The sequence below is a fragment of the Paraburkholderia ultramafica genome (genome assembly GCF_902859915.1).
Taxonomy (GTDB): Bacteria; Pseudomonadota; Gammaproteobacteria; order Burkholderiales; family Burkholderiaceae; genus Paraburkholderia; species Paraburkholderia ultramafica.
The window spans coordinates 1-55955 of the sequence record NZ_CADIKK010000037.1; the positions used below are offsets into that span (position 1 = coordinate 1).

Here is a 55955-nt window from a genome sequence, read left to right on the forward strand (position 1 = left end):
CATCGTGGGCCCGCAGCGATTGCTGCGAACTGAGCCCGGATACATGGCTGCAACCTCGACCCAGTGCCAGAGAACGCGGACTGCTTGACAACAGGGAGTCGTCCATACATGATGCAAATAGTGCAGGTATCAGTCTGCGTGATCTTGTCGAGATGATGGCTGAGCGCGGCCTGTCGCTGGCCCACACGACGATCCTGCGTTGGGTGAAGCGTTACACGCCGGAGTTCGTCAAACGCTGGAACCGTTTCGGCACGCCCACAGGACGGTCGTGGCGCGTCGACGAAACCTACCTGAAGATTCGAGGCAAGTGGGTCTATCTTTATCGGGCGGTCGATCGGGCCGGTCAAACGGTCGACTTCATGCTCAGGGCAAAGCGCGACGTGGCCGCTGCCAAAGCCTTTTTCAGCAAGGCCATCAAGCATCAAGGGCAGCCGCCGGAAACCATCACGCTCGACGGCTATGCCGCCTCACACCGTGCTGTGCGGGAAATGAAGGCCGACGGCCTGCTGCCGGACGACACAAAGCTCCGATCCTCAAAGTATCTCAATAACCTCGTCGAACAGGACCATCGCAACATCAAATCCCGCACGAAGGTCATGCTCGGCTTCAACGTAAAAAACGTGCTAAGTTCGAATTCGCTGAGTTCGCGCGGCACCTGCCGGATCCCGAGATAAGCCATTCGCCAGTGGTCCATCTCGTGTGCTCCAAGATCAACGATGAGAGCGAGTTAGCGTAGCGACGCAAAATCGGCCGCGCTACGATGTAAATCGGGATAGCTGTCTCGGGTACAACGACTAAGGAAAGTGCCGGAACGCTTACAACCGGCCGATCGGCTCAGGCTTGACATAAGTCGCCACTGAACTTAGCGACATCGGGCTTACCTTGCCGGGCATATTAAGCGTCTTGCGTGTGTCAAAGCCATTCTGAAATGTCCGCTTTCCAGCCAAGTTCAAATGTCCGGGTTTAAGGGGCCAGGATTTGTCTTTCATGGGTTGCCGATCACGCAGTGTCGAAGGATCCGTTGTGAATGGGCAGGGCGCTTACGCCTGTTCCACTGTCCCTGGCAGACCGCTGGCCTGGCTTACTGGATTGCGGTTGCGCCTGTCTTTGCTGGGCCAGATCCACAATCGCATGCTCGACGTCGGCCTGGGTGAATTCGCGTTGTTTCTTCTTGCCCGGCGGACTGCCTTGAACCTTTGTCGCAGCGCCCAGATGGGTTCGGGAAGGCGCCTTGCCAATCCGACGGTTATCGCGTTGAGCCTGAATTGCCTGCGAGACCTGAAGCACGTGGCCCAGCCGCTTGTGTTCAACGACGGCGCCCTGATCGATCTCGGCCAGCCGGTCGTACTGTCTGCACGGCAGCACGCGTCCGTCCGAGCGAAGTTCAATGCGCCCATCCGGGTATTCCCAGACCTCGATATACCGGTCGATCAGCTTGCGGTGCTCCGGCGTGTCGTCCAGCAGGTACATGACCCGGTCATACTGCACGGTCAGCGACTTCGTCACTTTGCGCGGCTCGCGCCACGTGAGCACCAGATCAAGGCTCTCGTCAGCCCGCAGCGGCCGGTGTGCATCGAATTCGCTCTTCGGCGGCTTCGCAAAGCGTGCGTTGTAGGTCGCCATGAAGGCGGGCGCATACGCATTGGCTTCAGCGACTGTACTGATACCGCGCAGCCGCAGCTCCTTCACGAGGCGATCCTGCAGCGTCAGGTGCGCACGCTCGACGCGTCCCTTGGCCGGGCTGCTGTTCGCACAGAACGTGTCGATGTTCAGTTCGTACATCGCGCGGCCGAAGTGCGTCACACGGTTATCCTTCTTGCCAGGGGTCGTCTTGCGAAACACGCTCGCCTTGTCGCTGTAGAACGCACCAGGCTTGCCGTGGCGCTCGATGTACGCGCGCGTCGCCTCGAAGTAGCTGAAGGTCGATTCGGTGGCCGTGAAAAGCACGTGCATCAGCCGGCTCGTCGCGTCGTCGACGTACACCAGCAACGTGCGTTGTGGCGCCCGGTCCTCGAACCACGCATGCTCGCTGCCGTCGATCTGGATCAGCTCGCCCAGACACGCTCGCCGGGCCCGCGGTTGATAAACCTTCGGTGGCCGCTGCCGACGCGGCACCCACAGGCCAGCGTCCGTCATGAGCCTGCGAACCGTTTCCTTGGCGAGCCGGATGCCGTGGCATTCCCAGAGCTTCTCGCAGGCCAGCGTCGGCCCGAAGTCGGCATAGCGATCGCGGATGATCGAGAGCACCCGGTCGGCCGTCACGGCGTCCAGCCGGTTGTTGCTGGGCTTCGCGCGCCGACGCGACACGAGACCTTGCGGTCCGTGTTCGCGCAGTCGGCCGACCAGACGACGAATCTGCCGGGTCGTCAACCCGAGTCGCTCTGCGGCACGCCACGGCTTCAGCTTGCCGTCGGCGACGTCCTGGATGACCTTCAATCTGTCCAGCTCTCGCATCGTCATTGTTATCCGTTCTGTTACAGCCATCGAAGTCTCCAGCCCCGGAATTCCGGCAACTGGTCAGCTTACGATCGCTCGAAATGCGGACATTTGAACTTGGTCAAAAGCGGACATTACAACTTAGCCACTACAGCGTGAAAAATTGATAATAAAGCTTATGTCAAATGCTTGGGATAACTAATTGATAAATGCTGGCTCCGGCGACGGTGTCCGGATTTTCTGGTCAACATCGTTCGCTCGTGGCTGAGCGTCGATCACCTCAGCCCGCAGCGCCCTTCCCAACGGCAACCGGCGCCTCATCAAACCGCTTTTGAACTTTTGAAGACGAATGCCCGCATAGTCCCACCCGCGCGTCTGCGCCCTTCGACCTTGCGCAGCATTCCAGGCACGATCGTCAAATTCCGACCCGGAGCTGCCGCTCAGTTCAATATAAATGCAGCGGCCGCTTTCAACTATGAAGCAGCCGTTAATCTTTGTCCGTTTGACGATTGTCTTCGAATATCAGGCGCGCTGAGACAGATGCGCATCAATCCCGGCTTCGACGCCTTGCCATCCACTCATCATCGCGCTGACCTCATCGTCAAGCCATTCACGAAACTCAGGATATTCCGGCCGAATCCGCGCGTTCTTGTGCGTGGCGAGATGATGATAACGTTCGCGGAACACGAGCGCTTCCTCCACAGGCCTGACCAGCAGCCCTCGCTCAACCTGTCGATGCACGAGATGATGCCATCCGAGCATCGTGCCTTCGCCTGCTTCCGCCTGCGCGATGAGCAGCCGATAGTCGTTGCTCTCCAGTTGCACGTTCTCGTGCACCCTGTCCGACCCGTCGCTTCGCTGAAACCAGTTTCGCCACACGCGCCAGTCAACATGCTCACAGATCTGCGCGCGCCCGATCAGCGAGAGATTCAGCGTGGGATGCGCCAGCAGGTCGAGCGGCTTCAACTGCCGGCCATGAAAGTGGCGTTCGTGGAATGATCTGCTGCACACCGGATACACGACATCGTGATAGAGCGGTTCAACGTCATACTCCGGGCCGCGTGGCGGGTTCTTGGCGATGACGAGGTCGGGCTCCATGAATTCTTCCAGCTCCATGAGGTGCTCTGTCACCAGCACCCGGAACCGGAGGTGGGGAAAGCGCTCACGCAACGCGGGCATTCTGAACGACAGCCACAGCGCGGAGAATGATGGTGTGACGCAGATCGTCAACGCGTGCGTGTCGGCGCGACGCACCGCTTGCACCGCTTCTGCGATGTTCATGATCGAAAGATACGATGCATTGTAGAGCACGCGTCCCGCGTCGGTCAGTGTGATGTGCCGGCCGTTGCGCTCGAAGAGCACGACATTGAGCGAATCCTCGAGCTCCTTGATCTGACGGCTGATGGCCGCCTGCGTCACGCACAGAACGTCGGCCGCGTGCGTGAAGCTTTCGTATCGCGCGGCCGTGACGAAGTATCGCAGTGCCCGCAGTGGCGGCATCTGGGCAAGAAATCGGTCGGCGAATAGCGGGTTCTTCTGCATGCTCGTTCCTCAGACACCTAGGTGAAGTCAGGCGGTGCGAAGCCGTGGTTCGAGCTTACACCCTGATCCCCCGCTACGCTTTACTGGGTCAGCCAAGCCTGGACCTTTTCCGGATGCCCATCGACGAACTTCTTCGCTGCTGCGGCATAGTCGTTCGAATTGTTGCCATCGAATTCCACCGCTTCGACATCGGCGAGCGTCAGCTTGAAGTGTTTGAAGAAGACGTCGGCACGCGGAAACCTGGTGGCGAACTGCCTGGATGCAAAGACATGGATCTGCTCTTCGCCACCCAGCGTTCCCTTCGGGTCCTTCAGGTAGCGCATCTGCCATTTCTGCCAGAACCAATGCGGGCTCCACACTGTCGCGACGACCCATTGCTTCGACTGGCAAGCGCGCGAGATGGAGGCCAGCATGCCCGCCTCGCTCGACGATTGCAGGTTGTAACCGTTCAGATCGTACGCCTTCACCGCTTTCTCGGACGCCTGCATGAGTCCGCTGCCGGGGCCGATGCCCTGAATCGTCCCATTCAGCTTGCTCCTGACCCCCGGCTTGTTTAGGTCCGCGATCGACGACAGCTCCGATTCGGGAATGTACGCGGGCACCGCCCAACCGTTCCTGCCTCCCGTATAGAGGACGCCGACGTCATCCATCTGGTCTTTGTACTTCGCGTAGTAGACCGCGTGCGTCACCGGCAGCCAGCCGCTCAGCAGGATATCGAGATCCCCGCGCGCCACGCCCTGATACTGCATGCCGATGTCGGCGTTCGTGAATTTCACCGGTTGGTTCAACTTCGTCTCCAGCACATACTTCGCGATGTTCACGGTAGCGAGCACATCGGCCCAGTCAGTCACCGCCATGTTCAGCGGTCCCACCGCATTCGCTGGCTTCGCCGCCGTACCCAGTACAAAGGCCGTAGCCATCGTGATCGTTGCCAGCAACGATCTGAAAGCGTTCTTCGTCATTTGCAATCCCTTTAGATGTCCGTGAGATGTTCGACATTCGAGATGATCGGTCGAAGCGCTTCGTGCCGCAGTGAACGATGCGACCTCCGGAGCGTCCTCTCTGATGCGTGTAATCAGCGTAGCGCGCCAAATCGGCCGGTTCCGCTACTTTTTTGTATGGGTGTTCCCATACTTCTGGTAATGAGTGCGCGTGGCCGGAATGATCAGACGTGGTGTGCGCCGCAGGAAGCACAAGGAATTGTCACGAACGTCTCTGGCTAACCGTTGCAAGCCGGGCACGTGTCCATTACCAAACGTGTGGGATAAGCCTCAGGATTTGTTTGCGAAGTCCTGGTTTTGCACCGGTACGCTGTGTCTCTGAGCATGGCGGTGTGGAACGCGAGGATCGCGTCGACTTCGGCGAACGGTGCCCGGCGCAGTGCTCATCATCGATAGAGAGGAGAATCGGCGATGACCTTCAAGAGAACGTTTCAGACAGTGGAGACGCACGCGGGCGAGCCTATGCGGGTGATCACGGGCGGCGTCCCTCATATTCCGGGCGATACCGTGTACGAGCAGATGAAGTGGCTCGAAAAAGAATGACGATCAGATCCGGATGTTGATGCTGCGGGAACCGCGCGGCTACCCGCCCGTGTGCTGCAATCTCGTTGTGCCCGCAAAGCACCCGGACGCGGCGGCGGGATACATCATCATGGAGCAGACCGAATATCCCATGATGAGCGGCGGCAATACGATCTCCGTTGCAACTGCGCTGCTGGAGACCGGAATGATCCCGATGCACGAACCAGTGTCAGAGTTCTTTCTGGAAGCGCCCGCGGGCCTGATCGGCATCAAGGCGGACTGCAAGGACGGCAAGGTTACTCAAGTCACCTTCAGGAACGTTCCGGCGTTCGCCGCCTATCTCGATACCGTGATCGACGTGCCGCATCTAGGCAAAGTGACCGTGGACGTGGGTTGGGGCGGCATGTTCTACGTCATCGCCGACGTGCGACAGTTCAAGCACCTGAAGCTGGCGCCCGAATATGGACGCGAGATCACCCGGGTGTCGGCGCTGATTTTGAAGGCGGCTCAGGATCAGCTTCCGGTTGAACATCCCGACTATCCAGGCATCGGGATCACGGTGTCCCAACTATCCGGTCCGACCGACAACCCACACGCGGACTGGCGCAATACGGTCACGGTTCAGAACGCACCGATCGACTTCGAGAACCCCGCCACGTGGACTGGCGCGCTCGACCGTTGCGCATGCGGCACCGGCACGTGCGCGAAGATGGCGACGTTGTATGCAAAGGGTAGATTGAAGCTCGACGACACTTTCCGTCACGAGGGCATGCTTGGAGTCGTCTACACGGGACATCTCGTCGAGGAGGTGCGGATCGGCAACCGCACGGGTGTGGTGCCGACAATTTCCGGTCGATCATGGATCTATGGCTTCAATACCTATGTACTCGATCCGTCCGATCCCTTTCCTAACGGCTTCACTGTCGGTGATATCTGGTGATGGATCCTGTAGCCAAGCAAAGATGGCCGCGTTCCGGCCTCGAGACGACCTTGATGGGCTTCGGTGCAGCCCCGCTCGGCAATTTCTTCAGCGCTATGAGCGATCGCGATGCCGCGACGCTGATCGAGACCGCATGGCAGGCAGGCATCCGCTATTTCGATACGGCGCCGAGTTACGGTCATGGCTTGAGCGAAGCGCGCTGCGGCCAGGGACTGCGCTGGTACCCACGCGATCAGTTCGTCCTTTCGACCAAAGTGGGGCGACTGCTGACACCGCGAAAGCGCGAGGAGATCGACTTCACGCCATGGGTCGACGGACTTCCCTTCGAATGGCACTTCGACTATAGCTATGACGGAACGATGCGTTCGATAGACGACAGCCTGCAGCGCATGGGTGTGGAGCATATTGACATCGCGCTGATTCATGAAGTCGACGCCTACACGCATGGCCCCCGTCAGCCCGAGATCTTCGAAGCGGCGATGTCGGGAGCGGCAAAAGCGCTGCTGCGCTTGCGCGACGAAGGCGTTGTCAAGGCGATCGGCGTGGGCGTAAATGAATGCGACGTGGCCCAGGAGGCGATCGAGCGCGTCGACTTCGACTGTTTGTTGCTGGCGGGCCGATACACGCTGCTTGAACAGGACGCGCTCGACACTTTCTTGCCGATGTGCGAACAGCGGGAGGTGTCTGTCATCGTGGGCGGCGGCTACAACAGCGGCATCCTCGCGACCGGTGCGGTGCCCGGCGCGAAATACAACTACGCGCCGGCGAGCGAAACGATTCTCGAACGCGTGCGCAGGATCGAACAGGTGTGTCGCGAATTCGACGTGCCGCTTAAGTCAGCGGCATTGCAATTCGTGGTGGCGCATCCGGCGATCCCAACGATAATTCCGGGTGTGCGGAGTATCGCACAGCTCGATGAGAATCTGCGGACCTTTGCGGCAGACATTCCGTCCGGGTTCTGGTCGGAACTTCGGCGCCTGGAACTCATCCGACCCGATGCACCAACGCCGTAAAAAGCTCGCGGCGCGAGGCCGGCAGATCAACAACGCCGCGGGAGGCACGATCACGCAGACTTTGTCGGCGGCCGGCGTCGAGTTAATTTGCTTACTACGGCCTACGGCCGAACCGCTGAAAGATGCGGCTCACAATCTGTTAGCAATCGCCATACTCAATTGAGCACCAAGGCATTGGTTGGGCTCCCGTCTGCCGGTCGAGGAAACAAAGGATGCGTCTTTGAACGTGTGTACCGGCAGGCAAGTTAGTGGGTAACGACGTGAAACGAGTGACCGTTTGCTGGCGCAGAGCCGACGGCGGAAGATCCGTTACGCGATTCGAGCGAATGACGCTTGTTGGCCGACCTCTGCCCGACGCCGGTCGGCCGGACCCGACCCACAAGCGACGCTCACCTTCCTCGAGAGCGGACACTCATGAGGTGCACTCACATTGCACCTCAGCCGGCAGTCGCATCCGCATTCGCCTGAAAAGGCGTGCGGCTGAAAACGCGTGCCGCCAGGGCAAGTTTCAGGATATAAATGCTCACGAGCGCTACGGTCAAACCACCGAATACATCTACAAGATAGTGTCCGCCTTGCGTTGGCGTCGAGATTACCATCGTCGCATTAAGCAAAACAGCAAAGGGAAATAGAAATTTAGTCCGGCGAAGTGAGTATGCGAAGAAGACGGCCAGTGCGGTATGAAATGAGGGAAACGATACGAGGCCTTGTATCCGGGGGAGGTCGAACTTAACAATCTTTCCGTTTCGAAGAAGATCGAAGTCGGACACCGTCGCCGACGTATTCGGATCGGTGATGTTGAAATGCAAAAAGGCGCTTGCAGCTGGAAAGGGCGTCGAGATAAGAAGGAGCGGCACGCTGGAAAGCATCAGAAGAAGCACGAAGCCCGATAATTCCTCACGGCGACCGAGTACGCCCAATACGACCGGGACTCCTATCAATTGCCATCTACCACTCTCGTAAGCGAATGCAAGAATCTGCTGAATGACGACATGCGAACGTACCCAATAGTAGACGCTTGGCCAATCAAAGCCGAGCACACGATCGAAGCGGACGAGGCTTTCGTCCACTAACGATGCGTTGACCGTTACGGACAGATAGGAGAGAACGCCTGCAACCGGTACGAAGCAAAGCAGCAGCGCCATCCAGGCGAGCGTGCGTGCAATCTCTTCATAACGGAGCCTTTTTGTGACCTGCCTATAGCGCGGAACCGCCGCGATGGCTACTAAACCGACCGCCAAACTCAACAAAAGCGAAAGAGTTTTAGCGATCAGCAGAATGCCATCCTCCTGCACCGAGCAACCACTCATATAAAGCCACGCAATGTCAATCATCGAGAAAAGTAGTACGACGGCTAATCCGAAAAGGTATTGCCTCCCGGGCACACAATAGGTTTGAGCTACCGCGCGGTTAATCATTTTTTTCTGTGACATCGACGCTGGCTTTATTTTCATTTCTCAACGGAGAGACCGATGGGAGAGTTCTCGTATAAAACGCGTGGGCGCGCATTAAGGATCGCAGTGGCTGTAATCCGGTGGAGTAGCATTTGGCCGCACATACGTCATAACGGCAACGCGTGGCCTAACTTGAGAGCAAACACATCGATCACCGGTTGTGCGGGTGCTTCCGCCGCCAAACTGTACGATATTTGGATGTCTCTTATTGGCTGGGTCCTGCCTGTCGGGGATCCGGGGGCACGACCCGTTCGAGTCGGTCCCGATTCGCAAAATCACACATCCGCTACGAGACACTCATCTCGGCGGAGTGGTAACCTCGTGTCGATAGAATCCTGCGCTTGTAAGGTCCCTGTGCAACACTTTGATGCCAACCTATCGTCGACGCGGGTAAATGCGATGGATCAGCCACGTACTGTCATGACCGCCCCCATTCTTTGCGCCGACTCGGCGGTGTGGTTTTCCGCCTATGGGTTCGGCTGGGGATACCGCGCCTTCGCGCTGCCATTTGAAGTCGTTTGCGAAGAGCTTGGCGCTGGCAATGAGACTGGACAGCAGGTGCGACTCGCGTTCGAGTTGAACAAACGCCGAATTCTAAGGACCGTGCAACAATATGCAGCAGCACCTGCAACTGGTGAGCGCATAACGCTCTCGGTTGCAGATCTTCAGCGCGTGACGCCCGAACTCGACTACTTCGGAGCATAAGTGCCAACGCACCACTCTTGGCCGACCTCCGCCTGACGGCGATCGGCCACACACGACCCTCAACGGACGGTGGAATGAGCGCCACGCAATCGGCAGCCTCCAAAGTACAGCGGTCATTCACGCCCACGAGTCGCTCGGGAAGTCATCGGCCACTTCGGTCAGTTGGCAAACCACCACCGCGCGGGAACTAATGCGTTCGCTTTTACGGAGCACGGACGCTTAGTCCGTATGTCGAGTGTTCGAGTCACTCACGCCGCGCCAAGCCACACAACGGTTTGCCGGTTTTCGCTGGCAAGCCTTTTTTCGTTAATGGCGTTCGTGTAACCGCTATGTAACCGGATTCACCCGGCGCAAATCCATCTGCATCCAGATGCTGAACTCGGCGCCCGTCCCAATCCCACCTTCCTGGCTGCGTTTATAGCAAACGCTGGCAATCCCGCTTTAGGTCCATCGAGCCGACCGCCCCAGCACCCGGGCTTTATTACGCAAATGATCCACAATCCGTTGATCTTCATGGATTTGCTTAAGATTTGAGCAAAAATTATTCATCTTTAAATCAATGTCTTATGGCTTTGCGCAACAAAGCCAGGACCGGCCACGTGAATTGAACCCACTTTAGGGCTCTTCTCATCGGATCGCACTGTTGCAGCCGGGAATAAGATGTCTTCCACAGACAACGACCAAATACCCCTAGGCCCTCGGGTGCCCGGCTCAAGTTTTCCGGCCATCTGCCGTTAGCCGATCTTGAGGAATAGTCCTCTTCGTAGCCAAACCACAAAGCGGCCATAACGGCCATTCTTCCAGGAGTTTTTCATGCTGCGTTTCATCCGATCCCTGTCGCGCGACGAGCGCGGCGTCAGTGCGCTGGAATATGCGGTTCTCGCCGGCATCGTCGTGGCCGCCTTGGTCGGGGTGGGGACTTATTTGGACACTGGCCTCGTAACCGTCTTTTCGACCATGCTCGGCAAGGTCACCACCGCAATGTGATTGATTAATTGCCCGCGGCCATCCGGCGCAAAACGCGTACGCCCGTGTCGGGCGGCCCTGCCTTTTAGGCGCATTCGGCGACAAGAGGGACCCACATGGACGTGATCAAGGCTGTCGCTTGCATGATTCTGGCGATGCTCGCCCTTCTTGATCTGCGCACGCGGCGTTTGCCGAATGCCGCCATCGCCGCCTTTGCCGCACTTTACTTCGTCGACGCGGCACTTACCAAAAGTACCCTTGCCTCGCTGGCAGTGCATGCGGTCGCGGGTGCTTTGTCGCTGGCGCTGGCTGGCTTGATTTTCCGTTTCGGCTGGCTCGGCGGCGGCGACGTCAAGCTTGCTGCCGCGGTCTTTCTTTGGGCCGGGCCTGAATACTGGACAGTCTTCGTCATTGTGTCCATTTGCGGATTGTTTGTGGCTCTTACGGTACTCATCGCGACCGCCATGATGCGCATCCGTGCGTTGGCAGCAGCGGCGAGGCGGCTCGACTGGATTGCGCTGTCGCGCGGCGTGCCGTATGGCGTCGCACTCGCCCTGGGGGGGATCATTGCGGTCCTACTGCAGCCGGCCGTCGGCAATCACACTACGCTAGGCCCGCTCAAGCCTACTGTTAGCCATCACGCTGAGTTCGCGCTTCCTGCTCCCGCGCGTCTAGCCTGAAGAAACCGCTGCTCCATGCAAAACATCATCAAGCTTGCCGCGCTTGTCGTCATCGCCACGATTGGCGCTTTCATCATCCGCGCGCTCTTCGTTGCCTCATCCGGCCCCAGGGCGGCGGCGCCACCGCCGATGGTGCGCGTGCGCGCCGCGGCCGACGACCTTCCGGACGGGCTTCTCTTGCGCGACTCGGATCTCATCTGGAAGACGATGCCGCGCGGCCAGGCTCCCGCAGGAGCGTTCCTCGAAGGCTCGGCAGAAGTCGGAGCCGACCAGGATCTGAAAGGCGATCTCCTGCGGCACGCCGTGCGCGCGGGCACGCCGCTCGGCCCGGTCGACGTGATTCTGCCGAGCGCACCCGGGTTTTTGGCTGCTGCGCTCAAACCCGGCATGCGTGCGATCTCGGTCGCCGTCGACGATGTGTCTGGCAACGCAGGACTGATCCAGCCGGGCGACTATGTCGACGTGCTGCTCACGCAGCAGATCCGCGCGGACGCCGGCGTCAACGTTGCTCCGGCGCGCGCTGTCGAGTCGGAGACGGTCGCCGAGCGTGTGCGCGTGCTCGCGGTTGGCTCGGCGTTCCGGCGTCCGAAGGAAGATGCCGCCGCGCCGAATATGAGCGTGCGCACCGTGACGTTCGAAGTCACACCGACGAGCGCCCAGGCCATCACGGTCGCCGCGCATCTCGGCACGCTGTCGCTCGCGCTGCGCAGTTTCGCAACGCGCGACCGGCACGCCTCAGATCTCGAAGACATGGCCCAAACACGGACACCACCGGTGTGGGCCGGCGACGTCTCGCGCGCGCTGCGCGCGGTGGCATCTGACGCACCGGGCAGAACGTCCGCGCCTGCTCCGCACGTGACCGTTTACCGCGGCTCGAGCGTCGAGCACGCAGGCGGCCAGCCGACGAGCGGAGCTTGGGCAGGTACGCAGGGCGTGCCGCCGCTGCCGTCCGGCACCCCGCCTGTAGCACCGACAGCCGCCGCCGAGGCACGCGGCACAACAGCCGCAGGATCATAGGACCACTCATGGCCAGCTTCACACGCGCGCCCTTCTTTTCACGCTGCGCCGGCCGCTTTGCGGGCAGCAGGATCGCCGTTTCCGCCTTTTTCGCCAGACTGCTTTGCACCGTCGTGCTTGCCGGCCCGGGTGCAGGCCTCGCGCGCGCGGCGCAGCCCGCTGACGTACTCTCTGTCCCTGCCGGCAGCGGCACGATGATCACGCTGCCTGCCCCAGCCGTCGCCGTCTTCGTCGCCGACCCGGACGTAGCCGACGTACAGGTGCCGTCGACGCGCTCCGTCTTCGTGCTAGGCAAGAAAGCTGGCACAACGACGCTTTTTGCGCTCGGCGCTAACAACAGGGAGATTCTGCGCAAAACGGTCAGCGTTTCGACCGATACCGCTTCGATTCAGCGCCTCATAGACAGCAGCTTCCCCCGGTTCGGCATCAGGGTGACGAGCGCGCCCGGGTCGTTGACGGCGAGCGGGGCGGTGCCGACCGCAGTCGATGCCGACGCCGTCGTGCAAGCGCTGCAGCCGTACCTGCACAGCAAGGAGCAGCTCGTCAACAGGCTTACGATCGCCCACCCGGTCCAGGTCCTGCTCCGCGTACGCATCACCGAGGTCGACCGTAACGTCACTCAACAGCTCGGCATCAACTGGGATGCGCTCGGCACGGTCGGCAACTTCGCGGGCGGGCTTGCCTACGGCACGACAGCGACGCCGACCGCGAGCGCCTTCTCGATCATCGGCAAGTTCGTCACAGGCGGGAGCTCGATCGAAGCCGTTCTCAACGCACTTGACCAGGAGGGACTGCTGACAATGCTAGCGGAACCGAACTTGACGGCGATGTCGGGGCAAACGGCCAGTTTCCTCGCCGGCGGCGAACTGCCGATCCCGGTGCCTCAGAGCGGCACGACGAGCACAATCACGATCGAATACAAGCCCTACGGCGTCTCGCTCAACTTCACCCCGACGGTGCTCGCCGACAATCGTATCAGCCTCAATGTGCGGCCTGAAGTGAGCCAGATCGACCCGAGCAATAGCATCACACTGAACTCGATCGTGGTTCCGGCATTGACGGTGCGCCGCATGCAAACCACCGTGGAACTGTCCAGCGGGCAAAGCTTCGCTATCGGCGGACTGCTGCAAAGCTCGACGAGCGACGTACTTTCCGCGCTTCCCGGGCTCGGCAGTCTACCGGTGCTCGGCAAGCTTTTTTCGTCAAAGAACTACCAGAACAAGAAAACCGAACTCGTTGCGATTGTCACGCCGTATATCGTCGCGCCCACTGGGCCCGGGCAACTGCGCGGCGCGCTCGACGAGGTCATGCGCCCAAGCAGCGATATCGAGTATGCCGTCCAGCATGCGCTCGGTGTCGACTCACTTTCCGGCAATTCGCCGCGCCTCGTCGGCGCAGCCGGCTTCGTCTATTGAATGCCGAAGGGGAACACCATGAACGCACGGTTCACCTCCACTGCAACAGCGCTCGCTTGCGCGGCAAGCGTCGGCCTTGCGTCGTGCATGTCGGCGCCTCCGCCGCTTGGCATGCCCGATCCGTCCATCATCAGCGTCGCGCCAGGCGAAAGCGGGCATGCGATCCCGCCCTCGTGCGAAGCGCTCAATCAGCGCTCCCAGATGATCGACGCCGGCATGGCTCGGCCCGGCGTCGCTTTCGGCTGCGCCACTTACTCGAATCTCGCGGCGATGGTCGCGCGGCCCGCCGATCTCACGGCACCGCTGCCGTACGCGGGCGCGGACGCGCCGCTCGCAGCCAGTGCGGTACGGCGTTACGACGAAGGACGCGCGACTCCGTTGAATTCGTGGTCTTCGTCGTCTTCCTCATCGTCGACGACCTCGACTGGATCCCAGTAACGGAGAGGGCACAAATGGGCGCTTTCGATTCGAACGTTCTCAAACGCGGCCGCCGCCCATCCGGCGCCGAGAAGCTCATTGCCGTGGTATCGGATGCGGCGAGTGAGGCGGTCGTCAACAGCTTTGTCGTCGACCAGGGGATCGCAACCTCGCATGTAGCGTGCGGTACCCTCGACGATGTGGTCGCGATCATGGCCGCGCTTAAGGAATCGCCGCGATACCTGATCGTCGATGTGTCGGGTTCGACCATGCCGATCTCCGACCTCCAGAGACTCTCGGCGGTGGTCGATCCTTCCGTTTCCGTCGTCGTCATCGGCGAGCGGAACGACGTCGGGCTCTTTCGCAGCCTGTTGCACCTCGGCGTGCAGGACTATCTCGTCAAGCCGCTGACCGTCGAGCTCTTGCGGCGCGCGATCGCCTCGACCGATCCCAGCGTCTCGGCGCGCATGGGCAAGGTGCTCAGCTTCGTGGGCGCGCGCGGCGGCGTTGGCGTCACGACGATTGCGACAGCACTCGCGCGCCACCTCGCCGACAAGACGCGGCGCCGCATCGCCTATGTGGACCTCGACCCGTACGGCGGCGCGGCTGCCGCGATGCTTGGCGTCCCGAGCAACAACGGACTGATGGAGCTGTTGCAAAACCCGCAGCGGCTCGATCAACAACTCCTCGATCAGGCCTTCGTCGCGCAGAGCGACCGTCTTTTCGTGCTCGCGCCCGAGTTCCCGTTCAACGATGACTTTGCTCTACGCACCGGCGCGCTGACGGAACTCGTCGCAATGCTGAAGCGCCATTACCACTACATCATGCTCGACCTGCCCGAGCGGGCAGGCGGGCTCGTCGACGAAGCGTTCAACGCGAGCGCAATGATCCATGTGGTGGCGGACCACTCGGTGCATTCGACGCGCGAAGCCGCGCGCTTGTGCCGGTTCGCGGAAGGTCGTGATACGGATCCCTCCGTCCTGGTGCTGCTCAACGAAGCGCGGCAGCCCGTAACGGGCCGCGTCAGCTCCGCTGATTTCGTCGCCGCGCTCGCACGTGGGTCGGTCCATCCGCTCCCCTATGAGCCTCAGATGCTCGCGCTCGCCGAGAACCTCGGAGAACCGCTCGCCGAAGCGCAACGCTCGCCGTTTGCAGCGGAGATCGTATCGCTTGCCAATGCGATCACTGGTGGCGAAGTGGCGGTGCCGGCGCGTCAACCATGGTACAGACGCCTGCTGCCGAACAGGGGGACGCGCTGATGTTTGGCCGTCGGAGCGCCCATGGGACCGATTCGTTCGCAGCCGCTTCGGACGAGCTGCAACCCTTGCAAACGGCAACCGGCTCCACAGCTGCCGGGGTGGGCACCGATCCGGGCGGCGTTGCGGAGACGACGCCGGCGAACTTGACCGTTGCGACGGCCCCATCCGCCGCAGACCGCCATGACACACCGATCCGCTCGGATACATTCAAGACGATTCGGTCCGCCGTCTTCTCGTCGATGAACATGTCGGCTGCGCTGATGATGTCACGCAGCGACGTGCGCGCGGGCATCGAGCAGATCGCGGCCGAAACGATCGTCCGCGACCGTCTGACGCTGACGCTTGCCGAGCAAACGTTCATCGTCGACGAGATCCTCAACGATATGTTCGGCATCGGCCCGATCGAGCCGCTGCTCGCCGACGAACGAGTCACCGACATTCTGGTGAACGGACCGGACCAGGTCTATGTCGAGCGCGGGGGACGCCTCGAGCTCACTGCGCTCAAGTTCCGAGACAACGCGCACGTCATCAACGTCGCACAGCGCATCGCAACGGCCGTTGGGCGGCGGGTCGATGAAAGTAGTCCGATGGTCGATGCGCGGCTTGCCGATGGCAGCCGTGTGAACGTCGTACTGCCGCCGATTGCCCTGCGCGGCGCCTCCATTTCGATTCGCAAGTTCTCCAAGCGCAACATCACGCTCGGACGCATGTCGCAGCAGGGCAACATCTCTGCCGCCATGGTCGACGTGCTGCGCATCGCTACCGCATGCCGACTCAACATCGTCATCTCGGGCGGCACGGGCTCCGGCAAGACGACGCTGCTCAACGCACTTTCGCGCTTCATTGACGAAGGCGAGCGCATCGTGACGATCGAGGACGCGGCCGAACTTCAGCTTCAGCAACCGCACGTCGTCAGCCTCGAGACGCGGCCCGAGAACGGCGAGGGGCTCGGTGGCGTCTCGCAGCGCGACCTCGTACGAAATGCGCTGCGGATGCGCCCTGACCGCATCATCCTCGGTGAAACGCGCGGCACAGAAGCCTTCGACGTCCTGCAGGCAATGAACACGGGGCATGACGGGTCAATGACGACGGTCCACGCAAATACCCCCCGCGATGCGATCACGCGGCTCGAAAGCATGGTGATGATGGCTAACGGCAATCTGCCGCTGATGTCGATCCGCCGGCAGATCACAAGTGCGGTTCACCTGATCCTGCAAATCGAGCGCATGCGCGATGGCGTGCGGCGTGTGACGCACGTGACCGAGATTGCGGGCATGGAAGGCGATGTCGTCATCACGCAGGATCTCTTTACATTCCGCTACAGCGCGAGCGCTTACGAAGCACAGGTTCGCGGGGTATTCGAAGGATCGTCGCTGCGGCCTGTCTTTGCGCAGCGTGCCGCCTACTATGGGCTCGAAGAGGCTCTCCTCAAAGCGATCCAATCATGAATGCCGCGAATGTCGTCGCCGTCGGTACTTTTTTCGCCATCGTCATCGCGGGCCTCATCGCGCGTGCGGTTCGAGAGGTCGCGAGACAGCGCCCGAACGCGCGGATCAGGACTCGCGTCGCCACGCTGCGCGATGAGCGTCAGCCGGTTAAGCCCGAGCACGACAACAAGGACCAGCACCAACTCTTACATCCGAAGCGGCGCGTAGGCGATCAGGCGGCCCTGCTGGCCATGTTCTCGGCCTGGCACGAGCGCGTACGCGCGGTGGGCGGTCCTGGCGGCATGCGCGCAATCTGCTTCGTCGCCGCGGCAGCGCTTGCAGCCTCACTCATCGGAACGTCGTTCGCTTCGATGGCTCCGCTCCTGCGATTGCTGACTTCCATCGGCATTGCGGGCATCGCCGGCCGCGCGGCCTACCGCTGGATGATCGCGCGCTTCCGGCAGCGCTTTCTCGCTGCCTTTCCAGATACGCTCGACCTCATCATTCGCGCCGTGCGGGCCGGTATCCCCGTCGTGCAGGCGATCAACACCGCGGGCGTCGAGAGCGAGGAACCCGTTCGGGCGACGTTTCGGACGATGGGCGACGCCTTGCTCGTCGGTGCCGAACTGAAGGACGTACTTCAACAGGCAGCAGCGCGTCTGCAGCTGTCTGATTTTTCGTTTTTCTCGGTCTGCCTGATCTTGCAGCGTGAAACAGGGGGCAATCTCGGCGACACACTCGAGAACCTCTCGGCAATCGTGCGCGCACGGCGCGACATTCGCGCAAAGAGCAAGGCGCTCACCGCTGAAGGCAGGCTCGCCAGCAAGATGATTGCCGCGGTCCCGTTCTCGATCATGGGCTTTCTTTATGTTGTAAACCGGCCATATCTGGACACCCTCACGCACACACACGCAGGGCACAAGATACTCACGCTCGCAGCCGTGCTGCTGACCATCGGGCTTTGGCTGATCAGTAAAATCTCGAACCTGGATACGTCGCGATGATGAATGCCGATCTTTTGCGCAATGCGGCTCTGCTCGTCCTGCTTGTCCTGGTCACGCTTTGGCTCGTCTTGCGCACCACGAGCAGGCGCGCGCGCATTGCCCAGCGCGCGCGGCAAAGCGTGGCGCGCGCGGCGGCCGAAAACACGCCGGCCGCCGTCGCCGCGAGAAGCATGCCGCAGCATCTCGCCAAACGCGTGGCCACGCTCGGTGAACGGATCCCCGTCGTACAGGCCGAAGAGCGCGTCAAGCTTGCTACCCGCCTCGCCAGCGCCGGCTTTCGCGACCGGCGCGCGGTTGCCGTCGTGTCGGGGTCCAAGATCGTCGTCGGTGCCTGTCTCGCGCTCGGCGCGATTGCGCTCGGCGGGCATCTGCCGGCGCTCGGCCAGCACTTTGCGTTTCGCGCCTTGCTGATGGCGGGCGCCTTCGTCATCGGCATGATGCTGCCCGAATATGCGCTCGGCTTCATGATCGGGCGACGCCGCAAGGCGATTGCAGTCGCGCTGCCCGATGCGCTCGATCTGCTCGTCATCTGCACGAATGCGGGCAACAGTCTCGTCGTTGCGCTCAAGCGCGTCTCGGCCGAGCTGCGGACGATTTCTCCTGCGCTCGCCGACGAGCTTGCCGTCGCGGCGGATGAGCTCAGCATCGGCGGCGACAGCGCGCGTGCGCTCCAGGCGTTGGCCGCCCGCGTCGGCTTGCCGTCGATGCGCGCGCTCGTGACCACGCTCGTCCAGTCCCAAAAGTACGGCACGCCGATCACTCAGTCGCTGCGCACGCTCTCGCGCACCGAGCGCACCATGCAGATGGTCACGCTCGAGGAAAAGGCCGCGAAGCTCGCACCGAAAATGACGATCCCGATGATGCTGTTCATCATGCCGACCGTCGGGCTCATCGCGGCGGGCCCTGCCGTGATTCGGCTCATGGTCCTGTTTCGTCATCACTAATGCCCCGGTCCTGGAGGTGGAATGACCACGCGCCGTCCCTTGTCACTGCATAGAGCGCTGCGATCGCTATGCGCGCCGGTTGCCATCGCAGCGCTTGCGACTGGCTGCGCAAACAATCATTATGTGACGTCGCAGCCCGTCGCGCCCACGCATGCACCCGATGGGCGGGCCGACCAGCATATCGCCGAGAGCGCGCTCGAGGCCGGCGACACGCAGCTCGCCGTGTCCCTCTTTGAACAGATGCTGAAGGCCGATCCGCACTCGATCACGGCCCAGCTCGGGCTTGGCGATGCGATGTATCAGATCGGCGATCTCGCGCGTGCCGGTGTCCTTTATGCTGGCGTCGTGGCCGTAGCGCCTGACGATCCGCGGGCTCATCTGGGGCTCGCACGGGTGGCAATGCGCGAGCGCCGGCTCGACGAGGCCGTGTCGCGTTACCGCGAGCTTGTCGCAGCTCACCCCGACAACCCGGTGGCCGCTGAAGGCCTCGGTGCCGCGCTCGATCTTCAGGGCAAGCATGCTGAGGCGCAGCAGGTCTATCAGACGGCCTTGCAACGCCATCCCGAAATAGCGGGACTGAAGGCTGATCTCGGCCTGTCGCTGATCCTGTCCGGCAACGCGCGCGCAGGCGCAAACGTGCTGCTCGATATTGCGAGTCTTCCCGATGCGCCACCGCAGGCTCGCGAGAACCTCGCCCTCGCCTACGGTCTGCTCGGCAATAGCACGGCAGCCAGGCGCATCCTGATCGCCGCCATGCCGAGCGACTCCGTGGAGGACAACCTGCGGTTCTACAGCAATCTGCGCGAGCGGTACATGGCGCAAGCGGGTGACGGCGCGGCGCAGGCGCGAGCCGTACCCGCTGCCGGCGTCACGTCGCGCGGAGCGCTGAAATGAGACACCGCCAGCGCCTCGCGGCCAACGAGCGTGGCATCGCCGCGCTCGAGTTCGTGCTGATGTTGCCGTTCATGCTGATGGTGATGTTTGGCATCATCGATGTCAGCCTGCTGCTTTGCGACAAGGCCGTCATCACGAATGCCGCGGGCGAAGCCGCGCGCCAGGGCGTCGTCCTGAGCGTGCCGCGCGCCAGTGTCGGCCAGATCCAGAGCGTTGCCCTTTCGTATATGCAAAATGGCCTGGTCACGGGCGGTACGGCAACGACGCCGACCGTTTCGGTTCCGTCTGGACAATGTCCACTGTCCGGCAGCAACAATCAGCTTCAGGTCAATATCACCTACACCTATCAGGGGCTCGTCCTCGGTTCGACACTCAGTGCGCTGACAGGGCCCGTCACGATTACAGCCGTTGCGGTGAAGTATTGTGAATAAAAATGCCAACCAGCACGGTGCACCCTTCGTCAGCGCTCGCGCGCATCTGATGACTCGTCGTCGGCGGCCACCGGGCCCCGTGCCTCACCAGCGCGGATCGATCACGCTGTGGTTTCTCTTAACGTTGACGTTTCTGCTGGCGTTCGGTGCTTTTGCAGTCGACGTGCCGCGCGTCATCACTGTCCGCAACGAATTACAGAACGCTGCGGATGCGGCGGCTATGGCCGGAGCCTCGGCGCTCTCGACAGGCACGAGCGGCCCGAACTGGTCGGCCGCCGCCGCCTCGGCGACCGCTGCCATTCCGCAAAATGCGTCGGACGGCAACAAGCTTAAGGGCGGCACGGTCACGACGGGGTACTGGGATCTCGCCGCATCGTCGCCCTCGTTGCTGGCGCCGGGCACGGTCACGCTGCCGGCCCCTGCCGGGCAGTTGCTGGAGCCCGCTGTGCAGGTCACGATCGCGCGCGATGCCAATGACAACGGCGGCCTCGTGGCGCTCCTGCTCGGCGCGCTGGTTGGAAGACCGAACACGGCGGAGAGCGCGACGGCTGTCGCAGTTATCTCGCCTCCTTCTTCCGTTCCGGCCGGCGGGCTCTTTCCCGTCGTCATGGATCAGTGCGTGTTCAACCAATACTGGAACTCGAATACCAACCAGCCACAGATCGACCCGTCCACGAACCAACCCTACGAATTCGAAATCGGAAATGGCCAGCTGTATGGCTCCTCTTGCGAGGCAGGCCAGTGGACATCATTTGCGACCACCTCGAACAACGTTCCCACCATTCGCAATCTGATTACGAACGGCAATCCGACGGCGCTGTCGATCGGCGACAACATCTACATCGAGCCCGGGGTGAAGACGACGATTTACAAGAGCATACCTACGGGCGTTACCGTCTTCATGCCAGTCGCCGCTCAGATCGCGAGCAAAAGCTACGTACCGATCGTCGCGTTCGCTGCCTTTCATATCGACGGATCGTATGGCGGCAGCAGCAAGTACATCCAGGGCCATTTCGTCAGCGGCTATACGATACCGGTGCAAGGATCGGGAGTCGGCACCGTCAGCTATGGTGCTTATGTCGCGCCGCGTCTCGCATTCTGAGCGAACGCCGAAGCAAACACGGGCGAGCGCCATGCCCGCCGGTGTTCTGAAACAGCGCGGCGGTGGCGCCGCCGTGCACGATATAGGCGCGATCAAGTAAGTACCGGGCTCCTCGAGAGGGGCGTCCACGTAAGCCACCTCCTTGTCAATGGCCACTACCGGCGCCGCCGCCTGAATCAGCGTCTCGCACTTCGCGCAGGGTATTTCACGGCGCACACCCAAAGCGGTCTTTTCGATTTCACCCAAGCGGGTCGTTCAAAGTGCCAGCCTCTCGCTACAAGTATCGATGAAATACGATGTGCTCAATACACGCCGCTACGATGCGACTAGTGGTCTGCTGGTTGCTATTCGCCACCGCAACCTTGCCGTCGTGCCGACGCTGCGGCAGTCGCAGAGACGCAACAAGAGCTTTAGTGAGCGCAAGACCGTGATAGCAAAGGGAAAACGTTTGCCACGGGGCTTCCGGCGTGCCCATGTCCCGCTTGTCTTTTTGGGAGGTCTTCTTCAATGACATGGTGTAACGATCCTGTCACAAGGACTCTTTAGCGTGCTGATTTCTCGTTCAACGGGTAGTCTTGAAATGCACCCCGCGCTTGCGCAGTTTCGTCGCCCCGGCGTACCCGGAAGCCCGCGTTGCGCCGGCGATTTGTATCAGGAAGTCCCTGCCATCGATGCGGCCAATTCGAACTCCCTGGCAATGGAGATTTTCTATTCGCGGCGCGACATGGTCAGTTTAGCCGTGCTGGAAGGCGACCGCCCCATCGGACTGATCAACCGCGATATTTTCCTGTCGCAAATGAGCAAACCATTTCACCGGGAGCTTTACGACAAGAAGAGCTGTATCGCGTTCATGGACAAGGAGCCACTCATTGTCGATGCAGACATGAGCATCGAAGCGCTTACGTTCAAGACGGTCGAAGTGGGTAAAAAGGCGCTGTCCGACGGATTTATCGTTACACGACAGGGCCGATTCGTCGGACTTGCCAGCGGCTTTCAGCTATTGGGCGCCGTGGCTGAAATGCAGGCGGAAAAGAACCGTCAAATCATGCAGAGCATTGAATATGCGAGCGTGATCCAGCAAGCCATGCTGCGCGCTTCGCGCGACGCGCTGTCGTCTATGTTGCCGGATGCCGGGTTGATATGGGAGCCACGTGATGTGGTGGGAGGCGACTTTTATCACTTCGCTTCGTTTCCCGATGGATGGTTTGGCGCTGTAGCCGACTGTACCGGACATGGAGTACCTGGCGCCTTCATGACGTTGCTTGCTTCGGCTTCACTCTCGCAGGCGCTTGAACGGATGGGGCCGCGCGACCCAGCCGCCCTTCTGGCAGCGGTCAACCGCAACGTCAAAGGGCTGCTGGGCCAAGTGCATGGCACAGGCGAGTCGCCGCAGTCGAATGACGGCCTCGACGCAGCTTTCTTCTGGTTCGACGCTGGACAGCAGCGACTGCATGTTTCCGGTGCACGGATCGCGCTGCACGTTCTGCGGCCGGATGCCGAACACTTTGAAAGCATTCCAGGCGAACGCATGGGCGTCGGGTACGTCGACAGTCTGGCGGACTATGCGTGGGCGCTGAACACCGTCGCGCTTCCGCAGGGTAGCCTTTTGTTCGTCTCGACAGACGGGCTTATCGATCAGATCGGCGGTCCGCGAAAAATTGCTTTTGGGAGGCGTCGGGCTCTCGAACTCATTATTGAGAACCGTGCGCAATCGCTATCCGCCATATGTGATGGTCTGCAGCGCGCGTTGGCCGACTGGCAGGGCGCACAAGCACGCCGCGATGACGTAACGCTATTTTTTGCACGCGCTTAGGGTAGTCCATGAACACGTTTGAACTCTTAGACCAGGATGCCGCGTTTTTCGAACTCGCTCAGAGGCGCAACCTGCTTTTTTATCACAAGGGCTACTTCTCCCATAGCATAGTCGCGGCGATGAGTGAGGTCGTGAAACTGCAACTGGAAGTTGCAGGGATTAGCGCACCAACCCGGCGCAAATTGTTTTCGTCTTTTATCGAACTCTCGCAGAATATCATCCACTATTCGTCCGACTCGCTCGTCGAGGGCGGCCTGACGGGTGGCGCCATACGTGAGGGCGCTGTGTGCATCACCACTGACGGCGAGCGTCACCTCATGTTATGCGTGAATCCCATCGCGACGACGGCGGTTAGCAATCTGCGCGAGAGGCTTGAGCCGTTGTGCAGCATGTCGCTTGAAGAAATCAAGCAGGCGTACAAGCTATCGCTGCGCTCCGATACGCCGGAGGAAAGTAAGGGCGCGGGGCTTGGGTTCTTGACGATGGCTCGCGATGCAAGCGCTCCGCTAGAGTTTGCCTTTTATCCGCGTGTCGATGCCCCGGAAACCACGCTGTTTTGCCTCAAGACCATCATCTGACCGAGGGACGAGTACGCGCCATGGATAATCTTTATATTGCGGCCACGACTACGTCGCCGGAAGTCGATTTTCAATTCGACCAGAACGTGCTGACGTTCAGGGGAGAGTCTTATCCCGAGAACGCGGCCGCGTTCTATGCCCCGGTAATCGAGCGGCTTCGCGCATACCTTGCAAGTTGCAACGATGCCGTTATGACGGTAGAGGTCAGCCTGACTTACTTCAACAGTTCGAGCACGAAGATGCTGTTCAGCGTGTTCGACGCGTTGGATCAGGCGGCGTCATCTGGAAATCGCGTGCTGGTGAGATGGTACCGCGACGCTGAGGATGAAACCATTCTCGAATTCGGCGAGGAATTGCAAGCCGATTTCACGGCGATCCAGTTCACCGATTGTCCGGTCGCGACATAAGGACGGCCACGATGGTTTCAACTTCCTCTTCGGACGCACCTTCGAATGACGCTCCGGACCTGTTCCAGAACGAGAGCGAGGCGCTGGAGAAGGCACGCGCGATTCATGCAAATGTCGACGCCGACGCACAGCAATGTCGCTTGGCGCTAGCTGAGCTCATCGGACATTTCGAACGCCTGATGCGCGAGACGCGCCGCCTGATTGGGCGCAGCGACCGCGCCGAGCGCGAGATGCATGCACTGACTCAACAGTTGCAATATCGTGCGACACACGATGCGTTGACCGATGTATTGAACCGCAGTGCGGTGATCGAGCGGACGAGCAAGGCGTTGCGCGTCGATCGAGCAGTGATGATCTTGCTCGACATCGATGAGTTCAAGAAAGTCAATGACGATTTCGGACATCCTGTTGGCGACGCGGTGATACTGGGCATCGTCGATTGCTTGCGACGCATTGTCGGCGAGCAGGACGTCATTGGTCGCGTCGGTGGCGAAGAGTTCACCGTGCTGTTGCCGGGGCATGACCTCGCCGACGCACTGCAGGTGGCGGAGAAAATGCGAGGGGCGATCGGTAGTCACGTTTTCCCTGCGCCTGTGAATCGTCGTATCACGGCCAGTTTTGGCGTTAGTGCCAACCCGGTTCGGACCGATTTCGATACTGCATACGGGTTAGCAGATTCAGCTTTGTATAAAGCAAAGCGAGGAGGGCGGAATCGCGTGGAGTTTGCGGATTCGCATTTGGCTCCGCCTGCGATGCCGACCGGGGATTGAACGGCGACTTGTCGCCGCAGGCACGTCCTGGCAGCTTCACGAGGTTCAGCGAGGCTACGTGCCAAAGTCTATACCAGGGCGAACGATTTCGAGCACACCCGTTAGTGGATCACGCAGTGAATGGCATCGAGCTGCACGCGGCCCAACTCGCTGGCCGGGGTCCGAACATCGTCACCGGCCCGATTGTCAACGATTCTCGTCGCGAAGTCGAACGTCTCTTCCTGGCCGAACTCTGCCTCATGCGATACGCACGTTACGCACGTGCAGCACGAGCCCGGTCGTCGGCACCACACGGCCCCAAAGCGGACAGGTTGCCGAGATCCGCTACAAAATCTCCCAGAAGATTGTCGATTTTCGATCATCAGCTTCGTCGTCAGTGTATCCGCACCCAAAGGATCTCCCATGAAATACCTCGGCTTGGCCTACTTCACCCCCGAGAAATTCGCCGCGATGGCGCCAGACGACGTCAAGGAATTCGGCGGTTGTCAACGTAGTTGTCGCGTCACTTCATGCGAACTGCTTTAGTTCTTCCGGCTGCATGCGCTCCGGATTGAGCCAGACTTCATCCTTCAATTCCCAATTGCGCGTTGATCGGGTCCAACGCTGCGGATTGCGTGCCCGGGCCTGCGCGTAAACCGCTTTGCGTTGTGTCAGTACCGCAGCGGCGACGCCGCTGTGGCGCTGTGCCGGCGTGACGAACTTCAACGCGCTATGCTTGTGCTCATGGTTGTACCAACGCACAAACCGCTGGGTCCAGCCACGCGCCTCATCAACACTCGCGAACGGCCTGCGTGGGTAGTCGGGCCGGTACTTGCAGGTGCGAAACAGCGACTCGGCGAAGGCGTTGTCATTACTCACCCGCGGCCGGCTGAACGAGGCCACCACCCCAAGGTTTTCCAGTGTGGCGAGCATCGTCGCGCCTTTCATCGGGCTGCCATTGTCCGAATGCAATACCAGCGGACGGCCTGCCAGGCCCTCTGCCAGACTGACGCGTCGCATCAGCAATGCGGCCAGTTCCGTCGATTCGGCTTCGTGCACTTCATGACCGACAATCTTGCGACTGAACACGTCCAGCATCATGTACCAGTAGTAATACCTTCCTTTGACCGCCGCGGGTACCCACGTGATGTCCCACGACCAGACCTGGTTCGGCGCCGTCGCACAATGACTGGTCACCACCCGGGTCGAGGGCTTGCGCGCACGCCCTCGGTGATGTTGCTGCGAAGCGCTGCGTAGTACGCGATAAAAGCTCGACTCCGATGCGAGGTACACGCCACGGTCGGCCAGACCCGGCACGATCTGGCTGGGCGGCAGGCTGGCAAACTCCTCACTATTGGCCACCTCGAGAATCTGTTGCCGTTCGGCTGCGCTCAGTTTGTTGCCTGGCTGCGGCCGCACGGTCGTCGTGCGGCGATCGGCCAGCACCACGTCGCCGGTACCCACCCAGCGCTGCAACGTGCGCAGGCTCACGCCCAGCTCGTCGCAAGCCTTCTCCAGCCGGCAGCCTGACTGCGCCGCCTCGCGAATCAACGATATGCACAACAGGCGATCCGGGACGCTGATCAGTCGTCCTCGTTGTTTCCCCAGATCGCCTGGACTTTTTTTCTCAGAATCAGCAGCGCAGCCGCTTCCGCCAGCGCTTTCTCCTTGCGCTGCAATTCCTTCTCGAGTTGCTGGATGCGCTTCTTGTCGTCTTTCGACTGATGCCGCTGCTCGCGCGCCTGCTCGGCAGCATTCGCGTTGGCTGCCTGACAGACCGCTCGCCACGCCGCGATCTGTTCGGGATAAAGACCTTTGCGGCGGCAGTACTCCGCCAGCTCCGCTGCGTTGAGCGGGGCGGTTTCCAGCACTACGGCAAACTTGTCTTCCGAAGACCATCCTCGGGATTCTTCCCATCGCCCGGCACAGCCAGTCCCTGTCCTTTCGCCTGTCGGCGCCACGTGTACAACGTCTGCTCGGTAATCCCCGTTTCTCGGGCCAGCGCTGAAACCAGCGCGTTTTCTGGCGCCATCATGCGGCGCACCAGCGCTTCTTTTCTTTCTGCTGAGTAGGCTTTCATTCACCCTGATTTTACCGCCCCCGGACCATGGCTAAGGGAATCAGATAACGCGACATCTATTCTGACGCCGGGGGAATTGGTGAGCCAATGCCCCGCATTGGACGAGCAGATGCGGGCTACCGGCAAGGTTCTGATTTCCGCGTCGCTTGGCGACCTTGACAACTGGAGGACGCTCCGCCCGCGCAGTGGCAAGACGCACGTCACCGATGGGCCCTACACCGAGTCGAAGGAAGTCGTGGGGGGCTGTTCGTCATCGAGGCGGACAGCCGTGACGAGGCGTTGCGCATCGCCTCCATGCACCCGGCGGCCACGCTGGGCGAAGAAGGCGGATGGGCCGTCGAGCTTATCCCCCTGGATTTCTATCTGGCCCGATGAGGGCTTGCACGCTGGTCTCAAGAATGCGTTGGCGATCCTTTTTCGACAACCACCTTCACGGCTTCGTGAGTCGTCGCGGCGATGTCTACTTCTGGGCCGAGCGGCGACCCTCGAGTACAGGAATGAGCGTGCCTGCAGCGAGCTGTTCTCCTGCGAGCCACGTTGGCAACTGAGCAACGCCCTGTCCAGCGACCGCAGCAGCCAGCATCGCTTCGCCGCCTTCTAGCTCGTGATACCCAGAAACGGGATGACGTTCAGTTGAGCCATCGCTTCGACGAAGTAGCCACGCGTGGCGGGTCGAGTGCTTGGCTGATGGCAAGACCGGGCCTGACTGCGCCGGTTGCAAGCGCAACCAGCATTACCCAACTCGACGGACTAGCCGCCGCTACTGAAATCAAGGCTTGATCGCGGTGCAGTGTACGAACTCGATGCAGCCTCCTCCGACGGTGGGAGCATCGAATGACCAATCTCTCGGCCACGTTCTCAATAGAGCAACTGGAAAGTCAGGAAGACACACTCGTGTTCCCTTCGTTCAAAGAGGACACTGCGCTTGAGCTCGGCGACGCGCTTGTTGCTGCCGCGAGGTCGAGGAGCGCGCCAGTTGTCATCGATATTCGCACAGCAGAGTTCAATGAAGCAGGTTCGTGTTGTGCAGAACCTCAGGACTCTCTTCGTAGCACCACGACAGCGACGTCCGGTGCGGTTTCGTAAATTGATCAGTGGTTGATATCGATAGCGCGTTTCCATCGTTGATACAGGTCTCTATTGCCCGGAGAATGGCGCTTCAGAACAGTCGCATTTGCGTCGTCGCTTCAGGTGGCCGTCGGAATGCGTCAAGATTAAGAGGGCGCCGAGTCGTGTTCAAGCCAAGGCGTCGACAAGCGATAGCAAATCTCTTCTGCAAAAGCTCCGCAAATATTCCCGTTCCGCGCATGCGAGTACCGAATGTAGACTGATAGAGTGTTCCGCCTCGCATCTGCTCGACGAGACTAAGCACGTGTCTTTGGCGGTCTGGATAGTGCGTAGTCAGACATTCAACAAAGATTTCGCGAACTTCAAGAGGCAACCGGAGCATCACATATCCGGCCGACTCGGCGCCGGCATCGGCGGCCTTCTCTAAGATGCGCTCCATGTCAGAATCGTTAAGGGCCGGGATAACTGGCGCAACCAGCACGCCCGTTGGTATCCCTTGGTCAGCCAGTTTTCGTATTGCTTCAAGCCTACGCACCGGTGTAGCTGCGCGGGGTTCTAGTTTACGAGCCAACTCGATTTCGAGAGTGGTCACCGACAGAAACACCCGTGCGAGCCCTTTGGCTGCCATCCGTTCCAGGATGTCTGCGTCTCGGACGACCAGGGCGGATTTGGTCGTTATTGCAACCGGGTGCCCATACTCCTCTAGGATCTGAAGGATTTCCCTCGTTATCTTGCGATCGCGCTCTATGGGCTGACGGATCCGTGTTCGTTCCCATGGCGATTACTGCGGGCTTGTACCCAGGCTTATTCAGTTCGCGCCGAAGCTGCACCCCAGCGTTTGTTTTTGCGACCAGCATCCTCTCGAAATCGAGGCCGGGCGATAAGCCAAGGTAGGCATGGGTGGGGCGAGCAAAGCAATACGAACAACCGTGTTCGCATCCTCGGTAAGGGTTGATGGATTGATCGAACGGCACATCAGGAGAGTCATTGCGAGCAATGATGGACCGTGCTTGCTCCTCAGTTGTTACAGTTTTCCATTCTGGCGCGCATTCTTGAATAAGATCGGTATCGTGCCTCTCTTCGTCATCTGACCTCGTCCACTCACTAAAACGACTGTTCGCGTTCGTCGAGGTGCCTCGGCCTTTGAATTGAAGGTGTTGGATTTTCACAACGCGCTCCCTGACTTGAATTACTGTATATATATACAGTAATCGGTCCTACCGCTCAACCGATCCTGCGCTTCCTCTATATATAGTGGTAGTGAACAAAGTCCTCGGCGTATAAGCCTGGGCTGCATCTATTGCTTTGCGCGGCCTACGCATAGCTATCTGGGACTGTCGCCGGGGCTCGACTTCGAAAGCCGGATCTACGCGAAAATCAATGCACCCGAGTTGCTCGAACGGGAACTATCGAAGAAATCCTATGTGCCTGAACCGATTGCGCTGGGCGTCAACACCGACGCGTGGCAGCCCGCCGAGCGCGACTTGCGCCTCACGCGCCGCGTGATCGAGGTGCTCAGCGAGCGCAACCAGCCGTTTGCGGCCATCACCAAATCGTCGCTGATCGAGCGCGATATCGATCTGCTCGCGCCAATGGCCGCGCGCGGGCAATTCATGGCGGCCATCACCATCACCACCCTCGACGCCGAGATTGCACGGACGCTCGAACCGCGCGCGGCCACGCCGTCGCGTCGGCTGCGCACCATCCGCACGTTGAGCGAGGCGGGCATTCCGGTCGGCGTCAGCATTGCGCCGGTGATCCCGTTCGTCACTGAGCCGGATATGGAGCGGGTGCTCGAGGCCTGTGCGCAAGCCGGTGCAAGCAATGCGAGCTATATCGTGCTGCGTCTGCCGTGGGAAGTTGCGCCGCTGTTCAAGGATTGGCTCGCTGCGCATTTCCCCGACCGCGCCGATCGGGTGATGAGTCGCGTGCGCGATATGCGCGGCGGCAAGGACTACGACTCGTCCTTCTCCACGCGAATGAAGGGGGAAGGCTTATGGGCGGATCTGCTCAAGCAGCGATTCCATAACGCCGTGCGCCGCTTGGGCTTGAACCGGCGCGACCGCGGCATTCTCGACATGTCGCACTTTCGCCGGATTGAGCTATCGCGTGCCGAAGAGCCGGCGCGCGACAATCCCCAACTGGATCTTTTTTAACGCGGCTCACGGCCGGTCATTGCGAGATCGCTTTGGCCGCCTCAACCTGGCTTTCGAAGTAAGTCTGGAACGAAAGGGCGAGGCCGGTCATCAGCAGGAACGCGCCGATCAGCAGCGAAAAGATCACGATGAAGATGACCGTCCAGCCGGAGCGGCTTTTGCGTTGCGTGTGCGTATTGAACTGCGCGTCCCATTTCTCATCGGGACGCAGCCCGTAGACGATCGCGGCGAGAAACGCGGAGAGCACCGAAACGGCGCCGAAAAATGCCAGCACCCAGCCGGGCATCGAAGACCGTTCGCTCGCGACCACCAGCATGACGCCCGGAATGCCGATCAGTGTGCCGAGCAGATGAGCCCAGCCATAAATGTCGCGTTTGCCGTACAGATAGAAGCGGTGGGCGCCGAGGCTGCCCAGGAAGAACGCCAACGCGGCGGTAATCGTCTTGGATCTGAAGTGCGGGGAAGTCGAAACAAGCGTGGACATGTAGTCGTGGGCAGAGTGACAGGCGGTCGAAAGGAGCGGCGCGCCATTGAGCGCGGCCCGACGCGCATTCTACGCCCGCCGCGTGCCGACGGTCACGGGATGGGTTAGACGGGCGGCTGGGAGCTGTTTCTGTGAATGGCGCGAGTTGCGCGAAGGCCGGAGGGGCTCCGGCAGCGCGGGTGATCTCTTGCCTGAAGGGGCGGCGAGGCGGCTCCTCCGGGCAAGAGCGCTCCGTGATGGAATCCGCCAGGACTACGGCGCTGAGTACGTCACCCGATAGATCGCGCCAGCGTAGTCGTCGCTGATCAGCAGCGAACCGTCGGGCAATGGCAAAACGTCGGCGGGACGGCCCCAGACGTTTTCACCGGGCTGCAGCCAGCCTTCGGCAAAGACTTCCTGGCGCGCGTTGCCGCCGTCCGGGCCGGCGATCACGCGCATGACCCGGTAGCCGATTTTTTTGCTGCGATTCCACGAACCGTGTTCGGCGATGAAGATATTGTTCCGGTATGCGGGTGGAAACATCGAGCCGTTATAAAAGCGCATGCCGAGCGCGGCGACGTGCGCACCGAGTTTGGCCACCGGCGGCGTGAATGCGCTGCACGGATGGTCCTTGCCGAATTCCGGGTCGGGCGTGTCACCGCCATGACAATAGGGAAAGCCGAAATCCATCCCGGCATGCGCCGCGCGGTTGAGCTTGTCGTCGGGCACGTCATCGCCCATCAGGTCGCGGCCGTTGTCGGTGAACCACAGTTCGTGCGTCACCGGATGCCACGCGAACCCTACTGAATTACGTATGCCGCGCGCGACGACTTCATAGTGACTGCCGTCCGGGTCCATGCGGCCGATCATCGCGAACCGGTCGCGGTCTTTCAGGCAGACGTTGCAGGGCGCGCCTTGTGGCACATACAGCTTGCCGTCCGGACCGAAGGCGATGAACTTCCAGCCGTGCTGCGTCTCCGTGGGCAGCGTGTCGATAACGACGGCAGGTTTGGGCGGATCGTTCAGGTGGGTGTCGATCGCATCGAAGCGTAAAATCTTCGACACCGCGGACACATACAGCGCACCGTCCCGCCATGCCACGCCCACTGGCGATTGCAGGCCCGATGCGAGCACATGGCGACCGGTCACACGGTCGTTTTGCAGTTCGAGCGCATAGACGGGCCCGTCGAAGCTGCCTATGTACAGAATGCCCTTCGGCGAAAGCGCCATGGCGCGCGCGCCAGGAACGGCGTCCGACAAAACCTCGATATGGAAACCCGGCGGCAATTTGATGCGTTCGAGAGGCAGCGCGGCAACCGCCGACACGGCCTGGCCGGCGAGCAACATGGCCGCCGCGGAGCGCAGAGCCCGACCTCGCAAGGTGCGTGAGAGACTGGCAAACCACCCGAGGACGAAAAAAAAAGCGGGCAAAAACGCAGTCGGCGGCAGGAGTTTCACGGGCTCTCCGTCAGGTAATTCGGGCGTTTGGGCGTGGTCCGGGCTCCCGACCGGATGGCCGGCGCAACCCCGCTGCTCGCTTTATCCCGGTAAGTGTTTGTTATGGCGTCGGTTTCCCGCTATAATCGCGTGTTTCAGTCGTTCCGAACCCCGGTTTTCAAGGATTCTAGTATGGTCATCATCCGCTTGGCTCGTGGCGGCTCCAAGAAGCGCCCGTTCTACAACATCGTCGCAACCGATTCGCGCAACCGTCGTGACGGCCGCTTCATCGAGCGCGTTGGCTTCTACAACCCGGTCGCTACGAAGGGTGAATCCCTGCGTATCGCTCAAGATCGCCTGACGTACTGGCAAGGTGTTGGCGCACAACTGTCGCCGACCGTCGAGCGTCTCGTGAAGGAAGCGCAAAAGGCGCAGCCGGCTGCTTAATGGTAGCTCGCATGCGTATCGTCGTCGGTTCAGCCGGCGGCTCGCGCAGCTTGCGTGAGCAGTCCGATGCGCGAGTTGTTTTACTGAAGCAGACGTCGAAGCTGGCAGCGAGGTTTTCTTATGTCTGAGCGTGATTCCGGCAGTTCAGGTCGCGTGAAGGCAAAAGCGGCAGCTCCGCGCGCGAAGACGTCTGGTCAGGCGCCGTTCGGTGCATTCGTCCGCAAGCCGGTCGAACGAGCCGAAGGCAAGGCGCAAGCCAATGTTGCAAGAGCTGGTTCCGCTGCAGCGGAAATGCGCGCGGAAACGGTGGAAAGCTGGCCGGCCGATGCGGTCGAGGTTGGCGCAATCGTCGACGCTTACGGCCTCAAAGGCTGGGTCAAGGTGGCCGCGCATGCGGATGCCGGGCACGGCGGCGACGCTTTGCTGAGCGCGAAGCGCTGGTGGCTGCTGAAGGGTCACGAGCGCAAGTCGGCGCCGTCATTGCAGGCGAAAACGCATAGCGACAGTGTGGTGGCCCATCTGGGCGGCGTCACTGACCGCGATGAGGCGCTGGCATTGCGCGGCTCCCGCGTGTATATCAGCCGCAGCGAATTTCCGGCCCTCGAAGCCGACGAATTCTACTGGGTCGACCTGCTCGGCCTGGATGTGGTGAACGTTGCCGGAGTCAATCTCGGCAAGGTTGCAGACATGATCGACAACGGTGCGCACTCGGTGATGCGTATCGAATACCCGGCTACCGACAAAAGCGGCAAGCCGGTTGCAGGCGAGCGTTTGATCCCGTTCGTCGGCGTCTTTGTCAAAACGGTGGACCAGGTGGCGAAGCAGATCATCGTCGACTGGGAAGCCGATTACTAAAATCATTCGCTGAATGGAGAGAGCGATGCAGTTCGATGTCGTGACGCTCTTTCCAGAAATGTTCCGCGCGCTGACCGACTGGGGTATCACCAGCCGTGCCGCGAAGCAGGAGCGCTATGGGTTGCGGACGTGGAATCCGCGTGATTTCACCACCGACAACTACCGCACAATCGACGATCGCCCGTACGGCGGCGGACCCGGCATGGTGATGCTGGCCAGGCCGCTGGAAGACGCGATCGGCGCGGCGAAAGCGGCGCAGGCGGAGCAGGGCATCGGCGCGTCGCGCGTCGTGATGATGTCGCCGCAAGGCGCTACGCTGAATCACGACCGTATCATGCGGTTCGCCGCTGAACCCGGTCTGATCCTGTTGTGCGGGCGCTATGAAGCGATCGATCAGCGTTTGCTCGACCGTGTCGTCGACGAGGAAGTTAGCCTTGGCGACTTCGTGCTGTCGGGTGGCGAATTGCCCGCGATGGCGTTGATGGATGCGGTCGTGCGCCAGTTGCCCGGCGTGCTGAACGACTCGCAGTCGGCGGTGCAGGACAGCTTTGTCGACGTGCTGCTGGATTGTCCGCATTACACGCGTCCCGAGGAATACAACGGTGTGCGTGTACCCGATGTGCTGCTCGGCGGCCATCATGCGGAGATCGAAGCGTGGCGTCGGCGTGAAGCCTTGCGCAATACGTTGAACAAACGGCCCGATCTGATCGTGAAGGCCAGAAAGAACAAGATGTTGAGCCGTGCCGACGAGGCATGGCTCGCGAGTCTCGCAAAGGAAGAGTCGAAGGCGTAAAGCCTCCGGTCTTTCGAGCGGACACCAGGCGGCGCCGCACATGCGTGTACGGCGCCAGATGTGAACCCATCCTCTATCGGGGCCGTAGCCAGGCGCAACAGGAAACTTAGCGCGCGGCAGGTACGAACGCCGACAAGATGGATCTAGGAGTCAGTAATGAATCTGATTGCAAAACTTGAGCAGGAAGAAATCGCGCGCGCGCTCGGCGAGAAGACCATCCCCGAATTCGGTCCCGGCGATACGGTGATCGTCAGCGTGAACGTGGTTGAAGGTACCCGTAAGCGTGTTCAGGCTTACGAAGGCGTCGTGATCGCCAAGCGTAATCGTGGTCTGAATTCGTCGTTCATCGTCCGCAAGATTTCGTCGGGCGAAGGCGTCGAGCGTACGTTCCAGACGTACTCGCCGCTGCTGGCAAGCATCGTCGTGAAGCGTCGTGGCGATGTGCGTCGTGCAAAGCTGTACTACCTGCGCGAGCGTTCGGGCAAGTCGGCCCGGATCAAGGAAAAGCTGGTCTCGAAAGACCGCGCTGCTTCCCAGGCGTAAATGCTGTAAGAAAAAGCACCTCTCGCGGGTGCTTTTTTGTTTGCCAGGTCAAAATAGCGGCATGTCCCCTATCCGCTCATTCGAGAGACTCGTTGATCCGCCCCGCCTTTGAGCCTGAAACCCTGCCTGTCGAAGCGACGGGCGCCCATTTGCCACCGGTGGCCGGCGAGCGTCTTACGCCTGATGGTCTGCGCGCACGCTTCGAGCAGCGTCTTGCCTGGACGCCCGAGCCGATGATCGAAGCGCCATGGCGCAAGACCGAAGGCGATCCACGCGTCGCCGCGGTGCTGGTGCCGCTGGTGGTCCGCCATCATGGATTGACCGTGCTGCTCACCCAGCGTGCCGACCATCTGAACGATCACGCCGGCCAGGTGAGCTTCCCAGGCGGCCGTCAGGAACCCTTCGATGCCGACGCCACCGCGACCGCGCTGCGCGAGGCACACGAGGAGGTCGGCCTCGCGCCGTCGCGGGTGGAAATTCTCGGCGCCTTGCCCGACTATCTGACTGGCACCGGCTTTTGCGTGACACCGGTGATCGGTCTCGTGCATCCGCCGTTCGCATTGAAGATGGATGAGTTCGAAGTAGCCGAAGTCTTCGAAGTGCCGCTCGCTTTTCTGATGGACCCCGCGAATCACGAAGAGCGTGTGTTCCGTTACGAAGGCGGCGAGCGCCGCTTCTTTACGATGCCGTACCCGCGCAGTGAATCGGCCGAGCCGAACGGGCAGGGTGGCAGCGAAGCCGGCGGCCACCATTTTATCTGGGGCGCGACGGCGGCGATGCTGCGCAACCTGTATCGCTTCCTCGCTGCTTGAGTTGTCGCATGAGCCGCTGCATGAGTCGCGCCGGACTGTGCAGTTGCCGGGTGTTTGTCAGTGTCGGCGCTCAGTCGCATCCGACCCTGTGCTATCGTTATAAAACAATCGTAAAAACTTAAAAAGCACGGCGCATCGCATGACTTTTTTCTCCGTATTGCTGGCTCTGATCATTGAACAGGTACGCGCGCTGTCACCGAACAATCCGGTGTCCGCGTTGCTTCAATACCATGCGGAGTCGGCGGCGCACGGATTCGATGCCGGCAAGCCGAAGCACGGCCTGCTCGCGTGGCTCGTGGTGGTGGTGCCCTGGACGCTGGCGGTCGCGCTCGTCTACTACGTGCTGTATCACATTCACTTCGCGCTGGCGTTCCTGTGGAACGTCGCGGTGCTGTACTTCACGCTGGGCTTTCGGCAGTTCAGCCATTACTTCACGGACATCCACCTCGCGTTGAACAACGACGATGTGCCGCGCGCGCGTGAAATTCTGAATGAGTGGACCGGGCTCGATACGGTCGACATGCCCGTCAGCGAGATCGTCCGTCATACGCTGATTCACGCGGTGGTCGCTTCGCACCGCCATGTGTTCGGCGTGTTCTTCTGGTTCCTGATTCCCGTCGGGCCGGCGGGCGCGGTGCTGTACCGGATTGCCGAATACCTGGCGCGCGCGTGGGCGCGTCCGGCCGACGATCGTACCGTTGCGTTTTCGAGCTTTGCGCAGCGCGCGTTCTTCGTGATCGACTGGGTGCCGGCGCGGCTGACGTCGCTGGGCTTTGCGATCGTCGGCAATTTCGAAGACGCGATCTATGCGTGGCGCAATCATGCGCGTCAGTGGCCCGATGCGAACGACGGCGTGCTGCTGGCCGCGGGAAGCGGTGCCCTGGGCGCGCGTTTGAGCGGGCCGCTTGCCGAGCCGTCGAGTCTCGATGCGCTCGCCACCGGCGACGGCGGCCCAATGCAGGTCGGCGACGACTGCACGCCGCGCACGCTGCAATCGGCGGTGGGTCTGGTGTGGCGCGCGGTGGTGCTGTGGATGATTCTGCTGTTGATGCTGACCATCGCGGTGTGGCTCGCTTGATACGAGCACGCTAGCGAGGGGCGCATAAAGAAGCCGGGCAATTGCCCGGCTTCTTTATTGCCTCGACCAACGCGGCTTCGCGTTGCATTGGCCGTGACACGGTGACGCGAACCGGACCTCGTCTGGTGCATCGCCCCCGCACCGCCTCAACCGTTAAGCTCAAAGCTCAAAGCGCAAAGCGCAAAGCGCCTTACCCGATACCTCGCGCGCAAGAGCCGCATGCGTCACCCATCCAGCGGATCACGCACGGTCCCGCATTGCCAGCACACCGTGAACTGTGCTTCGAGCATTTCTCCGCATTGACGGCATCGCCAGCCAGGCGAGCCCGCCGCAGGTCCATGCGAAGCCGCATCGATCAAGCGCCGGGCCATCGCCTCGTCGCGTTCATCGACGAGCCATAATTCAGGCGCGCACTGATCCGCCGGAATATCGCCGAGCGCGCCGTTCAGATAGCGGTTGTGCAACTCGCAAGCAATGCCCGCGGTCTCCAGCACATTGACCCAATGCTGTCCGGTGATCAGATTCGGCGCGCGCATCAGTTTCATGTCAGCGCACGATCTGGCTGGCTTCATGCACGAGTTGCGCGTACAGCGTGTGCCGTTCGCGGCGGATACGGCCGTCGGCGACCGCTTCGAGAATCGCGCAGCCCGGCTCGTGCAAGTGATGGCAGTTGTAGAAGCGGCAGTTCGGCAGCAGCGGCCGGAACTCCAGAAACGCGCGTTCGAGCCGGCCTTCGGTCAGGTGATGCAGGCCGAATTCCTGGAAGCCCGGCGAGTCGATCAACGCGCCGCCTTCGCCGCCACCGTCGACGTTCGGCAATGGATAGAGCCGCGTAAAGGTCGTCGTGTGGCGCCCACTATTCAACGCGGTCGAGATTTCTCGCGTGGCGACTTCGGCATCCGGAATCAGCAGGTTCACGAGCGTCGATTTGCCCATGCCGGACTGGCCGAGCAGCAGCGTCGAGTGACCGTGCAGATGCTCGATCAAAGCGGCGCGAGCGGCCTCGGGCTGCATCTTGATCGACACTTCGACGACCGTGTAGCCCAGCGCGCGATACGACTCCAGCCGCTTGCGCGCGCCCTCGAGCTCATCGGTCACGTCGATCTTGTTCAGCACGATCAGCGGCTTCAACTCGTTCGCTTCGGCGGCGACCAGCGCGCGGCCGAGCAGGTCTTCGCTGAAATGCGGTTCGGTGGCGAGCACGATCAGCAACTGATCGAGATTAGCGGCGAACAGTTTCGACTTGTACTGATCCGAGCGATACAGCAGATTGCGCCGCTCGCCTATTTCGACGATCACGCCTTGATCCGCGGAAGTCGGCTCGTAAATCACGCGATCGCCGACCGCCACTTCGCTGCGCTTGCCGCGCGGGAAGCATTGGAGCATCGGAGCGCCGTCATCCGGCGCAACCAGATAGTGGCGGCCATGCGCGGCCACCACGAGGCCGCCTGCGCGCGTGCTGGACGGCGCGCGCGGCGCTTTCGGGGCGCGGCCGCTCATGCGTGCCGCAGCAAACGGTCGATCCGCTGCGACGCCGGCGGATGCGAATAATAGAACGCGGTGTAGAGCGGATCGGGCGTCAGCGTCGACGCGTTGTCCTCGTACAGCTTGACGAGCGCGTTGACGAGGTCTTGCGCGTCGGTCTGCGTCGCGGCGAACGCGTCGGCTTCGAACTCGTGCTTGCGCGAGCTGAGGCTGCCGAGCGGCGTGACGAAGAACATGAACACCGGCAGAGCGAGGAAGAACAACACAAGCGCAAGACCGCTATTACCGCCGATCAGCGACGGCCGCACGCCGAGCCCCTCGTAGAACCACACGCATTGCGAGAGCCAGCCGAGCAGCGCGAGCAGCGCGAGGCTGATCGCGAAGGTGACGAGCATCCGTTTGATCACATGACGGCGTTTGAAGTGGCCGAGTTCATGCGCGAGCACGGCTTCGATCTCGCGGCCCGACAGGCGCGCAAGCAGCGTGTCGAAGAACACGATCCGCTTGGCCGCGCCGAAGCCGGTGAAGTACGCGTTGCCGTGCGCCGAACGGCGGCTGCCGTCCATCACGAAGAGGCCCTTGGCGGCGAAACCGCAGCGCTGCATCAGCGCTTCGATACGGCTTTTCAGCGCTTCGTCCTTGAGCGGCTCGAACTTGTTGAAGAGCGGCGCGATAAGCGACGGATACAGCACCAGCACGAGCATCTGGAACACCACCCAGACGATCCACGTCCACAGCCACCACAGGCCGCCGGCCTGGTTCATCAGCCACAGCACGACGAACAGCAACGGCAGGCCGAACGCGGCGCCGAGCAGCACGCCCTTGATGCGATCCATGAAGAAGATGCGCTTGCTCATCCGGTTGAAGCCGAAGCGCTGTTCGATCACGAACTGCCGGTAGTAGTCGAACGGCAGGTCGAACGCGCTGGTGATCGCGATCACCGCGGCGACCAGGGCGATCTGCCCGGCGTAGCCGCGGCCAAGCCAGTCGGAGATCGCCAGATCGAGCGCTTGCACGCCGCCCAGCAGCGTCAGGCCGATCAGCACGGCGGCGCTGACGACGATCTCGAACATCGCGAGGCGCGTGCGCTCGACGGTGTAGTCGGCGGCGCGCTGGTGCGCGGTCAATGCGATGGTGCCGGCGAACTGGCTCGGCACCTGCTCGCGATGGCCGGTGACGAAGCGGATCTGCCGCGACGCGAGCCATAGTTTGGTGCCGACCATCGCCACGACGGCGACGACGAACAGAACGGTGAAGTACAGGGTAGGCATCCGGGGATTCCGTGGTATCTATGCGAGAATTATATGTTTCTTCCCGCCTCGCGGCGGGGGATACGGTCAAACCGGCTCAAACCGGCCGCTCAAACCAATCTCAAACGAACAGGCGCCGCGCGCAGGCAGGCTTCCAGCGAAGCCGCCGGCCAGGCCATCAGGATTGCCTTCATGACTGAAATCCTCGCATCCACCGAACAGCCGCCGCTGGTACGCAGCGACATGAATCTGGTCTGGCTGGACATGGAAATGACCGGGCTCGAGCCCGACTCCGACCGCATCATCGAAATCGCGGTGGTGGTGACGAATTCGACGCTCGACAGGATGGTCGAAGGTCCGGTGCTGGCGATTCACCAGAGCGACGAGACGCTCGCCAAAATGGATCAGTGGAACCAGAACACGCATGGCCGTTCGGGCCTGATTGATCGCGTGAAGGCGTCCACGGTCAGCGAAGCCGATGCGACCGAGCAGATCCGCGATTTCCTCGGCGCCTACGTGCCGCCCGGCAAATCGCCGATGTGCGGCAACTCGATCTGCCAGGACCGCCGTTTCATGGCGCGCTGGATGCCGGATCTGGAGCACTTTTTCCATTACCGCAATCTCGACGTCAGCACGCTGAAGGAACTGTGCCGCCGCTGGCAGCCGGCCATCTACAAGGGTTTCCAGAAGCGTGCGATGCACACGGCGCTGGCCGACATCCACGAGTCGATCGACGAACTGAAGTACTACCGTGAGCACTTCCTGATCCGGTCGGCGCCGGAAGCGTCCACCAGCGCGGAATAAGCGCGCCTGCCGGATCTTCACCGAGACGGCGCGCCCGACCCGCGCCGCCTATGCCGGCCGTGCCAAAACCGGCCGTGCCTAAACCGGCCGCGCCTAAACCGGCCGTGCCAAAACCGGCCGTGCCAAAACCGGCCGTGCCTAAACCGGCCGTGCCTAAACCGGCCGCGGCGCGCGCACCGCGCTCTTCGGCCGGAACGCCTTCACCACGTCGGCGTTGGTTTCCACATACGGCCCGCCGATCAGGTCGATGCAATAGGGCACCGCCGCGAAAATCCCCGGCACCCTCACCGCGCCGCCGGCTTCGGCATCACGCAAACCTTCCAGCGTTTCCTTGATCGACTTCGGCTGGCCCGGCAAATTGATGATCAGCGCCGCGTGGTCCGCTGTTTCTCGGATCACCGCCACCTGGCGCGACAGAATCGCGGTCGGCACGAAATTCAGGCTGATCTGCCGCATCTGCTCGCCGAAACCCGGCATGTCCTTTGTCGCGACCGCAAGCGTTGCCTCGGGCGTCACGTCGCGGCGCGACGGGCCGGTGCCGCCGGTGGTCAGCACCAGATCGCAGCCGACTTCGTCGACCAGTTCGATCAGCGTGGCGGAAATGGTGGGCGCGTCGTCCTGAATCAGCCGCGTGACCACCTGCCACGGCGACGTCAATGCAGTCCCGAGCCATTCCTGCAAGGCCGGGATGCCCTTGTCCTCGTACACGCCGGTCGACGCACGGTCGCTGATCGACACGAGGCCGATCACGATCTCGTCGGGATGATTGCGTGTCGGCTTAGGCGCTTGCTTATGCGCCTGCTCAGGTGCCGGTTTAGGCGTCGCGGTCGTCATCGTCGTCTTCCAGGACGTGGTCGGCGTCGGAATCGCTCTGCGCGGACGGGCCGTCCGCGGTCTTGATCCATTGGAACAGTTCGCGGAAATAGCGCGGCGGCTTGCTCTGCTGCGCTTCCTTGCGGGCGTTGCGGATCAGCGTGCGGCCCTGCTGCGGGTCGGCGTTCGGGTGCTGGCGGATGAACTCGGTCAGCGCGGCGTCGTCGGCGAGCAGTTTCTCGCGGGTGCGCTCGATCCAGTGGAGCTTCGCCGTTTCCGCCTTGTTGACGCCGTTATAGGTGTCGAGCGCGGTGCGCAGCGCGGCGGTTTCCTCGTCCAGCAGCGAGCGCATCACGCGGCCGACGTATTGCAACTGGCGGCGCTTGCCTTCGTGATCGGTGATGCGGCGTGCTTCGCGCACGGCGTCATCGAGCTTTTCCGGCATCGGCATGCGCTTGAGCGCGTCTTTGGGCAGTGCGATCAGCGCCGCGCCCAGCTCCTGCAGCTCGTGCATTTCGCGCTTGAGCTGGGACTTGCTGGGGCGGTCGTAACCGTTCTCGTCGATTTCCGGCGCGGCGGAGTCGATGGGTTGAATGCGGGTTTTGCGTGTCATACCGATATTGTAGCGTGCCGCGCCCGCCGAACCGGCGGTGCCGCTGCGCACGCGGCGCCGCGCCTTGCGAAGTGGCGACGCCCGGTCGCCAACGGGCAATCAGCGGGCAACCCCACGCCGCTCAGCGAATGCCAGGTACGGCGGCGCGTACCTTGCTATGATCGCGGGATGCGTCACCCACGACACACGTGCGCACGCATGTGCGTGGCACGTGCGAACACACAGGGCCGCTCGGCCCCGAACAGGACGGCAACGACAATGGCAGCAGACATGGACGTCAAGCAGCGCTTTTTTCCGCATACCCAGGATGAACTGAAGGAAATCGCCTCGGACATCCTGCGTCACGCGAAGTCGCTCGGCGGCACCGACGCGGCAACCGAGATCTCCGAAGGCGACGGCCTGTCAGTCTCCGTGCGGCGCGGCGAAGTCGAGACGATCGAACACAATCGCGACAAGATGGTCGGCGTGACGGTGTTCATCGGCAACAAGCGGGGCAATGCGAGCACTTCGGACTTTTCGTCGCAAGCGCTGAAGGACACGGTCGCGGCGGCCTACAACATCGCGCGCTTTACCGCGGAAGACGACTGCGCCGGGCTCGCCGAAGCCGAGCTGCTCGAAACCGCGCCGCGCGATCTTGATCTCTATCACCCGTGGAATCTGTCCGCCGATGAAGCGGTGGAAATCGCCCGCCGCTCGGAAGACGCCGCGTTCGCGACCGATCCGCAGATCAAGAACTCGGAAGGCGCCAGCGTGTCGGCGCAGCACTCGCAGTTCGTGCTGGCGACGTCGCGCGGCTTCCTCGCGGGCTATCCGTACTCGCGTCACTACATTGCGTGCGCGCCGATCGCCGGCAGCGCCCGCAACATGCAGCGCGACGACTGGTACACGTCGACCCGCAGCGCCGCGGAACTGGCTGACCCGGAAGCGGTGGGCCGTTACGCCGCGCAACGCGCGCTCGCGCGCATCGGCGCGCGCGGGCTCGACACGCGCAAAGTGCCGGTGCTGTTCGAAGCGCCGCTCGCCACCGGGCTGCTCGGCGCATTCGTGCAGGCCACCAGCGGCGGCGCGCTGTATCGCAAGACGTCGTTCCTCGTCGACAGCCTCGGCAAGCCGGTGTTCGCGCCGCACGTGCAGGTCGTCGAAGATCCGCACGTGGTGCGTGCAATGGGCAGCGCGCCGTTCGACGAAGAAGGCGTGCGCACCAAACAGCGTTCGGTGGTGAAAGACGGCGTGGTGGAAGGCTATTTCCTGTCCACCTATTCGGCGCGCAAGCTCGGCATGCAGACCACCGGCAACGCGGGCGGCTCGCACAACCTGTCGTTCCGCAGTTCGAACACGCGTCCCGAGGATGACTTCGAAGCGATGCTGAAGAAGCTCGGCACCGGCCTGCTGCTGACCGAACTGATGGGGCAGGGCGTGAACTACGTGACGGGCGACTACTCGCGCGGCGCGTCGGGCTTCTGGGTGGAGAACGGCAAGATCCAGTATCCGGTCGAGGAGATCACTGTGGCGAGCACGCTGCAGGAGATGTTCCGCCACATCGTCGCGATCGGCGCGGATACGATTACGCGCGGCACCAAGCAGACCGGCTCGGTGCTGATCGAACGGATGACGATCGCGGGGCAGTGAGCGGTTTTAGCGGCGTCCCGGCGGCGGTGCTGATCGGGGCACACGGCGGTGCAAATAAATACGCCACGCAAGGATTTGCGTGGCGTATTTATTTGGGCGCGTTGCGCGCTCATAGCGGGGCTGGTTGCTTCAACTTCAAGCCCGGCGCCATGCGCTCATGCCGCGTCAACGGCCCTTGCGCTTGTACGTGACGAACGCGTAGTCGAAGTCGTTCGGCGCATGCGCGCGATGCGTCTCGTGCGCGACTTCTTCCCACACGTTTTCATCGAGCGCGGGGAACGTGGCGTCGCCTTCGAAGTCCGCGGAAATCTCGGTGACGATCAGCTTGTCCGCCTGACGCAGACCTTCCGTGTACAACTGCGCGCCGCCGATCAGAAACGCTTCCGGCGCCTGATCCTGAGCGGCGAGCCGCAGCGCGTCCTGGAGGGTCGTGGCGGCGTCGCAGCCCTGAAAGCGCCGCGTGGCATCCCGCGTCACGACGATGTTGCGGCGTCCCGGCAATGGCCGACCGATCGATTCATGCGTCTTGCGGCCCATGATGATGGGCGCGCCCATGGTGGTGCGCTTGAAAAACGCGAGGTCTTCGGGCAGTCGCCAGGGCAACTGGTTGTCGCGGCCGATCACGCCGTTGTTGGCGCGAGCGACGATCAGGGTCAGCGTCGTCATCGAATGGAAAGGGGAACGTAACCAGATCGATTCTACCTGACGCGTCGGCGGGGGCTGCCGCGCAGCCCCCCGGCTGGATGCGCGATTCGTACGCCGGATCGTCCGCTGCGAAGATCGCCTTGTCGGCGCCGCCGCCCAGTCAGACGCACAGCGCAGCACGCAGCGAACGGAATCCGAGCGGGCTGTGTTCGGTACGCCGCAGCCCCCGGTTTGCGTCACGAGTTTGTTCGCGCTACTTTCTTTTGACACATGGCGACGTTGCCCTGGGCGGTGCGCGCGGCGTCGACCGGGATCGGCAGCGGCGAGGGCGGGGCGATCTCGTCCCACAGCGTCACGCGGCCGCCGCTGTTGCTGGGCAGCGGTTGCGGCCTCGCGGCCACCATCACCATGCCGACCGCGCCGCCGCGTTGCCGCGAAAGCATCTGGTCGTCGACCGAAATATCGTTCACAGACGCAGCATCGGCCGGCGTGCTGATCACGTTGCCTGCGAGATGGCCGGGCTCGGTGCCGGCACGCTTCGTCTCATCCGGCGACACCGGCGCGGTAAATTCCGCGCTCGCGAGCGCGGCGCAAGGTGCAATGCTGATTAGATCGATGCGGAAAGCGAATCGCATGATGTACCTCCGTGATGCACAGCATTTAGCGAAACGTGTGCCATCGCTCGCAATCCTTTGATACAACTGGATGCGATCCGCTAACCTCGGAGTAACAATTGAGAAATCGAACAAAAACGTTTCAGCGCTGAAACGGCAGGCAGAAAATACCTATAATTTGTAAATCCGGAGGGTAGGAACTACCTGCGTGTTAACGCCAGGAAAAGCGCTTCCATCAATGTTTTATTCGTCGGCTGAATAATTGGTTGTCGGCCGCCAAGCCTTGATGGGAAAAGGGTCCCTGATTAAATTCGTATAATTGTTTTCCAAGCGGCGCTCGTATAGTAAGCTCTCGAAAACAGCTTCAGATTTAAAAAAAGCCGATAACAGGCCGTCTCAAACACACACGCCGCTTTCTTGGGGATCAGCTGTCCGCACGGAATGGAATGGCCGTTCGGGTTTTGCGATTCGCGAATCCCGAATGAGTCAGCGTGTCTGAACCGCAGTTCAGGTGCGTGCGTCATCCTTAACGTTCGTTGACGAGAGGATCTGAATAATGGAACCCGCAACGCGGCAACTGATTTACGTTTCACGCGACCCCAGCGCGGAACTGAATACTCGGTTTCACCAGCGCGGCTGGCATGTCGAAGTCGTGGGATCGGCGCGCGATGTGCGCCGGGCGGTTCGCGCCGGAATGGCAGCGGGCGGCCTGCTCGACTTCTCCAGCGACTTCCAGCCGCACGAAATCGCCGCTTTCGAGTCCTGCCTGACCATGCCGAACGTCGGCTGGGTGGCAGCCACCATGCCCGGCCAATTGCAGGACGCCGCTTTGCGCCGGCTCGTGCGCGACTATTGTTTCGACTATGTGACGGTGCCCTATTCGGGCGACCGGATCGTCGATTCGGTCGGGCACGCATACGGCATGATCTCGCTGGGCGAACCGGCTTCGAACGATGGCTCGCAAGGCGCCGAAGGCGAAATGGTCGGCTCGTGCGACGCCATGCTCGCGCTGTTCCGCTCGATCCGCAAAGTGGCGATGACCGACGCGCCGGTGTTTATCTCGGGCGAGTCGGGCACGGGCAAGGAATTGACGGCGGTCGCGATTCACGAACGCTCGGCGCGGCGCAATGCGCCTTTCGTGCCGATCAACTGCGGCGCGATTCCGCCGCATCTGCTGCAGTCGGAACTGTTCGGCTATGAACGCGGCGCGTTCACCGGTGCCAATCAGCGCAAGATCGGCCGGGTGGAAGCGGCCAACGGCGGCACGCTCTTTCTCGACGAAATCGGCGACCTGCCGCTCGAAAGCCAGGCGAGCCTGCTGCGCTTCCTGCAGGAGCGCAAGGTCGAGCGGCTGGGCGGGCACGGCGCGATCGACGTGGACGTGCGGATCATTTCGGCGACTCACGTGGATATGACCGCCGCGATGATCGAAGGACGGTTCCGTTCCGACCTCTATCACCGGCTGTGCGTGCTGCAGATCGACGAACCGCCGCTGCGCGCGCGTGGCAAGGATATCGAACTGCTTGCGCGCCACATGCTGGAACGTTTCAAGAAGGATGCGAGCCGCCGCCTGCGCGGCTTCGCGCCCGACGCGATCGCGGCGCTGCATAACTATGGCTGGCCGGGCAACGTGCGTGAGCTGATCAACCGGGTGCGGCGGGCCATCGTGATGTCGGAGGGCCGCGCGATCACGGCGCGCGATCTCGAACTGGCCGAGTATGTCGAGATCGTGCCGGTGTCGCTCGCGCAGGCGCGCGAAGCGGCGGAGCGGCAGGCGATCGAACTGGCGCTGTTGCGTCATCGCGGGCGGCTCGGCGACGCCGCGCAGGAGCTCGGCATTTCGCGCGTGACGTTGTACCGGCTGCTGTGCTCGCATGGCATGCGGCATATGGAAGGCGAGCCGATGTCGACGCCGCATGGCGAATTGCCGGCGTCGGTGCCGCATCTTTAGGGCGTGCGATTGCCGCGGCCGCATTTTGCGGTTCGGCTGCTGGCCTAACGGGCTTCAACCGAGCCTTAGCCGCGTCGTTTCAACCAGGCCGCAGTGAAGCTTGCCCCTGCGGGGCGAGCCTTGGCTGGCGGACCACGTAAATCGCTGCGCGCCAGTCGCGCGCAGCGGCTATTTCCCCGATATTTTCACTGCTGCGCGCCGCGACCGGACGTCGGCGCTGCGGCGCTTGTTAAAATCGGGTTTTCCGCTCAATCTCCGTGGCGCGCATTGATTTCAGACGCGCCTCGTCGAAGGAACCCGCATGAAACAATATCTCGACCTCGTCCGCACGATTCTCGACACCGGTACGTGGCAGGAGAACCGCACCGGCATTCGCACCATCAGCATGCCGGGCGCGATGTTGCGCTTCGATCTCCAACAGGGCTTTCCCGCTGTCACGACGAAAAAGCTGGCGTTCAAGTCGGCGGTGGGCGAACTGGTCGGGTTTCTGCGCGCGTCGCGCAGCGCCGCGGATTTTCGCGGCCTCGGCTGCAAGGTGTGGGATGCGAACGCCAACCAGAATCCGCAATGGCTGGCCAATCCGTATCGTCAGGGTCCGGACGATCTCGGCGATGTATACGGCGTGCAGTGGCGTCAGTGGCCGGCGTACAAGGTGCTGGACGCCGGTGCGAGTGCGCAGCTGGCCGACGCGAGCGCGCGTGGCTTTCAGGTGGTGACCGAATTCGAAGAGAACGGCAGCCCCAAGGTGCTGCTCTACAAGGCGATCGACCAGTTGCGCCAGTGCCTCGATACGATCATGCAGAACCCGGCCGACCGGCGCATTCTGTTTCACGCGTGGAATCCGGCGGTGTTGGACCAGATCGCGCTGCCGGCTTGCCACCTGCTTTATCAGTTTCTGCCGAACGTCGCACGCCGCGAAATCTCGCTATGCCTCTACATTCGCAGCAACGATGTCGGCCTCGGTACGCCGTTCAATCTGACCGAGGGCGCGGCGTTGCTGCATCTGGTCGGACGCCTGACGGGGTACACGCCGCGCTGGTTCACGTATTTCATTGGCGATGCGCATATCTACGAGAACCAGCTCGAAATGTTGCAGCAGCAACTCACGCGCGAGCCTTACGAGAGCCCGGCTTTCGCGATCTCGGAGCGCGTGCCGGACTACGCGAAAACCGGCGTGTACGAGCCGGAATGGCTGGAGAAGATCGAGCCTGCGGATTTCTCGCTGGTTGATTATCGGCATCACGAGCCGTTGACGGCGCCTATGGCTGTTTGAGCGTGCGTCGGCGGGCTGTCTCGCCGGTTCAAAGAAAAACCCCCGCGATGTGAATCGCGGGGGTTTTTTATGATGCGCGGTGCGGGGGGCGGAGGCGCCGGGCTTGGGTCAGCCGCGCTCAGCCCTTGTGATGCTCGTCGCGGTTACCGCCGCCCGAATGCTGTTCGGCGTGTTGCTGCTGCGGTTGCGGCTGCGGACGCGGCTGCTGCACCTGCTGCGGTTGCGGCTGCGGACGCGGCTGCTGCATCTGCTGCGGACGTGGTTCAGGACGCGGCTGCTGCACCTGCTGCGGGCGCGGCTCAGGACGCGGCTGCTGAACCTGCTGCGGACGCGGTTCGGGACGCGGCTGCTGAACCTGCTGCGGACGTGGCTCAGGACGCGGCTGCTGTACCTGCTGCGGAGGCGGCTCAGGGCGCGGCTGCTGCACCTGCTGCGGAGGCGGCTCAGGGCGGAACTGCGGCACCTGCTGCTGACGCGGCTCAGAGCGCGCCTGCTGCATCGGCTGCGGATGATATTCCTGACGCGGCTGCTGCACCTGAATCTCCGCAGGGCGCGGCGCCTGCGGCTCAGGCTGGCGCTGCGCCTGCTGCTGCGGATGAAACTCCTGCTGACGCGCCTGTTGCTGCGCCGCCGGATTGTCCATCGGACGCGGCACGCCGTGTTGCTGCATCCCTGCGTTCGCCTGCATGCCGGGCTGCTGCGCGAAACCCGGCCGTCCCGGCTGCGCCTGCGGGCCGCCGCCGCGCTGCTGACTCTGCTGTGCTTGCTGCGCCATCGGCGTATGCGGCTGGGTCCATACCGGCTCGTGGCCCCCGTTCCCGCCAGGCTGTCGACCTTGCTGCGGCATCCCATGCTGCTGCGCATAAGCCGCCGGATTGCCGCCGCCCGCTTGCGGCGGCCGCGGCACGCCATTCGACGGATGTCCGATTTCGCCCGGCTGCTGTGGGCGCTGATTGTTGACCATCTGCTGCGGCATACCCGGCCGCGCTTGCGGTTCTCCACCATGCGGCAACTGACCAGCACCTGCGCCAGGCCGCTGTCCGGCCTGCTGCATGCCGTTAGGCGCGCCGGGCATGGGCGCACCCGGAGCCGCACCCGGCGTCCTTCCTGCTATATGCGACTGCACGACCCGCACGTTCTGCACGGGCAGCGGGTTCGGGCCGCCCGCCATATGCGCCGGCACCGAGGTCCGCACGATAGGCTGGCCGCCGCCCGGCACCCGTCCGCCGCTTTGCGCGAATCGCTGCGCGAGGCTGTCGTGAAAAGCGGCGGGCATCGCGGGACTACGCGTCGCGACCACCGTACGCGCCATCACGCCCGCCGGCGGACGGTAATTCGCGTTACGCAGACCGGACCCGAAGCTTTCCCGCACCGGCGCGATTCCCGGGCCGCCGGGGTTGATCCGCGCGTTGTGCCATTGGCGCGGATCGACCTTCTGCGCGAAGCGTCCGACCGGCTGGCCGTGCACGAACGCCGCGGCTGGCACGGCGGTCAAGCCGCCACGCGCGCGATAGTTGACGTACGTGTTGTGAATGTTCACGTTGCTGTTGTAGTTTTTGACGATCGTCGTCCGGTTGATGCGGTTGTAGTAACCCGGGCTCCAGTGATCGTGATCGCCCCAATGCGGATGCCACGGCTCGCCCGGGCCGAGCGGGAACCATGCGACGCCGGCCGCCACGATTCCGCCGACCGCCAGATTCACGCCCCAGTCGGGCAAGCCGCCACCGCCTTCGTCATCGCCGACGAAGGCGACCAGCGCCGGCGCGTAGACGGGCGGCGCGTCGGCTTCGACCGGTCCCGGCACCCACGCCCACGTGTCGTCGATCTGGGCCCAGCGGCCATAGTGGTACGGCGCGAAGCCCCACGGCTCGTCGTCGACCCAGGTCCAGCCCCACGGCGCCTGCCAGACCCAGTGGCCGTCGTGGTAGGGCGCCCAGCCGGCGGGCGTGGCGCGCGGCACCCAGACTTCGCCGTATTGCGGGTTGCTTTGCCACGTGCCGTTGGCGTCGAGATCCTGATAGCCGGGAACGTCGCGCGACACATAGCGCGCCGACACCGAACGGTCTTCCGCGGCATCGCGGCTCACGGCCCACTGATCGAGGCTGTCGAGGCCGGGCACCTGATTGTCGGCGAGCTGTTGCAGGTTGGTGCCCCCGAAGCGAACCTGCTGGCCGGCCGCGACCGGCACCTGGCCGCCGTCGCCGTACACGGTCGCGCTGCCGCTGCGCACGGTGACGGTGGTGCTGCTGCCGTCGGGCGCGACGTCGACGCGGTAGTCGCCGGGGCTGTTCACGCCGAGCGCGAGATTCGGCGTGTCGATTTCATAGGACGAGCCCGGCGGCAGTTCGCGCACGCGGGTCGACAACGTACCCTGCGCGACTTTCAGTTGCGCGCTGTTGTCGTCGAGATTGAGAACGTCGAGGCTGGTGGACTGGCCGAGGCGCACCGCGGTCGAGCCGATGTGCAGCTCGGAGCGCGCGTTCTGGTCGTTCCAGAGCTGGTCGCCGGTGGTGAGCGGACGGTTGATCTGCGCGTACGACCAGTCGGTGGCGCCGGCGGGCTCCGTGGTCACGGTGCCGGCGGTGTAGTTCAGCCGGGCTATGCGCCCCGGCGGATCGGTGTTCTGGGTGGCGGCTGCGCCTTCGGGCGCCGGCTGGACGTCCTGCGCCAGTGCGGCTTGAGCGGCGCACAGGAAGACCGCGGTGGCGATCAGCGTGCAGCCGGTGATGCGGCGCTGTGAATGGGGGCGGATAGTGACTTTTCTCATGACTTATCTCCGACGGACGCGGCAATTTGCTCGGTCCGTAAGTCACTTTACCCGTGGCGTTTGTTTCAAGGCCCCCACTTTTGTAAGGCTACCTTATCGGCGTGTAACAAAAGGTCTCGTGAGCAGTCTCGACAACGCGATTTGTTGGCTCATTGCGGAATTTTCATAGCCGCGTCAGAGGTTTGCGAACGACTCACGCCGCCAGAAACGCATCGAAATGACGGTGGCCCGCCGGTGTGATACGCAGGATGCGCGGCCGCTCGGTCCGTTCAACCCAGCCATGCGCCGACCATGAATCGAGCAGCGCCGCGCCGAGCGCGCCGCCCAGATGCGGGCGCCGCTCGCTCCAGTCGGGGCAGGTGCAGGCGAAGCGGCGTCGGCGGCTCTTCTGGACAGACATATCGATGCCCCATTCGGCGAAGCAGGCAGCGCCGTCGGCGGTGGCTTCGAGCGTCGTGCCATGCTGCGTCAGCAGACCGCGCCCGACCAGCCGCTCGAACACCTGCACCGACAACTCGCCCGCCATGTGGTCGTAGCAGGTGCGGGCATAGCGCATGTCGAGCGGCACGGTACGCACCGGGCGCGGCGCCGCCCGCTGCGGCGCGCTGACCTGCGCGACGTTGGCGAGCGCTTCGATCGACGCGGCGATGTCGGGCGACGCGATCCGGAAATAGCGATGCCGGCCGCGCACTTCGAGCGCGAGCAGGCCGCCGTCGGTGAGCCGCGCGAGATGGGCGCTGGCCGCCGACGGCGAGAGTCCGGCGATCATCGTCAGCTCGCCGGCGGGGCGGGCGCTGCCGTCCATCAGTGCCCATAGCATCGCGGCGCGGCCGGGATCGGCGAGCAGCGCGCCGATCCGGCTCAAGCCCGGGAAATGGTTCTGTGCGTCGCTGAGCGTGGCGGTCATCGGGCGTCTCCAAGGGGCGGCGCGCGAGGCGCCATGCAGTCCACTGTAGCGGGCTGCGCGATTCGATGTTTCAGCTTGGCGTGAACGATGGAATCCCGCAGCTACGAAAACCCGGCCCGCGCGGCGGGCGGGCCGCCGGGCTCCTTTCGGCAGCGCTCCTGGCCGCCAGGCTAGAATCGAAGTCTGTCTTTGCGGAAACACGTTGTGATGAAAACTCTTTTTGCCGTCGCCGCGGCGGTCCTGCTGTTCACTGCCTGCGCGCAAGGCGGCGCCGGTTCGGGATCGGGTGCTGGCACCGGTAGCATCAACATGTACGGCACGCTCGACGAAGGGATCACCTTCCGCAAATAAGAGTGCCTGGCCCACCGCCGGCCCGGTGCCCGTCAGACGAAAGCGCGCTGAAAGATTCAAGGCCTTGCGAGAACAAATTCAGCATCGCAACGCGGCCGAAGCTGCCACGCTGTCAATATTGCGCTCGTATAATCGCCTCCTTTCAATGCATCCGATTGACCGGAGTCAAGATGAGCACCCCTCCCGTAGCGCCGCTGGACCGTTCGGAAACCACTTTCCGCTTTCTTGCCGAGCCGAGCTCGGTCAACTTCGGCGGCAAGGTGCACGGCGGCGCGCTGATGAAGTGGATCGACGAGACCGCATATGCGTGTTCGGCGGTCTGGTCGGGACGCTATTGCGTGACGGTCAGCGTCGGCAACATCCGCTTTCGCCGGCCGATTCTGGTCGGCAATCTGGTCGAATTGCGCGCGCGGGTCGTGGCGACGGGCCGCACCAGCATGCACATTCATGTGTCGGTGCAGGCCGGCGACCCGAAGGGCGGCGAGTTGCTGCAAACCACCGATTGTCTGGTCGTGATGGTCGCGGTCAACGAGAACGGTCATCCGGTGCAGGTGCCGGCGTTCGTGCCGCAGACGGATGAGCAGAAGCGCCTCGCCAGGTACGCGATGGACGTGAAGGAAGCGCTCGACGCGATCGTCGAACTGAAGCCGGAAGAAGTCGCGCAAGGCAAGGTTTAAGCGGCGCCTGCAACGGGCGTTGTTCAAGGGCCGCGGAGGCCGTGACCGGCCATCACAGGCCACCGCAGGCTACCGCAGGCCACCGCCGGCCGCGCGAACAGTGACGTTTGCGCGGCCGTCATGCAACGCAGGTGGCGGCGATCCGCAGCGCGCCGCGCGAACGGCCAGGCCATCAAGCCGCAAGCGCGACGGCCCGCACGATCACCCCGCCGAATGCCCGACCATGTCCTTCGGGCGCACCCATTCGTCGAACTGCTGCTCGGTGACATAGCCGAGCGCGAGCGCCGACGCCTTCAGCGTGGTGCCTTCCTTGTGCGCTTTTTTCGCAATCTGCGCGGCCTTGTCGTAGCCGATGTGCGGATTGAGCGCCGTCACCAGCATCAACGATTCGTTCAGCAAAGTATCGATGCGTTCGTTGTTCGGCTCGATGCCCACCGCGCAGTTGTCGTTGAAACTGTGCGCGCCGTCGGCGAGCAGACGGATCGATTGCAGCACGTTGTGCGCGATCATCGGCCGGAACACGTTCAGCTCGAAGTTGCCGCTCGCGCCGCCGATATTCACCGCGACGTCGTTGCCGAACACCTGTGAGCACAGCATCGTCAGCGCTTCGGACTGGGTGGGGTTGACCTTGCCCGGCATGATCGAACTGCCCGGTTCGTTCTCCGGAATCGACAGTTCGCCGAGGCCGCAACGCGGGCCGCTCGCGAGCCAGCGGATGTCGTTGGCGATCTTGTTCAGGCTCGCCGCGACGGTCTTCAACGCGCCATGCGCGAACACCAGCGCATCGGCGGCGGCCATCACCTCGAATTTGTTCGGCGCCGACACGAACGGCAAGCCGGTCAGCTTGCCGATCGCCGCCGCCACCTGGTCCGCGAACTGGGGATGCGCGTTCAGGCCCGTGCCGACCGCGGTGCCACCCTGCGCGAGCTCGTACAGATGCGGCAGCGCCGACTCCACGTGGCGCATGCCTTGATCGAGTTGCGCGACGTAGCCGGAGAACTCCTGGCCGAGCGTGAGCGGCGTGGCGTCCTGCAAATGCGTACGGCCGATCTTGACGATATCCGCGAAGGCTTTGGCCTTGCCGTCGAGCGTGTCGCGCAGCGTCTTCAGCGCCGGCAGCAGATGCTTGACGATCGCATACGCGGTGGCTACGTGCATCGCCGTCGGGAACACGTCGTTGGACGACTGGCCGCGATTCACGTCGTCGTTCGGATGCACCTTGCGCGCTTCGCCGCGCTCGCCGCCGAGCAGCTCGCTCGCGCGATTCGCGATCACCTCGTTGAGGTTCATGTTGGTCTGCGTGCCGGAGCCGGTCTGCCAGACGGCGAGCGGAAATTCCTCGGGGTGCTTGCCGTCGATGATCTCGTCGGCCGCCTGCATGATCGCCTTCGCCTTGCTTGCGTCGAGCACGCCGAGACCCTGGTTGACCTCGGCGGCGGCGCGCTTGATGACGGCCAGCGCGGTGATCAGCTCGGGCGACTGCTTCTCGGTCGAAATACGGAAATTCTGCAGCGAGCGCTGAGTCTGCGCGCCCCATAGGCGGGCGTTCGGCACGGCGATCTCGCCGAACGTGTCGCGCTCCATTCGTACGTCTTCAGTCATGTTTCACTCCGCTTTTCAAAGTTCTGCGTTGACCGGCAATAGGGAGAATAGACCGGTTAGCAGGTTCCGGTATAACCCCGCCTGCGGATCGAAGATGTACGTGCGGCGCATGCCGTTTTCGACATCGGCCCATACGAGCGGCGACAGCGGCGCGCCGATCGAGCGCAGATAGGCGAGCTGGGCCTCGTCGGCGAGCGTGACGCGATAGCTTTGCTCGGGCGACGTGGCGTGCGCGAAGATCCGCGCGATCTGGTCCGCGAGCTGCGGGCTATGGATCACGAGCGCCAGTTCGGTGTTCAGATTGGCCGAGCGGGGATCGAGGTTCATCGAACCGATCACGAGAATCTTGTGATCGATCACGTAGGTCTTCGCATGCAGGCTCGCGCGTGAACCCGAGCCTGCGATGCCCGCGGGCGGCGTCTCCTGACGCGGCTTGAACTCGTACAACTCGACGCCTTGTTGCAGCAGCGGCACGCGATACGGACTGTAGCCGGCCTGCACGGCGACCGCGTCGGTCGCGGCGAGCGAGTTGGTCAGCACGACGATGCGCACGCCACGGTGCGTCAGCTCGCCGGCCGCCTTGACGCCGGCGTCGTGCGGAACGAAGTAGGGCGAAATGATCAGAAAGTCCTGGCGCGCGTCGCGTGTCAATTCGCGCAGCCGCTGCATCGGCGGACTCACATAGTCAGGCGACGGATGCTCGATCTTCTCCGGCAGATCCGCCTTGAACTCGGCGGGCGCCCAGACCAGACCCAGTTGTTCGCTCGTGATCTGCGACGCGAGCGGCGTCGCGTTCAGCGGCTTCGCGTTGTACGGATCGGCGTTGCTGCGCCAGTGCTGGCGCAAGTCGTCACGCGTCTGATCGAGCTCTTTCGGGTCGAACTTCTGCTGGTTCAGCACCCGCAGCGGATACGCGATGCTGCTGTTCCAGTAGTCGTCGAAGCTCGCGGAGATATCGGCGGTAATCGGGCCGGCAGCCAGTACGTCGAGGTCGCGGAACTGCAGCGTTTCGCTTGCGCTGAAATACTCGTCGGCGAGATTGCGGCCGCCGACGATCGCCAACTGGTTGTCCGCGATCATCGCCTTGTTGTGCATGCGGCGCGTGAAATTGCCGATCTGCGTGAACAGATTTGTGGTGCGTTCGAACATGCCTTCCTGTGCGCTGCCGAACGGATTGAAGACGCGAATCTCGATGTTGTCGTGCGAGTTCAGGCCCGCCATCACGCGATCGATGTCCTTGAAGTTCAGATCGTCGACCAGCATGCGCACCCGCACGCCGTGATCGGCCGCGTACAGCGCGGCGCCGAGCAGCAGCTTGCCGGTGGTGTCCTCGTTGGCGATGTAGTACTGCATGTCGAGGGTTTTGGTCGCCGCGCGCGCGAGCGCAATGCGCATCTGCAACGCGTCGGTGCCGCTCGACAGCACCCGAAAACCTGACTGCCCCGGATGCGCGGCTGCGAGCGGCGCGAGCGCGCTGTGCAGCGGCGTGATTTCGGTGACGGGCAGCGCGTGCGTGACCGGATGATCGAAGCCATTGGCGGGTGGCCTGGTCGCGCAGGCGGTCAGAAATGCCGTTGCGCAGCACAGCAGGAAAAAATATCTCGTTGTCCCCCAAGGGGACTGCCTTCGGGGCGTGCTGAATGCGCGCTTGCGTTGCAGTGCGTTCTGATTCTGTTCGTGATGCCCCGGCACGCTGTCTTCCCCTGGTTTGCAGGCTTCTCGTGACGGCAGCGCAGATGGCTTGCTCACGCTGTCGAGAAAAACATTCTAAGGGGAATCGGGCCAGGTGGTTTTCGTTCTTCCGTGTGAGGACGGCTGTGGGACTTTCGTCGTGGCTTGTGCGCAGGCTGCCGTTGGGTAACGTGCAGCGCAACCCGCAGAGATGCCAGAGGGAGCCGCAGTTCGACCGAAGCGGCCGCCGGATGTAAAACGCTGAGCTGGTGATGCCACAGCCTCGGTCGGGGCGTCGTGGACGTGCCAACGGAGGCTGCTATTCATTCGATGCCGGTCAGGCTGACCATTACCGCAATTGCAGCTGAAATTGCAATTGCAACGCGCGCAAGACGTGAGGTCGCGTCATCCGCGCTCAACGCTCAACCCACGCTCGCCGTCGGGATGCGTCGAGC

53 protein-coding genes and 6 pseudogenes (1 of these 59 running past the window's edge) are annotated in these 55955 nt (G+C 62.4%); 38 read left to right on the plus strand and 21 right to left on the minus strand.

What is annotated here, in order from left to right:
- Positions 1-128: 128 nt before the first annotated feature.
- Positions 129-608, plus strand: a pseudogene (locus HV744_RS29525) (IS6 family transposase); the annotation flags it as partial.
- Positions 609-999: 391 nt separating this feature from the next.
- On the opposite strand, the gene HV744_RS29530 reads toward HV744_RS29525, so the two are convergent.
- From HV744_RS29530 to HV744_RS29540, 3 genes are all read right to left on the minus strand, one after another.
- On the minus strand, positions 1000-2484 hold the full coding sequence (locus tag HV744_RS29530; protein ID WP_175152895.1) for an ISNCY family transposase: 1485 nt from the start codon (positions 2482-2484) through the stop codon (positions 1000-1002).
- A 474-nt stretch (positions 2485-2958) separates the two neighbouring features.
- Positions 2959-3978 (minus strand): LysR substrate-binding domain-containing protein, encoded by a 1020-nt coding sequence (locus HV744_RS29535; protein ID WP_175152896.1) that lies wholly within the window; start codon positions 3976-3978, stop codon positions 2959-2961.
- 80 nt (positions 3979-4058) lie between these two features.
- On the minus strand, positions 4059-4898 hold the full coding sequence (locus HV744_RS29540; RefSeq protein ID WP_425497881.1) for a glycine betaine ABC transporter substrate-binding protein: 840 nt from the start codon (positions 4896-4898) through the stop codon (positions 4059-4061).
- A 492-nt stretch (positions 4899-5390) separates the two neighbouring features.
- On the opposite strand from HV744_RS29540, the gene HV744_RS38095 reads away from it, so the two are divergent.
- Genes HV744_RS38095 through HV744_RS29550 form a run of 3 tightly spaced genes read left to right on the plus strand, consistent with a single transcriptional unit; the run spans position 5391 to position 7454 of the window.
- The gene (locus tag HV744_RS38095) at positions 5391-5522 is read left to right on the plus strand and encodes a proline racemase family protein (RefSeq protein ID WP_281363680.1); all 132 of its coding nucleotides are present in this window, start codon (positions 5391-5393) and stop codon (positions 5520-5522) included.
- A 19-nt stretch (positions 5523-5541) separates the two neighbouring features.
- A complete protein-coding gene (locus tag HV744_RS29545; RefSeq protein WP_281363681.1) occupies positions 5542-6441 on the plus strand; it encodes a proline racemase family protein in 900 nt (299 codons plus the stop codon).
- Between the two features lie 53 nt (positions 6442-6494).
- A complete protein-coding gene (locus HV744_RS29550; protein ID WP_246279250.1) occupies positions 6495-7454 on the plus strand; it encodes an aldo/keto reductase in 960 nt (319 codons plus the stop codon).
- A gap of 437 nt (positions 7455-7891) precedes the next feature.
- Here the strand turns inward: HV744_RS29550 and HV744_RS29555 are convergent, their stop codons facing one another.
- Positions 7892-8887, minus strand: a complete 996-nt coding sequence (locus HV744_RS29555) for a phosphatase PAP2 family protein (protein ID WP_175152898.1) — start codon at positions 8885-8887, stop codon at positions 7892-7894.
- A gap of 441 nt (positions 8888-9328) precedes the next feature.
- Between HV744_RS29555 and HV744_RS29560 the strand changes: the two genes are divergently transcribed.
- The 19 genes and pseudogenes from HV744_RS29560 to HV744_RS38585 all read left to right on the plus strand — a co-directional run.
- Positions 9329-9613, plus strand: coding sequence for a hypothetical protein (locus tag HV744_RS29560; protein ID WP_175152899.1), 285 nt, complete (start codon positions 9329-9331; stop codon positions 9611-9613).
- An 813-nt stretch (positions 9614-10426) separates the two neighbouring features.
- Positions 10427-10600 (plus strand): Flp family type IVb pilin, encoded by a 174-nt coding sequence (locus HV744_RS29565; protein WP_175152900.1) that lies wholly within the window; start codon positions 10427-10429, stop codon positions 10598-10600.
- Between the two features lie 95 nt (positions 10601-10695).
- On the plus strand, positions 10696-11259 hold the full coding sequence (locus HV744_RS29570) for an A24 family peptidase (protein ID WP_175152901.1): 564 nt from the start codon (positions 10696-10698) through the stop codon (positions 11257-11259).
- Positions 11260-11274: 15 nt separating this feature from the next.
- Positions 11275-12276, plus strand: coding sequence for a Flp pilus assembly protein CpaB (gene cpaB, locus HV744_RS29575; protein WP_175152902.1), 1002 nt, complete (start codon positions 11275-11277; stop codon positions 12274-12276).
- An 8-nt stretch (positions 12277-12284) separates the two neighbouring features.
- On the plus strand, positions 12285-13691 hold the full coding sequence (locus tag HV744_RS29580; protein WP_175152903.1) for a type II and III secretion system protein family protein: 1407 nt from the start codon (positions 12285-12287) through the stop codon (positions 13689-13691).
- Positions 13692-13709: 18 nt separating this feature from the next.
- On the plus strand, positions 13710-14129 hold the full coding sequence (locus HV744_RS29585) for a CpaD family pilus assembly lipoprotein (RefSeq protein ID WP_175152904.1): 420 nt from the start codon (positions 13710-13712) through the stop codon (positions 14127-14129).
- 14 nt (positions 14130-14143) lie between these two features.
- Entirely contained in the window at positions 14144-15367 is a 1224-nt protein-coding gene (locus tag HV744_RS29590; protein WP_175152905.1) for a CpaE/TadZ family protein, read from the plus strand.
- A complete protein-coding gene (locus HV744_RS29595) occupies positions 15367-16815 on the plus strand; it encodes a TadA family conjugal transfer-associated ATPase (protein ID WP_425497882.1) in 1449 nt (482 codons plus the stop codon). The genes HV744_RS29590 and HV744_RS29595 overlap by 1 nt, the downstream gene beginning before the upstream one ends.
- On the plus strand, positions 16812-17798 hold the full coding sequence (locus HV744_RS29600) for a type II secretion system F family protein (RefSeq protein ID WP_175152906.1): 987 nt from the start codon (positions 16812-16814) through the stop codon (positions 17796-17798). The genes HV744_RS29595 and HV744_RS29600 overlap by 4 nt, the downstream gene beginning before the upstream one ends.
- Positions 17798-18742 (plus strand): type II secretion system F family protein, encoded by a 945-nt coding sequence (locus HV744_RS29605; RefSeq protein WP_175152948.1) that lies wholly within the window; start codon positions 17798-17800, stop codon positions 18740-18742. Before HV744_RS29600 ends, HV744_RS29605 begins: the two co-directional genes overlap by 1 nt.
- A 123-nt stretch (positions 18743-18865) precedes the next feature.
- Positions 18866-19636 carry a tetratricopeptide repeat protein gene (locus HV744_RS29610; protein WP_343056474.1) on the plus strand — a complete coding sequence of 257 codons (771 nt, stop codon included), beginning with the start codon at positions 18866-18868 and terminating at the stop codon, positions 19634-19636.
- Positions 19633-20067 carry a TadE/TadG family type IV pilus assembly protein gene (locus tag HV744_RS29615; RefSeq protein WP_175152908.1) on the plus strand — a complete coding sequence of 145 codons (435 nt, stop codon included), beginning with the start codon at positions 19633-19635 and terminating at the stop codon, positions 20065-20067. Before HV744_RS29610 ends, HV744_RS29615 begins: the two co-directional genes overlap by 4 nt.
- A 49-nt stretch (positions 20068-20116) precedes the next feature.
- Complete coding sequence (locus tag HV744_RS29620) at positions 20117-21169, plus strand: pilus assembly protein TadG-related protein (RefSeq protein WP_175152949.1); 1053 nt, start codon at positions 20117-20119, stop codon at positions 21167-21169.
- A 286-nt stretch (positions 21170-21455) separates the two neighbouring features.
- Positions 21456-21680 carry a hypothetical protein gene (locus HV744_RS29625; protein ID WP_175152909.1) on the plus strand — a complete coding sequence of 75 codons (225 nt, stop codon included), beginning with the start codon at positions 21456-21458 and terminating at the stop codon, positions 21678-21680.
- Between the two features lie 186 nt (positions 21681-21866).
- On the plus strand, positions 21867-22982 hold the full coding sequence (locus tag HV744_RS29630; RefSeq protein ID WP_246279251.1) for a SpoIIE family protein phosphatase: 1116 nt from the start codon (positions 21867-21869) through the stop codon (positions 22980-22982).
- 8 nt (positions 22983-22990) lie between these two features.
- Positions 22991-23560: a SiaB family protein kinase gene (locus tag HV744_RS29635; protein ID WP_175152910.1), complete on the plus strand. Its 570-nt coding sequence runs from the start codon at positions 22991-22993 to the stop codon at positions 23558-23560.
- 20 nt (positions 23561-23580) lie between these two features.
- Entirely contained in the window at positions 23581-23967 is a 387-nt protein-coding gene (locus HV744_RS29640; protein WP_175152911.1) for a DUF1987 domain-containing protein, read from the plus strand.
- Positions 23968-23978: 11 nt separating this feature from the next.
- Positions 23979-24737, plus strand: a complete 759-nt coding sequence (locus HV744_RS29645) for a GGDEF domain-containing protein (RefSeq protein WP_175152912.1) — start codon at positions 23979-23981, stop codon at positions 24735-24737.
- Positions 24738-25139: 402 nt separating this feature from the next.
- A pseudogene (locus HV744_RS38585) lies at positions 25140-25211 on the plus strand (YciI family protein); the annotation flags it as partial.
- A 33-nt stretch (positions 25212-25244) separates the two neighbouring features.
- Here HV744_RS38585 and HV744_RS29650 read toward each other — a convergent pair.
- Positions 25245-26796, minus strand: a pseudogene (locus HV744_RS29650) (IS3 family transposase).
- Between the two features lie 58 nt (positions 26797-26854).
- On the opposite strand from HV744_RS29650, the pseudogene HV744_RS29655 reads away from it, so the two are divergent.
- Positions 26855-27171 (plus strand): annotated as a pseudogene (locus HV744_RS29655) (YciI family protein).
- Positions 27172-27256: 85 nt separating this feature from the next.
- Here the strand turns inward: HV744_RS29655 and HV744_RS29660 are convergent.
- Complete coding sequence (locus HV744_RS29660; RefSeq protein ID WP_175152913.1) at positions 27257-27523, minus strand: LysR substrate-binding domain-containing protein; 267 nt, start codon at positions 27521-27523, stop codon at positions 27257-27259.
- Between the two features lie 107 nt (positions 27524-27630).
- Between HV744_RS29660 and HV744_RS29665 the strand changes: the two genes are divergently transcribed.
- The gene (locus tag HV744_RS29665) at positions 27631-27882 is read left to right on the plus strand and encodes a heme-degrading domain-containing protein (protein ID WP_175152914.1); all 252 of its coding nucleotides are present in this window, start codon (positions 27631-27633) and stop codon (positions 27880-27882) included.
- A gap of 73 nt (positions 27883-27955) precedes the next feature.
- On the opposite strand, the pseudogene HV744_RS38590 reads toward HV744_RS29665, so the two are convergent.
- Positions 27956-29027, minus strand: a pseudogene (locus HV744_RS38590) (PA0069 family radical SAM protein).
- A 120-nt stretch (positions 29028-29147) separates the two neighbouring features.
- Between HV744_RS38590 and HV744_RS29675 the strand changes: the two are divergent.
- Positions 29148-30020: pseudogene (locus tag HV744_RS29675) on the plus strand (PA0069 family radical SAM protein); the annotation flags it as partial.
- A 16-nt stretch (positions 30021-30036) separates the two neighbouring features.
- Here the strand turns inward: HV744_RS29675 and HV744_RS29680 are convergent.
- On the minus strand, positions 30037-30504 hold the full coding sequence (locus HV744_RS29680; protein WP_175152915.1) for an NINE protein: 468 nt from the start codon (positions 30502-30504) through the stop codon (positions 30037-30039).
- A 252-nt stretch (positions 30505-30756) separates the two neighbouring features.
- Complete coding sequence (locus HV744_RS29685; RefSeq protein ID WP_175152916.1) at positions 30757-31941, minus strand: PQQ-dependent sugar dehydrogenase; 1185 nt, start codon at positions 31939-31941, stop codon at positions 30757-30759.
- Between the two features lie 171 nt (positions 31942-32112).
- Between HV744_RS29685 and rpsP the strand changes: the two genes are divergently transcribed.
- The 6 genes from rpsP to HV744_RS29715 all read left to right on the plus strand — a co-directional run bounded on the left by rpsP (position 32113) and on the right by HV744_RS29715 (position 36448).
- Entirely contained in the window at positions 32113-32367 is a 255-nt protein-coding gene (gene rpsP, locus HV744_RS29690; protein ID WP_006050280.1) for a 30S ribosomal protein S16, read from the plus strand.
- Between the two features lie 120 nt (positions 32368-32487).
- Positions 32488-33222, plus strand: coding sequence for a ribosome maturation factor RimM (gene rimM / locus HV744_RS29695; RefSeq protein WP_175152917.1), 735 nt, complete (start codon positions 32488-32490; stop codon positions 33220-33222).
- A gap of 25 nt (positions 33223-33247) precedes the next feature.
- Positions 33248-34015, plus strand: a complete 768-nt coding sequence (gene trmD, locus HV744_RS29700) for a tRNA (guanosine(37)-N1)-methyltransferase TrmD (RefSeq protein ID WP_175152918.1) — start codon at positions 33248-33250, stop codon at positions 34013-34015.
- A gap of 156 nt (positions 34016-34171) precedes the next feature.
- Positions 34172-34558 (plus strand): 50S ribosomal protein L19, encoded by a 387-nt coding sequence (gene rplS, locus HV744_RS29705; protein WP_175152919.1) that lies wholly within the window; start codon positions 34172-34174, stop codon positions 34556-34558.
- Between the two features lie 92 nt (positions 34559-34650).
- A complete protein-coding gene (locus tag HV744_RS29710) occupies positions 34651-35370 on the plus strand; it encodes a CoA pyrophosphatase (RefSeq protein ID WP_175152920.1) in 720 nt (239 codons plus the stop codon).
- A gap of 139 nt (positions 35371-35509) precedes the next feature.
- Positions 35510-36448, plus strand: a complete 939-nt coding sequence (locus tag HV744_RS29715) for a CobD/CbiB family protein (protein ID WP_175152921.1) — start codon at positions 35510-35512, stop codon at positions 36446-36448.
- Between the two features lie 224 nt (positions 36449-36672).
- Here the strand turns inward: HV744_RS29715 and HV744_RS29720 are convergent, their stop codons facing one another.
- From HV744_RS29720 to HV744_RS29730, 3 genes are read right to left on the minus strand one after another with little or no spacing between them, the layout of a single operon-like run.
- On the minus strand, positions 36673-36993 hold the full coding sequence (locus HV744_RS29720; protein ID WP_175152922.1) for a putative signal transducing protein: 321 nt from the start codon (positions 36991-36993) through the stop codon (positions 36673-36675).
- A gap of 1 nt (position 36994) precedes the next feature.
- Positions 36995-37948, minus strand: a complete 954-nt coding sequence (gene rsgA, locus HV744_RS29725; RefSeq protein WP_175152923.1) for a ribosome small subunit-dependent GTPase A — start codon at positions 37946-37948, stop codon at positions 36995-36997.
- Positions 37945-39204 (minus strand): M48 family metallopeptidase, encoded by a 1260-nt coding sequence (locus tag HV744_RS29730; RefSeq protein ID WP_175152924.1) that lies wholly within the window; start codon positions 39202-39204, stop codon positions 37945-37947. Before HV744_RS29730 ends, rsgA begins: the two co-directional genes overlap by 4 nt.
- A gap of 171 nt (positions 39205-39375) precedes the next feature.
- On the opposite strand from HV744_RS29730, the gene orn reads away from it, so the two are divergent.
- Positions 39376-39987 (plus strand): oligoribonuclease, encoded by a 612-nt coding sequence (gene orn, locus HV744_RS29735; protein ID WP_175152925.1) that lies wholly within the window; start codon positions 39376-39378, stop codon positions 39985-39987.
- Positions 39988-40140: 153 nt separating this feature from the next.
- Here the strand turns inward: orn and mog are convergent, their stop codons facing one another.
- The gene (mog, locus tag HV744_RS29740; RefSeq protein WP_175152926.1) at positions 40141-40821 is read right to left on the minus strand and encodes a molybdopterin adenylyltransferase; all 681 of its coding nucleotides are present in this window, start codon (positions 40819-40821) and stop codon (positions 40141-40143) included.
- Positions 40802-41413, minus strand: a complete 612-nt coding sequence (gene yjgA / locus HV744_RS29745) for a ribosome biogenesis factor YjgA (RefSeq protein WP_175152927.1) — start codon at positions 41411-41413, stop codon at positions 40802-40804. The genes mog and yjgA overlap by 20 nt, the downstream gene beginning before the upstream one ends.
- A gap of 258 nt (positions 41414-41671) precedes the next feature.
- Here yjgA and pmbA point away from each other — a divergent pair, with 258 nt between their 5' ends.
- Complete coding sequence (gene pmbA, locus HV744_RS29750; protein WP_175152928.1) at positions 41672-43042, plus strand: metalloprotease PmbA; 1371 nt, start codon at positions 41672-41674, stop codon at positions 43040-43042.
- A 165-nt stretch (positions 43043-43207) separates the two neighbouring features.
- Here pmbA and HV744_RS29755 read toward each other — a convergent pair whose 3' ends face one another.
- Both HV744_RS29755 and HV744_RS29760 read right to left on the minus strand, forming a co-directional pair.
- The gene (locus HV744_RS29755) at positions 43208-43708 is read right to left on the minus strand and encodes a dihydrofolate reductase (protein WP_175152929.1); all 501 of its coding nucleotides are present in this window, start codon (positions 43706-43708) and stop codon (positions 43208-43210) included.
- Between the two features lie 215 nt (positions 43709-43923).
- Positions 43924-44322: a hypothetical protein gene (locus tag HV744_RS29760; RefSeq protein ID WP_175152930.1), complete on the minus strand. Its 399-nt coding sequence runs from the start codon at positions 44320-44322 to the stop codon at positions 43924-43926.
- A gap of 535 nt (positions 44323-44857) precedes the next feature.
- Here HV744_RS29760 and HV744_RS29765 point away from each other — a divergent pair.
- Together HV744_RS29765 and HV744_RS29770 are read left to right on the plus strand one after the other, a co-directional pair.
- Positions 44858-46252: a sigma-54 dependent transcriptional regulator gene (locus tag HV744_RS29765; RefSeq protein WP_175152931.1), complete on the plus strand. Its 1395-nt coding sequence runs from the start codon at positions 44858-44860 to the stop codon at positions 46250-46252.
- Positions 46253-46553: 301 nt separating this feature from the next.
- On the plus strand, positions 46554-47525 hold the full coding sequence (locus tag HV744_RS29770) for a thymidylate synthase (RefSeq protein ID WP_175152932.1): 972 nt from the start codon (positions 46554-46556) through the stop codon (positions 47523-47525).
- Between the two features lie 118 nt (positions 47526-47643).
- Here HV744_RS29770 and HV744_RS29775 read toward each other — a convergent pair whose 3' ends face one another.
- Positions 47644-50292, minus strand: coding sequence for a DUF6600 domain-containing protein (locus HV744_RS29775; RefSeq protein WP_175152933.1), 2649 nt, complete (start codon positions 50290-50292; stop codon positions 47644-47646).
- A 193-nt stretch (positions 50293-50485) separates the two neighbouring features.
- The gene (locus HV744_RS29780; protein WP_175152934.1) at positions 50486-51199 is read right to left on the minus strand and encodes an ArsR/SmtB family transcription factor; all 714 of its coding nucleotides are present in this window, start codon (positions 51197-51199) and stop codon (positions 50486-50488) included.
- 207 nt (positions 51200-51406) lie between these two features.
- Between HV744_RS29780 and HV744_RS29785 the strand changes: the two genes are divergently transcribed.
- Both HV744_RS29785 and HV744_RS29790 read left to right on the plus strand, forming a co-directional pair.
- Positions 51407-51550, plus strand: coding sequence for a hypothetical protein (locus HV744_RS29785; protein ID WP_175152935.1), 144 nt, complete (start codon positions 51407-51409; stop codon positions 51548-51550).
- Between the two features lie 170 nt (positions 51551-51720).
- Positions 51721-52227, plus strand: coding sequence for an acyl-CoA thioesterase (locus HV744_RS29790; RefSeq protein WP_175152936.1), 507 nt, complete (start codon positions 51721-51723; stop codon positions 52225-52227).
- A gap of 201 nt (positions 52228-52428) precedes the next feature.
- Here the strand turns inward: HV744_RS29790 and fumC are convergent, their stop codons facing one another.
- The 3 genes from fumC to panS form a co-directional block, all read right to left on the minus strand.
- The gene (fumC, locus tag HV744_RS29795) at positions 52429-53829 is read right to left on the minus strand and encodes a class II fumarate hydratase (protein WP_175152937.1); all 1401 of its coding nucleotides are present in this window, start codon (positions 53827-53829) and stop codon (positions 52429-52431) included.
- Between the two features lie 15 nt (positions 53830-53844).
- Positions 53845-55521, minus strand: a complete 1677-nt coding sequence (locus tag HV744_RS29800; RefSeq protein WP_175152951.1) for a phospholipase D family protein — start codon at positions 55519-55521, stop codon at positions 53845-53847.
- A gap of 384 nt (positions 55522-55905) precedes the next feature.
- Positions 55906-55955: the final stretch of a ketopantoate/pantoate/pantothenate transporter PanS gene (gene panS / locus HV744_RS29805; RefSeq protein ID WP_175152938.1), read on the minus strand. The gene runs 910 nt beyond the window's last position; the window shows 50 of its 960 coding nt (coding positions 911-960); its start codon lies off the right edge, out of view — the gene reads right to left on this strand; its stop codon occupies positions 55906-55908.

What these genes read in the sequence shown, in the direction of transcription:
- HV744_RS29590 (WP_175152905.1), top strand. Translation starts at nt 14,144, where the DNA reads ATGGGCGCTTTCGATTCGAACGTTCTCAAACGCGGCCGCCGCCCATCC.
- HV744_RS29630 (WP_246279251.1), top strand. Translation starts at nt 21,867, where the DNA reads ATGGAGATTTTCTATTCGCGGCGCGACATGGTCAGTTTAGCCGTGCTG.
- HV744_RS29790 (WP_175152936.1), top strand. Translation starts at nt 51,721, where the DNA reads ATGAGCACCCCTCCCGTAGCGCCGCTGGACCGTTCGGAAACCACTTTC.
- HV744_RS38095 (WP_281363680.1), top strand. Translation starts at nt 5,391, where the DNA reads ATGACCTTCAAGAGAACGTTTCAGACAGTGGAGACGCACGCGGGCGAG.
- HV744_RS29625 (WP_175152909.1), top strand. Translation starts at nt 21,456, where the DNA reads ATGAAATACGATGTGCTCAATACACGCCGCTACGATGCGACTAGTGGT.
- HV744_RS29785 (WP_175152935.1), top strand. Translation starts at nt 51,407, where the DNA reads ATGAAAACTCTTTTTGCCGTCGCCGCGGCGGTCCTGCTGTTCACTGCC.
- rplS (WP_175152919.1), top strand. Translation starts at nt 34,172, where the DNA reads ATGAATCTGATTGCAAAACTTGAGCAGGAAGAAATCGCGCGCGCGCTC.
- HV744_RS29595 (WP_425497882.1), top strand. Translation starts at nt 15,367, where the DNA reads ATGTTTGGCCGTCGGAGCGCCCATGGGACCGATTCGTTCGCAGCCGCT.
- orn (WP_175152925.1), top strand. Translation starts at nt 39,376, where the DNA reads ATGACTGAAATCCTCGCATCCACCGAACAGCCGCCGCTGGTACGCAGC.
- HV744_RS29680 (WP_175152915.1), bottom strand. Translation starts at nt 30,504, where the DNA reads ATGTCCACGCTTGTTTCGACTTCCCCGCACTTCAGATCCAAGACGATT.
- HV744_RS29620 (WP_175152949.1), top strand. Translation starts at nt 20,117, where the DNA reads ATGACTCGTCGTCGGCGGCCACCGGGCCCCGTGCCTCACCAGCGCGGA.
- fumC (WP_175152937.1), bottom strand. Translation starts at nt 53,829, where the DNA reads ATGACTGAAGACGTACGAATGGAGCGCGACACGTTCGGCGAGATCGCC.
- HV744_RS29585 (WP_175152904.1), top strand. Translation starts at nt 13,710, where the DNA reads ATGAACGCACGGTTCACCTCCACTGCAACAGCGCTCGCTTGCGCGGCA.
- HV744_RS29720 (WP_175152922.1), bottom strand. Translation starts at nt 36,993, where the DNA reads ATGAAACTGATGCGCGCGCCGAATCTGATCACCGGACAGCATTGGGTC.
- HV744_RS29755 (WP_175152929.1), bottom strand. Translation starts at nt 43,708, where the DNA reads ATGACGACGCTGACCCTGATCGTCGCTCGCGCCAACAACGGCGTGATC.
- HV744_RS29555 (WP_175152898.1), bottom strand. Translation starts at nt 8,887, where the DNA reads ATGTCACAGAAAAAAATGATTAACCGCGCGGTAGCTCAAACCTATTGT.
- HV744_RS29605 (WP_175152948.1), top strand. Translation starts at nt 17,798, where the DNA reads ATGAATGCCGATCTTTTGCGCAATGCGGCTCTGCTCGTCCTGCTTGTC.
- rpsP (WP_006050280.1), top strand. Translation starts at nt 32,113, where the DNA reads ATGGTCATCATCCGCTTGGCTCGTGGCGGCTCCAAGAAGCGCCCGTTC.
- HV744_RS29570 (WP_175152901.1), top strand. Translation starts at nt 10,696, where the DNA reads ATGGACGTGATCAAGGCTGTCGCTTGCATGATTCTGGCGATGCTCGCC.
- HV744_RS29780 (WP_175152934.1), bottom strand. Translation starts at nt 51,199, where the DNA reads ATGACCGCCACGCTCAGCGACGCACAGAACCATTTCCCGGGCTTGAGC.
- HV744_RS29760 (WP_175152930.1), bottom strand. Translation starts at nt 44,322, where the DNA reads ATGCGATTCGCTTTCCGCATCGATCTAATCAGCATTGCACCTTGCGCC.
- HV744_RS29770 (WP_175152932.1), top strand. Translation starts at nt 46,554, where the DNA reads ATGAAACAATATCTCGACCTCGTCCGCACGATTCTCGACACCGGTACG.
- cpaB (WP_175152902.1), top strand. Translation starts at nt 11,275, where the DNA reads ATGCAAAACATCATCAAGCTTGCCGCGCTTGTCGTCATCGCCACGATT.
- rsgA (WP_175152923.1), bottom strand. Translation starts at nt 37,948, where the DNA reads ATGAGCGGCCGCGCCCCGAAAGCGCCGCGCGCGCCGTCCAGCACGCGC.
- HV744_RS29715 (WP_175152921.1), top strand. Translation starts at nt 35,510, where the DNA reads ATGACTTTTTTCTCCGTATTGCTGGCTCTGATCATTGAACAGGTACGC.
- pmbA (WP_175152928.1), top strand. Translation starts at nt 41,672, where the DNA reads ATGGCAGCAGACATGGACGTCAAGCAGCGCTTTTTTCCGCATACCCAG.
- HV744_RS29615 (WP_175152908.1), top strand. Translation starts at nt 19,633, where the DNA reads ATGAGACACCGCCAGCGCCTCGCGGCCAACGAGCGTGGCATCGCCGCG.
- HV744_RS29775 (WP_175152933.1), bottom strand. Translation starts at nt 50,292, where the DNA reads ATGAGAAAAGTCACTATCCGCCCCCATTCACAGCGCCGCATCACCGGC.
- yjgA (WP_175152927.1), bottom strand. Translation starts at nt 41,413, where the DNA reads ATGACACGCAAAACCCGCATTCAACCCATCGACTCCGCCGCGCCGGAA.
- rimM (WP_175152917.1), top strand. Translation starts at nt 32,488, where the DNA reads ATGTCTGAGCGTGATTCCGGCAGTTCAGGTCGCGTGAAGGCAAAAGCG.
- HV744_RS29545 (WP_281363681.1), top strand. Translation starts at nt 5,542, where the DNA reads ATGCTGCGGGAACCGCGCGGCTACCCGCCCGTGTGCTGCAATCTCGTT.
- HV744_RS29640 (WP_175152911.1), top strand. Translation starts at nt 23,581, where the DNA reads ATGGATAATCTTTATATTGCGGCCACGACTACGTCGCCGGAAGTCGAT.
- HV744_RS29550 (WP_246279250.1), top strand. Translation starts at nt 6,495, where the DNA reads ATGGGCTTCGGTGCAGCCCCGCTCGGCAATTTCTTCAGCGCTATGAGC.
- HV744_RS29665 (WP_175152914.1), top strand. Translation starts at nt 27,631, where the DNA reads ATGACCAATCTCTCGGCCACGTTCTCAATAGAGCAACTGGAAAGTCAG.
- HV744_RS29765 (WP_175152931.1), top strand. Translation starts at nt 44,858, where the DNA reads ATGGAACCCGCAACGCGGCAACTGATTTACGTTTCACGCGACCCCAGC.
- HV744_RS29730 (WP_175152924.1), bottom strand. Translation starts at nt 39,204, where the DNA reads ATGCCTACCCTGTACTTCACCGTTCTGTTCGTCGTCGCCGTCGTGGCG.
- trmD (WP_175152918.1), top strand. Translation starts at nt 33,248, where the DNA reads ATGCAGTTCGATGTCGTGACGCTCTTTCCAGAAATGTTCCGCGCGCTG.
- HV744_RS29535 (WP_175152896.1), bottom strand. Translation starts at nt 3,978, where the DNA reads ATGCAGAAGAACCCGCTATTCGCCGACCGATTTCTTGCCCAGATGCCG.
- HV744_RS29580 (WP_175152903.1), top strand. Translation starts at nt 12,285, where the DNA reads ATGGCCAGCTTCACACGCGCGCCCTTCTTTTCACGCTGCGCCGGCCGC.
- mog (WP_175152926.1), bottom strand. Translation starts at nt 40,821, where the DNA reads ATGACGACCGCGACGCCTAAACCGGCACCTGAGCAGGCGCATAAGCAA.
- HV744_RS29540 (WP_425497881.1), bottom strand. Translation starts at nt 4,898, where the DNA reads ATGGCTACGGCCTTTGTACTGGGTACGGCGGCGAAGCCAGCGAATGCG.
- HV744_RS29530 (WP_175152895.1), bottom strand. Translation starts at nt 2,484, where the DNA reads ATGGCTGTAACAGAACGGATAACAATGACGATGCGAGAGCTGGACAGA.
- HV744_RS29560 (WP_175152899.1), top strand. Translation starts at nt 9,329, where the DNA reads ATGACCGCCCCCATTCTTTGCGCCGACTCGGCGGTGTGGTTTTCCGCC.
- HV744_RS29600 (WP_175152906.1), top strand. Translation starts at nt 16,812, where the DNA reads ATGAATGCCGCGAATGTCGTCGCCGTCGGTACTTTTTTCGCCATCGTC.
- HV744_RS29635 (WP_175152910.1), top strand. Translation starts at nt 22,991, where the DNA reads ATGAACACGTTTGAACTCTTAGACCAGGATGCCGCGTTTTTCGAACTC.
- HV744_RS29565 (WP_175152900.1), top strand. Translation starts at nt 10,427, where the DNA reads ATGCTGCGTTTCATCCGATCCCTGTCGCGCGACGAGCGCGGCGTCAGT.
- HV744_RS29645 (WP_175152912.1), top strand. Translation starts at nt 23,979, where the DNA reads ATGGTTTCAACTTCCTCTTCGGACGCACCTTCGAATGACGCTCCGGAC.